General features: G+C 55.0%; 31 protein-coding genes, 5 tRNA genes and 12 pseudogenes. 36 read left to right on the top strand and 12 right to left on the bottom strand.

Features of this window, described 5'->3' with window-relative positions; genetic code table 11:
- Positions 1-8 precede the first annotated feature (8 nt).
- Positions 9-84, top strand: a tRNA-Trp gene (locus AU509_RS15915).
- 183 nt (positions 85-267) lie between these two features.
- Here AU509_RS15915 and hdfR read toward each other — a convergent pair.
- The gene (gene hdfR, locus AU509_RS15920; protein ID WP_094118811.1) at positions 268-1,107 is read right to left on the bottom strand and encodes an HTH-type transcriptional regulator HdfR; all 840 of its coding nucleotides are present in this window, start codon (positions 1,105-1,107) and stop codon (positions 268-270) included.
- 118 nt (positions 1,108-1,225) lie between these two features.
- On the opposite strand from hdfR, the gene AU509_RS15925 reads away from it, so the two are divergent.
- Positions 1,226-1,564: a MaoP family protein gene (locus AU509_RS15925; RefSeq protein WP_085652147.1), complete on the top strand. Its 339-nt coding sequence runs from the start codon at positions 1,226-1,228 to the stop codon at positions 1,562-1,564.
- A gap of 51 nt (positions 1,565-1,615) precedes the next feature.
- On the opposite strand, the gene AU509_RS19135 is transcribed toward AU509_RS15925, so the two are convergent.
- Positions 1,616-1,984 carry a magnesium chelatase subunit ChlI family protein gene (locus AU509_RS19135; RefSeq protein WP_409359773.1) on the bottom strand — a complete coding sequence of 123 codons (369 nt, stop codon included), beginning with the start codon at positions 1,982-1,984 and terminating at the stop codon, positions 1,616-1,618.
- Between the two features lie 48 nt (positions 1,985-2,032).
- Positions 2,033-3,141, bottom strand: a pseudogene (locus AU509_RS15930) (YifB family Mg chelatase-like AAA ATPase); the annotation flags it as partial.
- Positions 3,142-3,473: 332 nt separating this feature from the next.
- On the opposite strand from AU509_RS15930, the gene ilvL reads away from it, so the two are divergent.
- The 7 genes and pseudogenes from ilvL to AU509_RS15965 all read left to right on the top strand — a co-directional run bounded on the left by ilvL (position 3,474) and on the right by AU509_RS15965 (position 10,913).
- On the top strand, positions 3,474-3,572 hold the full coding sequence (ilvL, locus tag AU509_RS15935) for an ilv operon leader peptide (protein WP_071999801.1): 99 nt from the start codon (positions 3,474-3,476) through the stop codon (positions 3,570-3,572).
- 141 nt (positions 3,573-3,713) lie between these two features.
- Positions 3,714-5,362: pseudogene (gene ilvG, locus AU509_RS15940) on the top strand (acetolactate synthase 2 catalytic subunit).
- On the top strand, positions 5,359-5,601 hold the full coding sequence (ilvM, locus tag AU509_RS15945; protein WP_094118812.1) for an acetolactate synthase 2 small subunit: 243 nt from the start codon (positions 5,359-5,361) through the stop codon (positions 5,599-5,601). Before ilvG ends, ilvM begins: the two are co-directional and overlap by 4 nt.
- Positions 5,602-5,638: 37 nt before the next feature.
- Positions 5,639-6,565 (top strand): branched-chain amino acid transaminase, encoded by a 927-nt coding sequence (locus AU509_RS15950; RefSeq protein ID WP_085652150.1) that lies wholly within the window; start codon positions 5,639-5,641, stop codon positions 6,563-6,565.
- Positions 6,566-6,643: 78 nt separating this feature from the next.
- Positions 6,644-8,494, top strand: a complete 1,851-nt coding sequence (gene ilvD, locus AU509_RS15955) for a dihydroxy-acid dehydratase (protein ID WP_085652151.1) — start codon at positions 6,644-6,646, stop codon at positions 8,492-8,494.
- A gap of 5 nt (positions 8,495-8,499) precedes the next feature.
- Positions 8,500-10,043 (top strand): annotated as a pseudogene (gene ilvA, locus AU509_RS15960) (threonine ammonia-lyase, biosynthetic).
- A gap of 135 nt (positions 10,044-10,178) precedes the next feature.
- Positions 10,179-10,913, top strand: a complete 735-nt coding sequence (locus AU509_RS15965) for a DUF2461 domain-containing protein (protein WP_085652153.1) — start codon at positions 10,179-10,181, stop codon at positions 10,911-10,913.
- 22 nt (positions 10,914-10,935) lie between these two features.
- Here the strand turns inward: AU509_RS15965 and ilvY are convergent, their stop codons facing one another.
- Complete coding sequence (ilvY, locus tag AU509_RS15970) at positions 10,936-11,826, bottom strand: HTH-type transcriptional activator IlvY (protein ID WP_085652154.1); 891 nt, start codon at positions 11,824-11,826, stop codon at positions 10,936-10,938.
- A gap of 166 nt (positions 11,827-11,992) precedes the next feature.
- On the opposite strand from ilvY, the pseudogene ilvC reads away from it, so the two are divergent.
- Positions 11,993-13,470: pseudogene (gene ilvC / locus AU509_RS15975) on the top strand (ketol-acid reductoisomerase).
- A gap of 137 nt (positions 13,471-13,607) precedes the next feature.
- On the opposite strand, the gene ppiC reads toward ilvC, so the two are convergent.
- Complete coding sequence (ppiC, locus tag AU509_RS15980) at positions 13,608-13,889, bottom strand: peptidylprolyl isomerase PpiC (protein WP_085652156.1); 282 nt, start codon at positions 13,887-13,889, stop codon at positions 13,608-13,610.
- Positions 13,890-14,050: 161 nt separating this feature from the next.
- Here ppiC and rep point away from each other — a divergent pair, with 161 nt between their 5' ends.
- Complete coding sequence (gene rep / locus AU509_RS15985; RefSeq protein ID WP_094118813.1) at positions 14,051-16,075, top strand: DNA helicase Rep; 2,025 nt, start codon at positions 14,051-14,053, stop codon at positions 16,073-16,075.
- Positions 16,076-16,202: 127 nt separating this feature from the next.
- Here the strand turns inward: rep and AU509_RS15990 are convergent.
- The 3 genes and pseudogenes from AU509_RS15990 to rhlB all read right to left on the bottom strand — a co-directional run bounded on the left by AU509_RS15990 (position 16,203) and on the right by rhlB (position 20,983).
- Positions 16,203-18,013, bottom strand: a pseudogene (locus AU509_RS15990) (glycosyl hydrolase family 28 protein).
- Between the two features lie 171 nt (positions 18,014-18,184).
- Positions 18,185-19,680 (bottom strand): annotated as a pseudogene (gene gppA / locus AU509_RS15995) (guanosine-5'-triphosphate,3'-diphosphate diphosphatase).
- Positions 19,681-19,693: 13 nt separating this feature from the next.
- Complete coding sequence (rhlB, locus tag AU509_RS16000) at positions 19,694-20,983, bottom strand: ATP-dependent RNA helicase RhlB (RefSeq protein WP_085652159.1); 1,290 nt, start codon at positions 20,981-20,983, stop codon at positions 19,694-19,696.
- 126 nt (positions 20,984-21,109) lie between these two features.
- Here rhlB and trxA point away from each other — a divergent pair, with 126 nt between their 5' ends.
- The 18 genes and pseudogenes from trxA to AU509_RS16090 all read left to right on the top strand — a co-directional run bounded on the left by trxA (position 21,110) and on the right by AU509_RS16090 (position 37,797).
- Positions 21,110-21,436: a thioredoxin TrxA gene (gene trxA, locus AU509_RS16005; RefSeq protein ID WP_026739280.1), complete on the top strand. Its 327-nt coding sequence runs from the start codon at positions 21,110-21,112 to the stop codon at positions 21,434-21,436.
- A 427-nt stretch (positions 21,437-21,863) separates the two neighbouring features.
- Entirely contained in the window at positions 21,864-23,123 is a 1,260-nt protein-coding gene (gene rho / locus AU509_RS16010; RefSeq protein ID WP_027063767.1) for a transcription termination factor Rho, read from the top strand.
- Positions 23,124-23,354: 231 nt separating this feature from the next.
- Positions 23,355-24,449 carry a UDP-N-acetylglucosamine--undecaprenyl-phosphate N-acetylglucosaminephosphotransferase gene (gene wecA / locus AU509_RS16015; protein WP_085652161.1) on the top strand — a complete coding sequence of 365 codons (1,095 nt, stop codon included), beginning with the start codon at positions 23,355-23,357 and terminating at the stop codon, positions 24,447-24,449.
- 12 nt (positions 24,450-24,461) lie between these two features.
- Positions 24,462-25,504, top strand: a pseudogene (wzzE, locus tag AU509_RS16020) (ECA polysaccharide chain length modulation protein).
- 54 nt (positions 25,505-25,558) lie between these two features.
- Positions 25,559-26,688, top strand: a pseudogene (gene wecB, locus AU509_RS16025) (non-hydrolyzing UDP-N-acetylglucosamine 2-epimerase).
- Positions 26,685-27,947, top strand: coding sequence for a UDP-N-acetyl-D-mannosamine dehydrogenase (gene wecC, locus AU509_RS16030; RefSeq protein ID WP_094118814.1), 1,263 nt, complete (start codon positions 26,685-26,687; stop codon positions 27,945-27,947). Before wecB ends, wecC begins: the two are co-directional and overlap by 4 nt.
- Positions 27,948-27,992: 45 nt before the next feature.
- Positions 27,993-28,697, top strand: a complete 705-nt coding sequence (rffC, locus tag AU509_RS16035; protein ID WP_085652164.1) for a dTDP-4-amino-4,6-dideoxy-D-galactose acyltransferase — start codon at positions 27,993-27,995, stop codon at positions 28,695-28,697.
- A 4-nt stretch (positions 28,698-28,701) separates the two neighbouring features.
- On the top strand, positions 28,702-29,832 hold the full coding sequence (gene rffA, locus AU509_RS16040; protein WP_085652165.1) for a dTDP-4-amino-4,6-dideoxygalactose transaminase: 1,131 nt from the start codon (positions 28,702-28,704) through the stop codon (positions 29,830-29,832).
- Between the two features lies 1 nt (position 29,833).
- Positions 29,834-31,126, top strand: coding sequence for a lipid III flippase WzxE (wzxE, locus tag AU509_RS16045; RefSeq protein ID WP_254901614.1), 1,293 nt, complete (start codon positions 29,834-29,836; stop codon positions 31,124-31,126).
- The gene (locus AU509_RS16050) at positions 31,080-32,168 is read left to right on the top strand and encodes a TDP-N-acetylfucosamine:lipid II N-acetylfucosaminyltransferase (protein WP_085652167.1); all 1,089 of its coding nucleotides are present in this window, start codon (positions 31,080-31,082) and stop codon (positions 32,166-32,168) included. The genes wzxE and AU509_RS16050 overlap by 47 nt, the downstream gene beginning before the upstream one ends.
- Positions 32,165-33,543, top strand: a pseudogene (wzyE, locus tag AU509_RS16055) (ECA oligosaccharide polymerase). Before AU509_RS16050 ends, wzyE begins: the two are co-directional and overlap by 4 nt.
- A gap of 11 nt (positions 33,544-33,554) precedes the next feature.
- Positions 33,555-34,295, top strand: a complete 741-nt coding sequence (wecG, locus tag AU509_RS16060) for a lipopolysaccharide N-acetylmannosaminouronosyltransferase (protein ID WP_085652169.1) — start codon at positions 33,555-33,557, stop codon at positions 34,293-34,295.
- A gap of 245 nt (positions 34,296-34,540) precedes the next feature.
- On the top strand, positions 34,541-35,923 hold the full coding sequence (gene thrP, locus AU509_RS16065; RefSeq protein WP_094118815.1) for a bifunctional threonine/serine APC transporter ThrP: 1,383 nt from the start codon (positions 34,541-34,543) through the stop codon (positions 35,921-35,923).
- 146 nt (positions 35,924-36,069) lie between these two features.
- Positions 36,070-36,146, top strand: a tRNA-Arg gene (locus tag AU509_RS16070).
- A 104-nt stretch (positions 36,147-36,250) separates the two neighbouring features.
- Positions 36,251-36,326, top strand: a tRNA-His gene (locus tag AU509_RS16075).
- A gap of 20 nt (positions 36,327-36,346) precedes the next feature.
- A tRNA-Leu gene (locus AU509_RS16080) sits at positions 36,347-36,433 on the top strand.
- A 53-nt stretch (positions 36,434-36,486) separates the two neighbouring features.
- Positions 36,487-36,563, top strand: a tRNA-Pro gene (locus AU509_RS16085).
- Positions 36,564-37,104: 541 nt separating this feature from the next.
- Positions 37,105-37,797 carry a hypothetical protein gene (locus AU509_RS16090; RefSeq protein ID WP_094118816.1) on the top strand — a complete coding sequence of 231 codons (693 nt, stop codon included), beginning with the start codon at positions 37,105-37,107 and terminating at the stop codon, positions 37,795-37,797.
- 605 nt (positions 37,798-38,402) lie between these two features.
- Here the strand turns inward: AU509_RS16090 and AU509_RS16095 are convergent.
- Positions 38,403-39,041 carry an SDR family oxidoreductase gene (locus tag AU509_RS16095; protein WP_094118817.1) on the bottom strand — a complete coding sequence of 213 codons (639 nt, stop codon included), beginning with the start codon at positions 39,039-39,041 and terminating at the stop codon, positions 38,403-38,405.
- 62 nt (positions 39,042-39,103) lie between these two features.
- Entirely contained in the window at positions 39,104-40,417 is a 1,314-nt protein-coding gene (gene hutW / locus AU509_RS16100) for a heme anaerobic degradation radical SAM methyltransferase ChuW/HutW (RefSeq protein WP_094118818.1), read from the bottom strand.
- A gap of 530 nt (positions 40,418-40,947) precedes the next feature.
- Between hutW and AU509_RS16105 the strand changes: the two genes are divergently transcribed.
- Complete coding sequence (locus tag AU509_RS16105) at positions 40,948-41,676, top strand: response regulator transcription factor (protein ID WP_085652173.1); 729 nt, start codon at positions 40,948-40,950, stop codon at positions 41,674-41,676.
- 446 nt (positions 41,677-42,122) lie between these two features.
- Here the strand turns inward: AU509_RS16105 and otsA are convergent, their stop codons facing one another.
- Both otsA and otsB read right to left on the bottom strand, forming a co-directional pair.
- Complete coding sequence (gene otsA / locus AU509_RS16110; protein ID WP_094118819.1) at positions 42,123-43,547, bottom strand: alpha,alpha-trehalose-phosphate synthase; 1,425 nt, start codon at positions 43,545-43,547, stop codon at positions 42,123-42,125.
- 4 nt (positions 43,548-43,551) lie between these two features.
- Positions 43,552-44,321 (bottom strand): annotated as a pseudogene (gene otsB, locus AU509_RS16115) (trehalose-phosphatase).
- A 387-nt stretch (positions 44,322-44,708) separates the two neighbouring features.
- Between otsB and AU509_RS18205 the strand changes: the two are divergent.
- The 6 genes and pseudogenes from AU509_RS18205 to AU509_RS16140 all read left to right on the top strand — a co-directional run bounded on the left by AU509_RS18205 (position 44,709) and on the right by AU509_RS16140 (position 48,912).
- Complete coding sequence (locus AU509_RS18205; protein ID WP_162896325.1) at positions 44,709-44,882, top strand: hypothetical protein; 174 nt, start codon at positions 44,709-44,711, stop codon at positions 44,880-44,882.
- Positions 44,879-45,414 (top strand): annotated as a pseudogene (locus AU509_RS16120) (GNAT family N-acetyltransferase). Before AU509_RS18205 ends, AU509_RS16120 begins: the two are co-directional and overlap by 4 nt.
- Positions 45,415-45,416: 2 nt before the next feature.
- Entirely contained in the window at positions 45,417-46,205 is a 789-nt protein-coding gene (locus AU509_RS16125) for an amino acid ABC transporter substrate-binding protein (protein ID WP_085652182.1), read from the top strand.
- A 40-nt stretch (positions 46,206-46,245) separates the two neighbouring features.
- Entirely contained in the window at positions 46,246-46,917 is a 672-nt protein-coding gene (locus AU509_RS16130; protein ID WP_085652177.1) for an amino acid ABC transporter permease, read from the top strand.
- Between the two features lie 9 nt (positions 46,918-46,926).
- A complete protein-coding gene (locus AU509_RS16135) occupies positions 46,927-47,688 on the top strand; it encodes an amino acid ABC transporter ATP-binding protein (RefSeq protein ID WP_085652178.1) in 762 nt (253 codons plus the stop codon).
- 64 nt (positions 47,689-47,752) lie between these two features.
- A pseudogene (locus AU509_RS16140) lies at positions 47,753-48,912 on the top strand (M20 peptidase aminoacylase family protein).
- The last annotated feature ends 851 nt before the right edge of the window (positions 48,913-49,763 follow it).

The raw sequence follows: 49,763 nt of genomic DNA on the forward strand, positions 1-49,763 counted from the left end.
CCCTATTTAGGGGCGTAGTTCAATTGGTAGAGCACCGGTCTCCAAAACCGGGTGTTGGGAGTTCGAGTCTCTCCGCCCCTGCCAAGAAACAACCCTTCACATTATGTGAAGGGTTTTTTTTGTCTTTTTTACACCCATTCCATGAACGATCTCAACGCCTCAGCGACATCTTCCTTCTTGCGTTAAATCGCGCTCCATATCCTCGATGTTAAGTCATTCGCGGATCACAAAAATGTATTTGCTCACCGCGTTTCTGCCTTCGACTGACTAAGACGTGGTGGTATCCAATGGCGTAATCGAGACTTTCAGCAACTGCCGTATTAATGCCTGTTGATCGCTGTTTTGGAGCCAAACGGCATAAAAAGAGCGGCTAATGACAGGTGCGTCATCGATAATTTGCAGCTCTTCATACTGCTGTTGCCAGTGGTTAGGTAGGAATGCACACCCTCTCAATGTCGATATCAACTGACGCGTTAGCTGCGCAGACGTGGTTGTCAGCACGGGGGTATGGTCGCTCGGAAATAATCGGTTTTCCTGTTGATGAAAATCGGCGCCCCATTCGAGTCTGATATAGGGGAGATCTTCTTTTGATTGCTCTCCCTTCACTGTGAAAAGCGATAACGAGAAGTTTCCCAGTAATTGGCTGGCAAGCTCTTCCATCTTTGGGGCTTCAGTAGTAATGAGGAGATCCAGTTGTCTCTCCAGCAGCTGTTGTACCAGAGATTGCCGTAGCGCGATTCTGGCTTCCAACTGGAGGAGCGGCCGTTGCAGATAGAGTTCGTTCAGCCATGACGCTAAATAGGTCTCCCACAAAGAGGCGGTAGCACCGATAGAGAGAAGGCTATGTTGTTGCGAACGAGCAACCTCTTTCTTCGCGATAGACCAGGTTCCAATTAGATTCTCGGCATAGGGCAACAGCCTCTCTCCTGCCGGCGTCAGGCGGATATTGTTGCGATGGCGAGTAAACAGATTTGCGCCAAGTTGGTTCTCAAGTTGACGGATACGAAAGCTAACTGCCGACTGTGTCAGATAGAGTGATTCCGCAGCACGGCCGAAGTGCCTGGTTCTGCTCACTTCCAGGAAGGTTTTCAATAAGTCGGTGTCCATGCCTTTCTCCAAAAAAATTTGTCGTGATGATTTAAATGTTTTGTTTTACAGGAAGTCAAGCCTATCTAATACTCCGCGCCATAAAGGGCACGACCATAAAGCATTAGGAGCGTGTAAAATGGCAGAAAGCTTCTCTACAACCAGTCGTTTTTTTGATAACAAATTCTATCCACGTGGTTTTTCTCGACACGGTGACTTTACGATTAAAGAAGCTCAACTGCTGGAGCGTCATGGCCATGCGTTGAACGAGCTTGATATCGGTAAACGTCAGCCGGCCACGGATGAAGAAATCCAGTTTTTGGCTATGTGTCACGGCGAACGTAAACCTGAAACAGAGTTGGAAAAAATCTGGGCCAAATATACGGCACGTGTGCGCCGTCCCAAACGTTTTCACACTTTATCGGGTGGAAAACCGCAGATGGACACGGTTGAAGAATTCACTGAAAGCGATGATTGATAAAATGGGGACTCGGTCCCCATTTTGCCTTTCTACTGTCTCTATTTCTCTTTATGCCAAATTCTTATGCAGTTGAATCAATAATCGATCCATACAACGATAGCTCAGTGCTTCCGCGAGATGGTTTCGCTTGAGACTGTCTTCCTCAGACAGGTCTGCAATGGTACGGGCAACCTTTAAAATCCGATGCCATGCGCGTACTGAAAGTCCCAGCTTACTCATCACCTCCTCGAGATACTGCGCATCTTCGGATGTCAGATGACAGTGCGTTTCAATTTCCCGGGGACTGAGGTAGGCGTTTATTTTGTCCGCACGCGCTAATTGCCGCTGCCGGGCTGCCAGTACACGTGCACGCACTGTAGCGCTATTTTCTCCCTGGCTACGCTGTTTACGCAGAATACCCGGCGGTAACAACGGCACTTCGATAGAAATATCGAACCTGTCCAGAAAAGGACCCGAGAGGCGATTGAGATAACGGAGAATTTGCTGTGCCGGCATGCGGTTGTGGATGCCTGATAGTGTCCGGATGGGCTCGGATTCATCGCTGCGACCAGTTGAAATCGTGCGGGATAGCAAACTTTCGCTCTGGCTCGCGAGATAACGATTTCTCCCGACTCGAGCGGCTCTCGAAGCGAATCGAGCACGCGCCGTTCAAATTCCGGCAATTCATCAAGAAACAGAATGCCGTTGTGAGCGAGAGAAATTTCCCCTGGCTTCGGTAACGAGCCACCGCCAACCAGCGCTGCTATGGACGACGTGTGATGAGGCGCGCGAAACGGCCTGCTACGCCACTTATCCGGTTCGTTATAGCAGTTCACCAGACTATTTATCGCCGCGCTTTCCAGCGCCTCTGAGTCGTTGAGCGGCGGCATCAATCCAGCTAACCGACTCGCAAGCATGGTTTTCCCCGTACCCGGCGGGCCGAGGAATAACAGGTTATGGCCTCCAGCCGCGGCTATTTCCAGCGCCCGCTTGGCTTGTTCCTGGCCCACGATATCCTGTAGATCAAGCTCTGAGGCTGAATGGTGTGATTCCGATGGCAAAAGCCGGTTGCATGACAGGGTTACCTTGCCATGCAAAAAAGCGCATACCTGCAGCAAATGATTCGCCAGCAGAGCTTCACCCTCTGGAATGAGCGCCATTTCTCGCTGGTTATCCTCGGGGACGATCACGTGTCTGCCCGCTTTCTGCGCCTCTAATGCTGCCGAAATAGTGCCGTTAACGCCACGTAGCGCTCCTGAGAGGCCCAACTCACCCAGGAATTCATACTCGCTCAGTTTGTTACCGGGAATTTGTTCAGAGGCCGCTAAAATCGCTAAAGCGATGGGGAGATCGTAGCGTCCGCCTTCTTTGGGAAGATCCGCAGGCGCCAAATTGACGGTAATACGTTTGGCGGGGAAGGTGAAACCGCAGTTAAGCAGGGCGCTTCGTACCCGATCGCGCGCCTCCTTGACGGTGGTTTCCGGCAGGCCAACCAGTGTGAGTGCAGGCAACCCATTGCTGATGTGTACTTCGATGGAGACCTCTGGCGCCTGCATGCCGATGGTTGCTCGAGTAAAGGCTATGGCGAGTGTCATCGTGTTTCCTCCTTTTGCGGAGGATTATGCCCGTCATTTTTCGTGGCAAAAGAAAGTCCACATGATTTTGCGAAGCGATGCGAGGAAATTAATCGGGGTAGTCATGCCCGTTTGGAAAACTTCTCTACAAGGTATTCATTCCACGCCGAGTAAAAAAGTGAAATGGGCTATTGAAGTCCTTTATTAAATTTAATAATTGAATAATAAGAATTTTATTTGGCTTAGGACTGAAGCAATCAAATAATCACGGAAAAAAAATGTTGTCAGTCCGCGTCTGACTATGGTAACTCTGTAGTCATTCGTTCGACACTGATTAATGAATAAACCGAAAAATGAAAGCGTTTGCCCTCGTGATTAGCCTAGTCGTCATTAGCGTGGTGGTGATTATTAACCTACCGTGCGGGGCAGCACTTGGACGACGAATGGCTTAAAAATCAAAGCCGAATTCAAGAAAAACCCCCGCACCAAATGGTCGGGGGTTTTTTTATGGGGTCGGTATTCGTAACAAGGGAGCAGAGAATGTTCATCAGCATAAAATTCTGCCATACCCGAAAGAAGTTGGGGAAATGACTATGAATGGGGCTCAGTGGGTGGTACAAGCGTTGCGAGCGCAGGGAGTGGATAGTGTATTTGGCTATCCTGGTGGCGCAATCATGCCAGTTTATGATGCATTGTATGACGGGGGGGTCGATCACCTGCTATGCCGCCATGAACAAGGCGCTGCGATGGCCGCTATCGGCTATGCCCGTGCCACGGGTAGAGTCGGCGTCTGCATCGCGACTTCCGGTCCGGGCGCAACCAATCTGATTACTGGTCTGGCGGACGCACTGTTGGACTCGGTACCGATTGTGGCGATCACTGGTCAGGTCGGATCTTCACTGATTGGGACCGACGCCTTCCAGGAAATAGATGTCCTTGGCCTCTCGCTGGCGTGTACTAAACATAGCTTTCTTGTCGACTCCCTTGAATCCTTGCCGGAAATCATGGCGGAAGCCTTTGCGATTGCTCAAAGTGGGCGTCCGGGACCGGTACTGGTCGATATTCCCAAAGACATACAGCTGGCCGAAGGCGGCGAATTTACCCCTTACGTTTTCTCTCCGGCAGAGACCGGCAGCCTGCCGACGCAGGCGCTGACGGATGCCAATACGTTGCTGGCTCATGCCAAACAGCCCATTCTGTATATCGGCGGCGGCGTGGGAATGGCTCAGGCAGTTCCCGCTTTGCGCGAGTTTCTGGATACTACGCACATCCCCTGTGTCGCCACCTTGAAAGGGCTTGGCGCAGTGGACACGAATTATCCCTACTACCTCGGTATGATTGGGATGCACGGAACTAAAGCGGCAAACCTCATGGTGCAGCAGTGCGACCTGCTCATCGCAGTAGGCGCGCGCTTCGACGACCGCGTAACCGGCAAACTGAATACATTTGCCCCGAATGCCAGCGTGATCCACATGGATATTGACCCGGCTGAACTGAACAAACTGCGTCAGGCGCATGTGGCGTTGCAGGGGGATTTAAACCACCTGTTGCCAGCATTAAAACAGCCGCTGCGTATTGATGCCTGGCGTCAGCAAGCCACGTTGATGAAAGCCGAATATCCGTCGCGCTACGATCATCCGGGTGATGCCATTTATGCCCCGGCACTCCTGAAAACCTTGTCTGAGCGGATGCCGGCTAACACCGTCATCACTACGGATGTAGGGCAGCATCAGATGTGGGCGGCCCAGCATATGCAGGTCAATCGTCCGGAAAATTTCATTACGTCCAGCGGCCTCGGCACGATGGGTTTTGGAATTCCGGCTGCCGTCGGCGCTCAGGTGGCGCGGCTGATGATACGGTCATTTGTATCTCGGGTGACGGTTCCTTCATGATGAACATCCAGGAGCTGGGTACGATCAAACGCAAGCGTCTGCCGATGAAAATTGTGCTGTTGGATAATCAACGATTAGGCATGGTCAGGCAGTGGCAGGAGTTGTTCTTCGAAGAACGTTATAGCGAAACGACGCTCACCGACAACCCTGACTTCCTGATGCTGGCCAGCGCATTCGGCATCCCCGGCCAAAGCATTACACGTAAAGACCAGATTGATTCCGCTTTGAATGCACTGTTAACCAGTGACGGGCCGTACCTGTTGCATGTCTCCATCGATTCGTACGAAAACGTCTGGCCGCTGGTGCCGCCCGGTGCCGGCAATGAAACTATGTTGGAGGAGAGCGAATGAAACGCCATCAGATTTCCATTCAAGCCCGTTTTCGGCCAGAAACGCTGGAGCGTGTGCTACGCGTCGCTCGCCATCGCGGGTTTCAGGTTTCCGCCATGAATATGACGTCGCAGGATGACGGCGCGCAGGTCCATATCGAACTGACCGTTGCGAGTCAGCGGCCGGTCGATTTACTGTCAACGCAATTAAGCAAACTGCTGGACATCTCGCGCGTTGAGATCCAGTCACTGAGAGCATAATAGATACGTGCCTGAGGCACCGAGAAGGAAATTAACGATGACAAAGAAAGCTGACTATATCTGGTTCAACGGCGAAATGGTTCCTTGGGCAGATGCGAAAGTTCACGTGATGTCTCACGCCTTGCACTACGGGACTTCCGTGTTCGAAGGCGTCCGTTGCTATAACTCTCACCGTGGCCCGGTCGTGTTCCGCCACCGCGAGCATATGCAGCGTTTGCATGACTCCGCCAAGATCTACCGTATGCCGCTGTCTCAGAGCGTCGACGAACTGATGGAAGCGTGCCGCGAAACGCTGCGCAAAAACAACTTATCGAGCGCTTATATCCGTCCGTTGGTGTTCGTCGGCGATGTCGGCATGGGCGTGAATCCGCCTGAGGGTTATAAAACGGATGTGATCATCGCCGCCTTCCCGTGGGGCGCCTATCTGGGCGAAGAAGCGCTGGATCAGGGCATCGATGCGATGGTTTCATCATGGAACCGCGCGGCGGCCAACACGATCCCTACTGCGGCCAAAGCCGGCGGTAACTATCTGTCTTCGCTGCTGGTAGGGAGTGAAGCCCGTCGTCATGGCTATCAGGAAGGTATTGCGCTGGATGTTCACGGTTACGTTTCCGAAGGCGCTGGCGAAAACCTGTTCGAAGTGAAAAACGGCATCATCTTCACGCCGCCGTTCACCTCTTCGGCGCTGCCGGGAATTACCCGTGATGCCATCATCACGCTGGCGAAAAAGAAAGGATACGAAGTTCGCGAACAGGTGCTGTCCCGCGAATCGCTCTATCTGGCTGACGAAGTCTTTATGTCCGGCACCGCGGCGGAAATCACGCCGGTGCGTAGCGTTGACGGCATTCAGGTGGGTATCGGCAAATGTGGTCCTGTCACCAAGCAGCTGCAGCAGGCATTCTTCGGGCTGTTTACGGGTGAAACAGAAGATAAATGGGGCTGGCTGGATCCGGTTAACCGTTAATCACATCACCAACATTCTTTTCTTACCGGCAGCGCGTTTTGCTGCCGGTCATCTGTTTTAAACTGGAGTAATCAGAGTATGCCTAAGTACCGTTCAGCCACCACCACGCATGGTCGTAATATGGCTGGAGCGCGAGCCTTGTGGCGCGCCACAGGGATGACCGACGCCGATTTTGGCAAGCCTATCATTGCCGTTGTTAACTCGTTCACGCAATTCGTTCCCGGCCACGTACATCTGCGCGATCTGGGCAAGCTAGTCGCGGAACAGATCGAAGCTTCAGGCGGCGTAGCCAAAGAGTTCAATACCATTGCGGTCGATGACGGCATCGCGATGGGTCACGGCGGTATGCTCTACTCTCTGCCTTCCCGCGAACTGATCGCGGATTCCGTGGAGTACATGGTGAACGCACACTGCGCGGACGCCATGGTCTGCATTTCCAACTGTGACAAAATCACCCCGGGGATGATGATGGCGGCTCTGCGCCTCAACATCCCGGTCATTTTTGTTTCCGGCGGTCCGATGGAAGCCGGTAAAACCAAACTGTCCGACCAGCTGATCAAGCTGGATCTGGTCGACGCCATGATTCAGGGCGCCAACCCGAAAGTCAGCGATGAAGACAGCCTGCAGATTGAGCGTTCCGCCTGTCCGACCTGCGGCTCCTGCTCCGGTATGTTTACCGCCAACTCGATGAACTGTCTGACGGAAGCGCTGGGTCTGTCACAGCCGGGCAATGGTTCTCTGCTGGCGACGCATGCCGACCGTAAGCAGCTGTTCCTCAATGCCGGTAAGCGCATTGTCGAACTGACCAAACGTTACTACGAGCAGGACGACGATAGCGCGCTGCCGCGTAACATCGCCAACAAACATGCATTCGAAAACGCGATGACGCTGGATATCGCGATGGGCGGTTCCACCAACACCGTTCTCCACCTGCTGGCTTCTGCGCAGGAAGGCGAAGTCGACTTCACGATGGAAGACATCGATCGCCTGTCGCGTAAAGTGCCGCATCTGTGCAAAGTCGCGCCGAGCACGCAGAAATACCACATGGAAGACGTTCACCGTGCGGGCGGCGTGCTGGGTATTTTAGGCGAGCTGGATCGCGCGGGTCTGCTGCATCGCGACGTGACCAACATTTTGGGTATGTCGCTGCAGGAAACGCTGGCGGCCTACGATGTCATGCAGACACAAGATGAAAGCGTGAAGAAAATGTATGCGGCGGGCCCGGCGGGTATTCGCACCACGCAGGCTTTCTCTCAGGATTGTCGTTGGGATTCGCTGGATACCGACCGCAAAGAAGGGTGCATTCGCACCAAGGAATTTGCCTACAGTCAGGACGGTGGTCTGGCCGTGCTGTACGGCAACCTGGCGGAAGATGGCTGTATCGTCAAAACGGCGGGCGTGGATAAAAACAGCCTGGTGTTCCGTGGTCCCGCCAAAGTTTATGAGAGTCAGGATGACGCGGTAGACGCGATCCTGAACAGTAAAGTGGAAGCGGGCGACGTCGTGGTCATCCGTTACGAAGGCCCGAAAGGCGGTCCGGGTATGCAGGAGATGCTGTATCCAACCAGCTTCCTGAAATCGATGGGACTGGGCAAGGCCTGCGCGCTGATCACCGATGGCCGTTTCTCGGGCGGAACGTCCGGTCTGTCCATCGGTCATGCTTCACCGGAAGCCGCCAACGGCGGACTGATTGGGCTGGTGGAAGACGGCGACACCATCGCTATCGACATTCCAAACCGAGGTATTGTACTGGATGTGACCGAAGGTGAGCTGGCTCAGCGCCGGGAAGCGCAGCTGGCTCGTGGAGACGCGGCCTGGACGCCGAAGAAACGTGATCGTCAGGTTTCATTTGCATTACGCGCCTACGCCAGTCTGGCGACCAGCGCTGACAAAGGTGCCGTCCGGGACAAAAGCAAGCTGGGAGGCTAAAGCTGATGGCAGTTTCACAACCCCTTTCCGACGCCCCCTGCGGCGCGGAATACCTGCGGGCGGTTCTCCGCTCGCCGGTGTATGAAGTCGCGCAGGTCACGCCGCTGGAGCGAATGGATAAGCTATCCGCCCGCCTCGGCAACGATATTCTGGTGAAGCGGGAAGATCGCCAGGCCGTACACAGTTTCAAGCTGCGCGGCGCTTACGCCATGATGGCCGGGCTGAGCGACGAACAGAAGTCCCACGGCGTGGTCACGGCGTCGGCTGGCAACCATGCGCAGGGCGTGGCGCTCTCCGCCAATCGTCTGGGCATCAAGGCGCTGATCGTCATGCCGGTCGCGACGGCGGATATCAAAGTCGATGCCGTACGCGGTTTCGGCGGTGAAGTGCTGCTGCACGGCGCTAACTTTGATGAGGCTAAAGCCAAAGCCATTGAACTGTCAGAATGTCAAAAAATGACGTTCGTCCCGCCGTTTGACCATCCGGCCGTTATCGCCGGACAGGGCACGCTGGCGATGGAACTATTGCAGCAGGATGCGCATCTCGACCGGGTGTTTGTCCCGGTCGGCGGCGGTGGTCTGGCTGCGGGTGTCGCGGTGCTGATCAAGCAGCTGATGCCGCAAATCCAAGTCATCGGCGTTGAAGCGGAAGATTCTGCCTGCCTGCGCGCCGCGTTGGATGCGGGTGAGCCGGTGGATTTGGCTCGCGTCGGTCTGTTTGCGGAGGCGTGGCGGTCAAACGTATCGGCAACGAGACTTTCCGCCTGTGCCGGGAGTATCTGGATGACGTCATCACGGTCGACAGCGACTCTATCTGCGCCGCCGTCAAAGACCTGTTTGAAGACGTGCGTGCGGTGGCTGAGCCGTCTGGCGCCTTGGCGCTGGCCGGGATGAAAAAATATATCCAGCAGCACAACATTCAGGGCGAGCGCCTGGCGCACGTGCTGTCCGGGGCTAACGTCAATTTCCACGGGTTGCGCTACGTGTCCGAACGTTGCGAGCTGGGTGAACAGCGGGAAGCGTTGATGGCGGTGACTATCCCCGAGCAGAAAGGCAGCTTCCTGAAGCTGTGCCAACTGCTGGGCGGTCGCGCCATCACCGAATTCAACTATCGCTACTCCAGCGACGACGACGCCTGCATCTTCATGGGGGTACGCCTGACGCGCGGTCACGAAGAACGGCAGGAAATTCTGTCCGATTTACAGGCGGGCGGTTATCAGGTGGTCGATCTGTCTGATGATGAAATGGCGAAGCTGCACGTGCGTTACATGGTGGGTGGTCGACCGTCGAAGCCGCTGGAGGAAAAACTCTATAGCTTTGAGTTCCCTGAATCACCGGGCGCATTGCTGAAATTCCTCGTTACGCTGGGAACGCACTGGAATATCTCTCTGTTCCATTATCGTAGTCACGGAACGGACTACGGTCGCGTATTGGCCGCCTTCGAACTCGCTGAGCGTGATGAAGCGTTTGAGCGCCATCTGCATGATCTGGGTTATGAGTGTCACGAAGAAACCCAAAATCCAGCTTTTCGGTTTTTTATGAAAGGCTAACGCGCCACTAAGTGTTGCGTCTGGAAAGACCCTCTCGCGCCCGCTGGATGTTATTCAGCGGGCGCGTTATCGTTTAGAGGAAAACCGGGCGAGCGTCGCCCGTTGCCCCTCATTTTTCTAGGGTGTTCATGAGCCATGACGACAGGATTCCACGGATTTTCACAACAAGGCCTCACCTTTTTGCAGCAGGTGCGCCAGCACAACAGCAAAGAATGGTTCGAAGAACATCGAGCTGGCTATGAGGCTACCCTGTTGACACCGTTTCGCGCGCTGGTGGAATCGCTTGGCATCACAATGCTGCACATTGATGAACTTTTTGAAACGCGCCCAACGAAAACCCTCTCGCGTATTCATCGGGATACCCGTTTTTCTCGCGATAAATCCCGTTATCGCAGCAGCATGTGGCTGACCTTCAAGCGCAGCCGTAAAAACTGGACTGATGCACCGGCCTATTTCTTCGAAATCAGGCCAGACAGCTGGCACTACGGGTTGGGCTACTACAGCGCCAGTCAACCCACGATGGCGCTGTTTCGGCAGACGTTACTCGAAGATCCGCCGCGTTTTCTCAAGATTGCAGACTGTCTGGGCGATGAATTTGTGCTGGAGGGCGAGAGCTATCGCAGGCCGCTCATCAAAGACCAGTCCGAGGCGTTGGCGCACTGGTATAACCGTAAATCATTTGCGGCAATGGCTATCCGTCAGGATATGTCCGCGCTGTTCAGCGGCGAATTGGTGACGGTGCTGGCCGAAGGCTTCACCCGGCTGGAGCCGTTATACCGCTATCTGATGGATATTGAGACGATGAAACGGGCCGAGCAGGCCAGAGCGTTCGACGCCCTGTCCGATCGGTCGCTGCCGTCGCAGCGTTGATTGCTTCGCTGAAACCGCCGCGCTATTGCGTCTCCTGTAGCGTCTCCCAGAAGGCGGCAATCAGGGGCTCGCTCAGGCGTTTTTTCTGCATACAGATCCCAAGCGGGATGGGCTCCAGAATTTGCTCTTGCAGCACGAACACGCGATTGCGTACGGGCTCAGGGCTGTTTTCCAGCACGACGTCGGGGACCAGCGCCACGCCACACCCTACCGCCACCATAGATACCATGGCTTCATGTCCGGAAACGGTCGCATAGATCAGCGGACTGGCGATTTTCTGATGGCGGAACCAGCGCTCGGTGAGCTTTCTGACCGGCCCGTACTGCGGCAAAATAAAGGGAACCTGGCTCCAGTCAACGTGGGGATCCTGCATTTGGACTTGGACAGGACAAGGCATCGTCGGGATGACCAACGCAATGCGAATGTTGCCGATAGGGATGAACACCATGCTGGGCGGCAGCAATTCCGGATGACCCGCGATGCTGAGGTCGGCGACGTTCGAACGGACTTTGTCGACCGCGTCGGCGGCATCGCCCGTTGTCAGCTTGATCTCGACCAGCGGATGGCGAGCGCGAAAACGATCCAGAATCGTCGGCAAATGACTATAAGCGCCCGTTACCGAGCAAAAGACCCGCAGTTCGCCGCTGAGCGACTGGCCGTGCTGGGACATCGCTAACTGCATCTGCTGATACTGCAACAGCGTTTGTTGGGCGAAGATTTTTAGATGTTCGCCGGCATCGGTCAGTCGCACCGTACGGTTATCCCGTAAAAACAGCGCCTGCCCAATGTCTTCCTCCATGCGCTGTATCTGGCGCGACAGCGTTGACGGGCTGATATGCATAGCCTTGGCAGTGTGACCAAAGTGGTGACTTTCCACCAGGTGCAGGAATAATTTGAGATCGCGTAAATCCATCGAATGCAGACCCTATTTTCACGTTGCATATTATGCAATGACACGTTGTTAATATATCAATTTAAGCAATGCAATTCCTGTCATATGATGTGTCTATTGCGGGGCCGCCGAGGCGGCAACCCAAAGAGACAACGGCAACTAACACATCATTATGGAGCATCTCCACATGGCTAACTACTTCGATACCTTGAACCTGCGTCAGAAGCTGGCGCAATTGGGCAAATGTCGCTTTATGAACCGCGACGAATTTGCTGATGAAGCTAACTACCTCAAGGGCAAGAAAGTCGTGATCGTGGGATGTGGCGCTCAGGGGCTAAACCAGGGTCTGAACATGCGCGATTCCGGTCTGGACATCGCTTATGCCTTGCGTAAAGAAGCCATCGCCGAGAAGCGTGCTTCATGGCGCAAAGCGACCGAAAACGGCTTCACCGTTGGCACTTACGAAGACCTGATCCCGCAGGCGGATCTGGTGGTTAACCTGACGCCGGACAAACAGCATTCCGCCGTGGTACAGGCCGTACAGCCGCTGATGAAACAGGGCGCTGCGCTGGGTTACTCTCACGGTTTCAATATCGTAGAAGTGGGCGAGCAAGTGCGCAAAGACATCACGGTTGTGATGGTCGCACCGAAATGCCCGGGTACGGAAGTACGCGAAGAGTACAAACGTGGTTTCGGCGTGCCGACTTTGATCGCGGTTCACCCGGAAAACGACCCGAAAGGCGAAGGGATGGCGATTGCTAAAGCCTGGGCTGCGGCGACCGGTGGTCACCGTGCAGGCGTTCTGGAGTCCTCCTTCGTGGCCGAAGTCAAATCCGACCTGATGGGCGAACAGACTATCCTGTGCGGCATGCTGCAGGCGGGTTCTCTGCTGAGCTTCGACAAACTGGTTGCTGACGGCGTTGAACCGGCGTATGCAGAAAAACTGATTCAGTACGGATGGGAAACCATCACCGAAGCGCTGAAGCAGGGCGGTATCTCTCTGATGATGGATCGCCTGTCTAACCCGGCGAAACTGCGTGCTTACGCGCTGTCTGAACAGCTGAAGACCCTGATGGCGCCGCTGTTCCAGAAACACATGGATGACATCATCTCCGGCGCATTTTCTCGCGGCATGATGGAAGATTGGGCTAACGGTGACGTGAAACTGCTGACCTGGCGTGAAGAGACCGGCAAAACCGCGTTCGAAAACGCACCGCAGTTCGAAGGTAAAATCGGCGAGCAGGAATACTTCGATAATGGCGTGCTGATGATTGCATGGTGAAAGCCGGGGTTGAGCTGGCGTTCGAAACGATGGTGAGCTCCGGCATCATCGAAGAGTCTGCCTACTACGAATCACTGCACGAACTGCCGTTGATCGCGAACACCATCGCCCGTAAGCGTCTGTACGAAATGAACGTGGTCATTTCCGATACGGCGGAATACGGTAACTACCTGTTCGCCAATGCCGCGGTACCGCTGCTGAAAGAGATGTTCATGAGCAGCCTGCAACCGGGCGATATCGGTAAAGCCGTCGCCGCGACGGCGGTAGACAACGCCCAGCTGCGTGACGTTAACGAAGCCGTTCGCAACCATCCTATCGAAGTGGTCGGTAAGAAACTGCGTGGCTACATGACCGACATGAAACGTATTGCGGTTGCGGGATAATCCTGCACGTCGATAAGACGTTATTCCGGCAATAACAAAGGGCGCAACGAAGGTTGCGCCCTTTTTGATCGCGCTTGTCCGCAATGGAATCAGCGCGAGAATGGCCGGTGGATCACCCGCCAGCCCGGTTCACGAGATCAACGGCGGTATAGCACTTTGATGATGTGATAGCCGAACTGGGTTTTAACCGGTCCGCAGGGCTTGAGCAGCTCGCAGGAGAACACGGCTTTATCAAACGTCGGCACCATATCGCCCTGGCGGAATTCGCCCAGGTCGCCGCCGTTGCGTTTGGACGGACAGTTTGAAAACTTCTTGGCTAACTGCTGGAAGTCTGCGCCTTGTTCCAGCTGGGCCAGGATGTCGTTGGCCTGCTGTTCCGTATCGACCAGAATGTGCAGCGCCGAAGCTGTTTTTGCCATGGAATATACCTTTTTTAATCGGGGGTTGCTGGCAGGCACTGTAACCCGCGTGCAATACCAATAGCAATGCGCGGTGTCTCGTCGGCGACCACTTCCGCCGATCCTCCCCCCGCGACTTTTGCTACAATCGCCTTCCGTTTGAACAAAGAGCAAGATGTCCCATGCGCTTAAACCCCAGCCAACAACACGCCGTCGAGTTTGTTACCGGTCCCTGCCTGGTTCTGGCCGGCGCCGGTTCCGGTAAAACGCGCGTTATCACGCAGAAGATAGCCCATCTGATACGGGAGTGCGGCTATCAGGCGCGCAATATCGCGGCAGTCACCTTTACCAATAAGGCGGCCCGCGAGATGAAGGAGCGTGTGGCGCAGACGCTGGGACGAAAGGAAAGCCGCGGTTTGATGATTGCGACCTTCCATACGCTGGGGCTGGAGATCATCAAGCGCGAATATGCCGCGCTGGAAATGAAGTCCAATTTCTCTCTGTTCGACGATCAGGATCAGCTGGCGTTGCTCAAGGAGCTGACCGAAACCTGGTTGCAGAATGACAAAGAACTGCTGCAACAGTTGATCTCGACGATCTCCAACTGGAAAAACGATCTGATCGAACCGCCTCAGGCCGCCGCGCTGGCGCGATCGGAACGGGATCGTCTGTTCGCGCACTGTTATCAGCTCTACAGCGAACACCTGCGTGCCTGCAACGTATTGGACTTTGACGATCTTATCCTGCTGCCAACGCTATTGTTTCGGCGTAATGAACAGGCCCGCGAACGCTGGCAGCATCGCCTGCGTTATCTGCTGGTGGATGAATATCAGGACACCAATACCAGTCAGTACGAGCTGGTCAAACAGCTGGTGGGCAGTCGCGCGCGCTTTACCGTGGTCGGCGATGACGACCAGTCGATTTACTCCTGGCGCGGCGCGCGTCCCCAGAACCTGGAACTGCTCCAGCACGACTTTCCTGCGTTGCAGGTGATTAAACTGGAGCAGAATTACCGTTCGTCCGGACGCATTCTGAAAGCGGCTAATATCCTGATCGCCAACAACCCGCACGTCTTCGAGAAACGGCTCTATTCGGAGCTGGCGTATGGCAACGAACTGAAGATTATTACCGCCAACAATGAAGATCATGAAGCTGAACGCGTGGTCGGCGAACTGATCGCGCATCACTTCATCAACAAGACCCAGTACCGCGACTACGCCATCCTTTATCGCGGTAATCATCAGTCGCGGCTGTTCGAGAAAGTGCTGATGCAAAACCGCATTCCTTACAAAATTTCCGGCGGTAGCTCGTTCTTCTCTCGCCCGGAAATCAAGGATCTGTTGGCGTACCTGCGCGTGTTGACCAATGCTGACGATGACAGCGCGTTTTTGCGTATCGTGAATACGCCGAAGCGTGAAATCGGTCCGGCTACGTTGAAGAAGCTGGGTGAATGGGCTAACCAGCGTAACCGCAGCCTGTTTCACGCCAGCTTCGATGTAGGGTTGACTCAGGTGCTGACTGGCCGCGGTCTGGAATCGCTCCAGCGTTTTACGCAGTGGCTGGCAGAGATTGCCCGCCAGGCGGAACGGGAGCCGGTGGCGGCGGTACGCGATTTGATCCACGGGTTGGATTACGAAAGTTGGCTGTATGAAACCTCCCCCAGCCAGAAAGCGGCGGAGATGCGTATGAAAAACGTCAACCAGCTGTTTACGTGGATGACGGAAATGCTGGAGGGAAGCGATCTGGACGAGCCGATGACGCTGACGCAGGTCGTCACACGCTTCACGTTGCGAGACATGATGGAACGCAACGAAAGCGAGGAGGATCTTGATCAGGTGCAGCTTATGACGCTGCACGCGTCCAAAGGGCTGGAGTTTCCCAATGTTTATCTGGTGGGGATGGAAGAAGGGTTGTTGCCGCACCAGACCAGTATCGATGAAGACAATGTCGACGAAGAGCGGCGGTTGGCCTATGTCGGCATCACCCGGGCGCAAAAAGAGCTGACCTTCACGATGTGTCGCGAGCGCCGGCAGTATGGCGAATTAATTCGTCCGGAACCCAGTCGGTTTCTGCTGGAGCTGCCGCAGGACGACGTCGAGTGGGAGACGGTGAGAAAAGTGGTCAGCCCACAGGAGCGAATGCAGAAAGGGCAAGGGCATTTGGCGAATATTCGCGCCCAGCTGGCGAAGGCGAGAGGCAAAGAGTAGTTCCGCGCCTATCACCCTACGTTTCGACGCAGGCCAATCGCCCGCTGTCGTCGTCTGGACGCGCGTAAAACGAAAAAGAAATCCCGCCAGACGAGAGGACTCGCTGGCGGGATTTTTCGTTCCGACGTTATTGCGTCAGCGTCTTGCCGTCCAGGGTCACGTTTTTGACCGTCCCGATTTTCCACGGCGCGGTGCCGTTGAGCAGGTTCGTGAATCCCACGCGATTGAACGTACTGTCCTGAACATCGTCGATTGAGGCGGGAGGGACGCCGTCCAGCGTCACATTATTGAAGTTCAGCTGACTGTGCCAAATCCCCTTGGCGCTGTCGCCGACGATCTCAATCGATGGATAGGCGCCGGAAGTGCCCTGCACCGTGACGTTACTGACTGCAAAGTCGTAGAATCGGGCGGGCGTTTTGGCTGCCGGATAATCCACGGTTGCGTTGGAGTCCGAATAGCTTAGCGTGACGACCACCGCCTGTTTAACGATGTTCTTCATCGCATTATTGCGAAATATCACGCTATGCGCGCCGCCGCCGATATCCGGCGCGCTCTTGGCGCGCAGGCCGACGTCGGTTTTCTGCATCACATTGTTTTCCGCCACAATATCTTGTATCCAGGCACCGGTATGGCTGCCGGTCACTATCGCGCCATGCCCCATACGGAAATAGTTGTTGAACAGCCATGCGCCTTTCATGGGTTCTTGCTGGCTGGCGTTTTCGCCCGTACCGGCGGCGAAGTTGATGCAATCATCGCCGGTGTCGAAGACGTTGTTAAAGGCCATCACGTTCTGGCTATTGCCGAACTCCACGCCGTCGGCGTTGTTGGCGTCGTAGGTCTGGTGCGTCAGGCCGTTCACCACCGCATTATGATTTTCCAACAGCATAATGCCGTGGAATGCAGGGTTGCGGACGGTGAAATCGGCAAGGTAGACGTTTTCCACACCGCGTAGCGTCATCAGGCTGGAGCGGCCCTGACCGTAGGCCAGTTTGGCGTCAACGCCGTTATTGACCAGTTTATCCACCTGATTTTTGGCTAAAATTCCATCCTGACTCACCTTGCCGCTGTTGCTCGCTACGTATTGCGGCAGCGTCGTGTTAGTTTCATCCGTCACCGTGGCGTTGGGCGCACGTTTCCAGCCGTTACCATCGATGACGCCTTGACCCACGATGCGGATGTTTTTGAACGTTCCCGGCGTACTGCTGTTTTTGTCGATCGCATTAATCAACGATGCCGGGCGGGTAAAGCTGGAATAGGGATACAGCGTATAGCCGTCGGGATAATCACTGGGGTTGTCGGAACCCAGCAGCGTCGCGCCCTTGACCAGATTCAGCGTCATATCGCTTTTCAGCCACAGGCGCCGGTTTTGAATACGCCCGCAGGGACATCCACGCGGCAGCCCGCGTTACAGGCGTCGATGGCTTTCTGAATAGCGGCCGTGTTCAACGTCACGCCATCGCCTTTTGCGCCGTATTGGGTGACGTTCAACACCTGTGGCACACGGGTGGTTTTGGCGGTAACAGCGTTACTGTCGCTGGATACCGTGCCATCGGCATAAACGACCCGAACGGTGAACTGGTATTGGGTATTTGCCTTCAGGTTATCAATCCGAGCATTGTGTATGACGATCCGATGCTGAAAGTTGGCGCTATCGTTTTTGTAGAACGCGGAGATATACCGGCTGGCGGGGGCGCTGACGGCGTTTTTCTCGCTGGCCAAGCCGATCGGCTTTCCGTCCTGATAAATCTGATAGTCGACGATGTTGGAGGTATCTTCCGGCGCGTCCCACACCAATACGACGCTATGGTCATCGTAGGCGAGCGTGGGTACGCGTAGCTGTTGAGGCAGGTTATCGGCAGCAGACGATGCACAGGTAAATACTAGCAATGCGGCGGCTGCGCTCACGGAATCGCGCGCAGGCAGGGAGAATCCTTTCATCCTTGATCCTTTGATTTTAAACATAGAGGTAAGCCGTCATGACGATTTTCAATGAAAACATCATGTTACGACAGCGATATGTCCTGTATCGATTCAGGGCTGGAAAAACATCGCAGATTTTGAGGAACGAGGAAAGGTAGGGGCAACAAAATGTTACCCTTTACTGGTGGGTCAAGCAGGGCTTTCCTCAATGAGAAGCGGCCAGTGGACATAGCTTTGCCAGCGACTTTCCTGCTCCAGCATTTCGGCCCGCAGCGGATATAGGGACAACCATCCGGCAGGTAAAATGACCCGCAGCGTTTCACCTTCGGCACGGAGTCGGACGGCAGGCAGCGTATCGTCCCGGCGACGACTTGCGAAGATAATCGCCAGTCGCAGCAGGCGACATAAATGCTGCGCCTGACACACCGGCAGCGCATTTTGCTGCGTCAGTGGAACAGGGTCGAGCGTATTGCACTGGTTGTGGAGCAGGGTGGCCAGAAGTTTTTTCTGAGCCGGTGTAAAACCGGGGAGATCGCTGTTGCGGATGAGGTAGGCGGCGTGATGGGAAGCCTGACGGAAGTCGATGCTGAGTCCGATTTCGTGAATCAGACTTGCGCTGCGTAGGAGCTCCCGACATCGATCGTCCAACTGCCAGTCCTGAACCAACTGCTGTGCGAAATTGTCCGCCAATGCGCTGACGCGCCGCGCCTGCTCGCCGTCGAGAAGATAGCGCTGTTGCAGATTATGCAGGGTACGGGAGCGGATGTCCTGTCCGATGGGCAAATGCAGCATGCCGTACACCAGGCCTTCGCGAAGCGCTCCGCCTGCCAACGTCATGGTCTGGATGCCCAACTCGTGGAAGATAGCCAGCAGGATAGACAGGCCGCTTGGGAAAACCAGCGCGCGTTCTAGCGTCAGCCCGTCGATTTCGAGTTCTTCCAGCTTGCCGCACTGAATCGCACGTTGCTTGAGCTGTTGCAGCTTGGCTACCGTGATGTACTCATCCATCCCCTGTGCGACCATGATCTCCTGCAGCGCCTGTACGGTGCCGGAGGCCCCGACGCAGATCTGCCAACCTTGCGCCAGCAGGCTATCTTTTACCGTACGCACCATTTCACGCGCCGCTTCTTCAGCGCGGGCAAAATTTTCCTCGCCCAGATTGCGGTCCGCGAAGTAGCGTTCCAGCCAGGTCACGCAGCCCATCGGCAGGCTGAACAGCTGGTTGGTTTGTGCGCCGGTGCCGGTCGCCAGCTCAGTGCTGCCGCCGCCGATATCGACGACCAGTCTTTGTTCCGGACCGCCGGTCGTATGGGCTACGCCTGATAAATAAGTCGAGCTTCTTCTTCTCCGCTGATGACCTGAACCGGTACGCCCAAAATGCGTTTCGCCTTGTCGAGAAACTCATCGGCATTTGAGGCGAGCCTGAGGGTCGCCGTCGCAACGACGCGTACCTGATCTTGCGGGATGTCCTGCAGATGTTCCGAGAACAGTTTCAGGCATTGCCAGCCGCGCTCCATCGCTTCCTGGGACAGGCAGCTCTGCTTGTCCAATCCCGCAGCTAATCTGACTTTGCGTTTGATGCGGGACATGGTTTGTATGCTGCCGGCAACTTCCCGGACGACCAGCATATGAAAGCTGTTGGAGCCCAAATCAATGGCAGCATAGAGCGAAGAAGAACTTAGCATCGACATGAGAGCATCAACCCTGCCGTCTACGGTTGTTGTTACGAGGACCACTGCTGCGGCGCTGTGAATTCTGGCGGCGCGGGCCGGAAGCAGAACGCGGACGCGTCAGGCGTTTCGGCGGCGGAAAATCACTCAGTAGCGCTTCGCTGTTGTACTTGCTGACCGGAATGCGGTGCCCGGTGTACTCTTCAATCGCAGGCAGATTCAGCGCGTATTCTTCGCAAGCCAGGCTGATGGAACAGCCGCTTTCGCCAGCACGGCCGGTACGACCGATGCGGTGAACGTAATCTTCGCAATCATCCGGCAGGTCGTAGTTAAAGACATGCGTGACCAATGGAATATGCAGGCCGCGTGCGGCGACATCGGTCGCAACCAGAATGTCGATATTACCGTGGGTGAAATCTTCCAGAATGCGCAGGCGTTTTTTCTGCGGCACATCGCCCGTCAGCAGCCCGACGCGGTGACCATCGGCAGCCAGATGACCCCAAACATCTTCACAACGATGCTTAGTGTTGGCGAAGATGATGCAACGGTCCGGCCACTCTTCCTCGATGAGCGTCTGCAGCAGGCGCATTTTCTCTTCGTTAGAGGGATAGAACAGCTCTTCTTTGATGCGATGACCTGTTTTCTGTTCCGGCTCTACTTCCACATATTCCGCATTATTCATCTGCTCGAAAGCGAGTTCGCGAACACGGTAGGACAGCGTGGCGGAAAACAGCATGTTGAGACGCTGATCGGTCGCCGGCATGCGTCGGAACAACCAACGGATGTCTTTAATAAAGCCCAGATCGTACATACGATCCGCTTCATCCAGCACGACAACCTGAATCGCGCCCAGATTAACGTAGTTCTGCTTGGCGTAGTCGATCAGACGACCTGTGGTGCCGATCAGAATATCAACGCCGCTCTCCAGCACCTTCAGCTGTTTGTCGTAGCCGTCGCCGCCATAAGCCAGGCCCAGTTTCAAACCGGTAGCTTTAGCCAGCGCTTCTGCGTCTGCGTGGATCTGCACGGCGAGTTCACGCGTCGGCGCCATAATCAGCGCGCGAGGCTGGTTGGTTTCGCGTTCAGTCGAAGCAGGATGGGAAAGCAAATAATGGAAAGTAGACGCCAGAAACGCCAGCGTCTTGCCGGTACCGGTTTGCGCCTGACCTGCGACATCACGGCCTGACAACGTCAGCGGCAATGTCAGTGCCTGAATCGGCGTACAGTTATGAAACCCTTTACTTTCAAGCGCTTCTATAACCTGCGGGTGCAGTGCGAAGTCGGAAAACTTCTGTTCGGTTAAGTGTGTTTTGCTCATAGTATGGTAGAATATCAGCTAACTATTGCTTTACGAAAGCGTATCCAGTGAAATAAGAAATAAAGCCAACCCCAAGGTTGGTTAATGCTACACCAACTGGTTGGACATAATCCTGCGGAGTAAAACATGAGCGATAAAATTATTCACCTGACCGACGGCACTTTCGATAAAGACGTATTACAGGCCGAGGGCGTAACGCTGGTTGATTTCTGGGCTGAATGGTGTGGTCCTTGTAAAATGATCGCTCCCATTCTGAATGAAATCTCCGAGGAATACGCGGACAGACTAACTGTAGCCAAACTCAACATTGATGAAAACCCGGCTACGGCACCTAAATATGGTATTCGCGGAATCCCGACTCTGCTGCTGTTCAAAAATGGCGAAGTGGCGGCCACGAAAGTCGGTGCATTATCTAAAGGTCAGCTGAAAGAGTTCATCGAAGCTAACCTGTAATTCGCACTGAACAGGGCGGTTCCCTGGGCGTCTTTCGGCAATGAGAATTTCTCTTACTGACCGCTGGACGCCCACAGGGAAGCATGCTAGATTCATCCTCACTGCATATCGTACTTACCTGTAGTTTGAGCTCTTCGGGCTTGAGCCTAAAGTTAGAATCTAAAGCAATATTCTGTGTCAAAATCGGAAAAAGTCATTTAAGTTAACGATGTTCTTCCCCCCGGTTTGGCAATCTGACAGTTATAAATTAATTTGTTTTGAAGGTTTCTTCGATCTTTGCCGTGTGTATGCGCAGAGTCCGCATGATTCAGTCCGGCACAAAGCTGGCATTCGGTGATTGAAGGCCGTTATAAGAGGCACGGATGATCCTGCCATACCATTCACGTTAATAGTTCGAGATTTACCCCGAGTTTAAGAACCCACCATTATGAATCTTACCGAATTAAAGAATACGCCAGTTTCTGAGTTGATCACTCTTGGCGAAAATATGGGGCTGGAAAACCTAGCCCGCATGCGTAAACAGGACATTATTTTCGCCATACTGAAGCAGCATGCAAAGAGTGGCGAAGATATTTTCGGCGATGGTGTGCTGGAAATATTGCAGGATGGGTTTGGCTTTCTACGTTCCGCCGACAGCTCCTACCTCGCCGGTCCTGATGATATCTACGTTTCTCCCAGCCAAATCCGTCGTTTCAACCTCCGTACTGGCGATACCATTTCCGGTAAAATTCGCCCCCCCAAAGAAGGCGAGCGCTACTTCGCTCTGCTGAAAGTCAATGAAGTCAACTACGACAAACCGGAAAATGCCCGCAGTAAGATTCTGTTCGAAAACCTGACGCCACTGCATGCGAATTCGCGTCTGCGTATGGAACGCGGCAACGGTTCGACCGAAGATTTGACGGCACGCGTACTGGATCTGGCTTCCCCGATTGGTCGCGGTCAGCGTGGTCTGATTGTGGCGCCGCCGAAAGCGGGTAAAACCATGCTGCTGCAGAATATCGCGCAGAGCATTGCCTACAATCACCCAGACTGCGTGCTGATGGTGCTGCTGATCGACGAACGTCCGGAAGAAGTGACCGAGATGCAGCGTCTGGTGAAAGGCGAAGTTATCGCGTCTACCTTTGACGAACCGGCGTCTCGCCACGTCCAGGTTGCCGAAATGGTGATTGAAAAAGCGAAACGTCTGGTTGAGCACAAGAAAGACGTCATCATTCTGCTGGACTCCATCACCCGTCTGGCTCGTGCCTACAACACCGTCGTTCCGTCCTCCGGTAAAGTGTTGACCGGTGGTGTAGACGCTAACGCCCTGCATCGTCCGAAGCGTTTCTTCGGTGCGGCACGTAACGTCGAGGAAGGCGGTAGCCTGACAATCATCGCCACGGCGCTGGTCGATACCGGTTCGAAGATGGACGAAGTGATTTACGAAGAGTTTAAAGGTACCGGTAACATGGAACTGCATCTCTCTCGTAAAATCGCAGAAAAACGCGTCTTCCCGGCCATTGATTACAACCGTTCCGGCACGCGTAAAGAAGAGCTGCTTGCCAGCTCCGAAGAGCTGCAGAAAATGTGGATTCTGCGTAAGATCATTCACCCAATGGGTGAGATCGACGCGATGGAATTCCTCATTAACAAACTGGCGATGACGAAGACCAATGATGAGTTCTTCGACATGATGAAGCGTTCGTAAATTACGCTACCGGTTTGAGAAAACGCCACGCTGAGTCGTGGCGTTTTTTATTTTGCTCTATAATGCTCGCGTGGAAGAGTTTTGGCGTAATCACGTGCTGCTTAGTGCATCACCTCATGCCTTGCCCATATACCGTTTTGTCCTGTGCTCTTCATGCTTTTGTCTATGAAAAGTTAGGTAAAAATAAGGCATTCATAAAACAGCCAGTTGTATTATCAAGCGCTGTAAATCGTGAACTTACTCATGATGAGTACTCAATTAGCGTCTACATTTCTGTTTTCTTTTCTTTTTCTGCTGCTGGCTCGCAAAGTGGCAAGAAAAAGTGGGCTGGTTGATCGCCCCAACTTCCGCAAACGTCATCAGGGACTGATACCGTTGGTGGGAGGGATTTCGGTTTATGCCGGAGTCTGCTTCACTTTTCTCATGACCGATGACTACATTCCCCATGCTTGGCTCTATCTGGTCTGCGCGGGGATTCTGGTCGTCGTCGGCGCGCTCGACGATCGCTACGATATCAGCGTGCGGCTACGCGCGACGGTGCAGGCGGCGGTCGCCGCGGCGATGATGGGATTTGCCGGTCTGACGCTCCAGCACCTGGGTTACATCTTCGGTGACTGGAATCTCAGCCTCGGACCTTTCAACTACCTGCTGACGCTATTCGCCGTTTGGGCCGCGATAAACGCGTTCAATATGGTGGACGGCATCGACGGGCTGTTGGGCGGGCTGTCCAGCGTGTCTTTCGGCGCGATTGGCATTCTGCTGTATCACAGCGGGAACCATAGTCTGGCGCTGTGGAGTTTCTCGATGATTGCCGCGACCTTACCCTACATTCTCCTAAACCTTGGCGCTTTCGGCCGGCGATATAAAGTCTTTATGGGCGATGCGGGCAGCACCATGATGGGCTTTACGGCGATCTGGCTCCTGTTGCAAAGTACGCAGGGAGAAGCGCATCCCATCAACCCGGTGACGGCGCTGTGGATTATCGCAATCCCGTTGATGGACATGGTCGCCATCATGTATCGCCGTCTGCGCAAAGGCATGAGTCCGTTTTCCGCGGATCGCCAGCATATCCATCATCTGGTCATGCGGGCAGGCTTCACCTCTCGTCAGGCATTTGTGCTGATTACGTTGTCAGCCGCCGTGCTGGCGGCGATAGGCATAGCAGGGGAGTTCCTGTCCTTCATTCCTGAATGGCTGATGCTAGCCTTATTCCTGCTGATGTTTTCCCTCTATGGCTTCTGCCTGAAACGCGCGTGGCGGGTTGCGCGTTTTGTGAAGCGGGTAAAACGTCAGCTGCGCGAGCGGTCTTACTCTCAACCACGATAATCTGGGGATAGAATGAGTACAGAGAATCACGTTGTCCGGCACAACCAGTGGGATAATGAACTGGATATCCGCGGCTTGTTCCAGGTGCTTTGGCGAGGAAAACGCTGGATCGCTGGTTCGGTCGTACTGTTTGCCGCTCTGGCGATGCTGTATGCCTGGCTAGCGCCTCAGGAGTGGAGCGCCACGGCGATCACGGATAAACCTACCGTCAATATGCTGGGCGGTTTCTACTCGCAGCAGCAGTTCCTGCGCAATCTGGATGCCAAATCTTTTGCGACCCCGCCCGCAGATCAACCGCCCATCACGGCGGAAGCTATGCGGAGTTTGTGATGCAGACCGCGGCGTACGATACGCGACGTGATTTCTGGCTACAGTCTGCCTATTATCGTGCCCGTCAGACAGGGGATGCGCGAGCGGACGCCGCATTGCTGGATGAACTGGTCAATCAGATTCAGTTCACGCCATATGACGAGGCCAAAAAAACCAACGATAGCGTGAAGCTGACGGCGGAAACGTCGGCTGATGCGAATGTCCTGCTTCGACAGTATGTTACGTTCGCCAGCCAGCGTGCGGCGTCGCATCTTAACGAGGCGCTCGACGGCGCCTGGGCGGCTCGCACGGTTTTTATGCGTTCTCAGATCAAGCAGCAGGAATCCGTTGCCAAAGCGGCCTACGATCGTGAGCTGCATGTTGTCGAACTAGCCTTGCAGGCCGCTCGCCAACAGGGCATTCGCCAGAATGCGGCGGAGACGCCTGCCAACGAGCTGCCTCCCTCTGAACTGTTCCTGCTGGGCGTGCCGATGTTACAAGCGCGGTTGGAGCTTTTACAGGCTGGCGGCCCGCAGTATGACAGCGATTACGACCGCAACCGGGCGCTGCTGAATACGCTGCTGGTGGGGCCTGTGGTTGAAAAACAATTTCAGACCTATCGCTATTTGCGCACACCGGAAGAGCCGGTGAAACGCGATAGCCCTCGTCGCCTGCTGCTGCTGGTGATGTGGGGCAGTGTGGGATTGGTGATTGGCGCAGGCGTGGCGTTGGCGCGTCGCCGCTAACCGGCCTTGCCTGTGGCGGAACGCCCTATTTTATCTGACTAAAGAGCATCGAATGTGAAAGTCCTGACTGTTTTCGGCACCCGCCCAGAAGCCATCAAAATGGCACCATTGATTCACGCACTGGCTCAGGATGCGTTTTTCGAGTCAAGAATCTGCGTCACGGCTCAGCACCGGGAAATGCTGGATCAGGTTCTGGAACTGTTTGGTATCAAGCCCGATTTTGACCTCAATATCATGCAGCCGGGGCAGGGACTCAGCGAGATCTCTTGTCGTATTCTTTCGGGGCTCAAACCCGTTTTAGAGGATTTCCGTCCCGATTTGGTGCTGGTGCACGGCGACACCTCTACCACGCTGATGGCCAGTTTGGCCGCCTTCTACCAGCGGATTCCGGTAGGGCATGTCGAAGCGGGACTAAGAACGGGCGATATTTATGCGCCCTGGCCGGAAGAGGCGAATCGCACGCTCACCGGCCATTTGGCACAGTATCACTTTGCGCCTACGGACAGCGCCCGGCTGAACCTGCTAAAAGAAAACGTGCCTGACGCCGCCATCAAAGTGACCGGCAACACGGTGATCGACGCGCTATTCTGGGTTCGCGACCTCATTGCCCGTGACCCCAAACTCAATCAGCCGTTACAGCTCAGTACGCCTTTTTATCCGAACAGCGCAAAATGATTCTGGTCACGGGCCACCGTCGGGAAAGTTTCGGCGGCGGTTTCGAACGGATTTGCAGTGCTCTGGCCGCCATCGCTCAACGTCACCCTGACGTCCAGATTGTGTATCCGGTGCACCTCAACCCTAACGTCAGCGAGCCGGTGAACCGCATTCTCAGCGGTATCGACAATATTTTCCTGATAGCGCCACAAAATTACCTGCCGTTCGTCTACTTGATGAACCGCGCTTACCTGATTCTGACGGATTCGGGTGGCATTCAGGAAGAAGCGCCTTCGCTCGGGAAGCCGGTTCTGGTCATGAGAGACACGACCGAACGACCAGAGGCGCTGGCCTCCGGCGTAGTGCGGCTCGTCGGCACCGATGCGACGAAGATTTTGAATAACGTCTCAGAGCTGCTGACGGATGAGTCAGCCTACCAGGCCATGAGTCAGGCGCAGAATCCTTATGGTGATGGTCATGCCAGCCAGCGAATTCTCGCGGCATTAAAAGAAAATCAGGTAACGTTATGAGTTTTAATACAATTTCAGTCATAGGCTTGGGGTATATCGGTTTGCCCACCGCCGCGGCTTTTGCATCGCGGCAGCATAAAGTGGTGGGGATTGATGTGAATCGCCGTGCTGTGGAGACCATCAATCGCGGCGAAATTCACATTGTCGAGCCGGATCTGGATCAGGTCGTCAGCACGGCCGTGGCCGAAGGCTATCTGCGCGCCTGTGTGCAACCGGTGCCCGCCGATGCCTTTCTTATCGCGGTGCCGACGCCGTTCAAAGGCGACCACGAGCCGGACCTGAGCTACGTTCGCGCGGCCGTCGAGTCCATCGCACCCGTACTGGAACCCGGCAATCTGGTTATTCTGGAGTCGACATCTCCGGTCGGCACGACAGAACAAATGGCCGAGTGGTTGGCGCAGGCGCGCCCCGACCTAAGTTTCCCACAGCAGGCCGGCGACGAGGCGCAAATCAATGTGGCTTACTGCCCGGAGCGCGTTCTGCCTGGGAAAGTGATGGTGGAGCTGATCAAAAATGACCGCGTTGTCGGTGGGATGACGCCGACTTGCTCGGCGCGCGCCTGTGAGCTTTACCGCCTCTTTTTGGAAGGTGAGTGTGTAGTTACTAACTCCCGAACCGCTGAAATGTGCAAGCTGACGGAAAACAGCTTTCGCGATGTGAACATCGCCTTCGCCAACGAGCTTTCGCTGATTTGCGATGAACAGCAGATTGACGTTTGGGAGCTTATCCAATTGGCAAATCGCCACCCGCGCGTCAACATCCTGCAGCCGGGGCCGGGCGTCGGCGGTCACTGCATCGCGGTCGACCCGTGGTTTATCGTGGCGCAAAATCCTGCATTGGCGCGGCTGATTCATACCGCCCGTCTGGTTAATGACGCCAAGCCGCAGTGGGTAGTAGACCGGGTGAAAGCCGCGGTTGCCGAAGCGTTAGTGAATACTGACAAACGTCCGAGCGAGCTCCGCGTCGCCTGTTTCGGGCTGGCGTTTAAACCGGATATCGACGATTTACGCGAAAGTCCGGCGCTGGATGTCGCGACCCGCATTGCCGAGTGGCATACGGGAGAAACGCTGCTCGTCGAACCGAATATTCAGCAACTGCCGGATTCTCTGCGCAAGACGGCAACGCTGGTGGATTGCGCCACTGCCTTACAAAAGGCCGATGTGCTGGTCATGCTGGTCGATCACCGCCCGTTCCGTGCGATCGCGCCTGAACAGGTCAGCCAACGTTGGGTGGTGGATACCAAAGGCGTGTGGCGCTAGCCGCCCGCCGATGACCGCTTATTCTGCGATAACAGGACGTCGTTTATGCCGCTGCATGCCATTGTGGAATCTTTAAGCTGGGAAAGCGCGTTCTTTCATCGCGCCAGCGGCAGGCTGCTGTTTTCAGACGCGGCGCCGGTGCTCAATGCCGCGGCGATGGCGCAGTACGATATCGTTCAGGCGAAAATTCCGGCGAATGCGACCGCACAGGCGGATGCACTGGCCGCGCTGGGTTTCCGCCTGGCGGAAAGTGAGGTCGACCTGAGCGTGTCTTTGCCCGAACGGCCGGATGTCGAGACGTTCGACGGCGTACGTCGGGCCGTCGAAAGTGATATCCCCATACTGTGCGAGGCGGCCCGGACGACGTTTGCGCTGAGCCGTTTCCGCGCGCCGTGGTATGCGGCGGAAGACAGCGGACGGTTTTATGCCCGCTGGATGGAGAATGCGGTGCTTGGGACGTTTGATGATGTCTGTCTCCTGCTGGAAGACGGCCACCATCGGCCGCAAGGGTGGGTCACGTTGCGACAGTTGCCGGAGCAGGAAGCACGTATTGGTTTACTGGCAGTGTGGCCGGGACATACCGGACGCGGCATCGGACGCCGCCTGATGCAGGCGGCGGAAACGTGGTGCCGACAGCAGGACGTTCGACGTTTACGGGTCGCGACCCAACTTGGCAATATGGCGGCGCTGCGGCTTTATCTCAGCAGCGGCGCGCGAATCGACAGCACAGCCCATTGGCTATACAGGTGACGATATGATCCCATTCAATGCTCCGCCCATCGTAGGCTCCGAGCTGGAATACATGCAGGCCGCCATGCGCAGCGGCAAGCTATGCGGCGATGGCGGCTTTACCCGTCGCTGTCAGCAATGGCTGGAGCACTATTCCGGCAGCCCGAAAGTGTTGCTCACGCCTTCCTGCACCGCTTCGCTGGAGATGGCGGCGCTGTTGCTGAACATCCAGCCCGGCGATGAAGTCATCATGCCGAGCTATACCTTCGTCTCGACGGCGAACGCCTTTGTGCTGCGCGGCGCCACGATTGTCTATGTCGATATCCGCCCGGATACGCTGAACATTGATGAAAAGAAAATAGAAGCCGCGATCACTGAGCATACCCGTGTGATCGTGCCGGTGCATTATGCCGGCGTGGCGTGCGAAATGGATGCCATTATGGCATTGGCGCAAAAACACGGGCTGTACGTGGTGGAAGATGCCGCGCAGGGCGTGATGTCCCGCTACAAGGGACGCCCGCTGGGATCAATTGGCCATATCGGCTGCTTCAGCTTTCATGAAACCAAGAACTATACGGCGGGCGGCGAAGGCGGGGCGACGTTGATCAACGATCCGGCGCTGATTGACCGTGCGGAAATCATTCGCGAGAAAGGCACCAACCGCAGCCAGTTCTTCCGCGGTCAGGTTGATAAATATACCTGGCGCGATTTGGGTTCCAGCTACCTGATGGCGGATATTCAGGCGGCCTATCTGTGGGGACAGCTGGAAGCCGCTCAGCGCATCAACGAGCGTCGACTGCGTCTTTGGGATGCCTATTATGCCGCGTTTCATCCGCTGGAAGCGGCGGGCAAGCTGGAACTACCGACGGTCCCGGCTGACTGCGTACACAACGCCCACATGTTTTATCTACGGCTGCGCGATATCGAACAGCGCAACGACTTCATCAGCTATATGAAAGAAGCCGAAATTATGTCCGTATTCCACTACATTCCGCTGCACAGCAGTCCGGCAGGGCAGCAGTTCGGGCGTTTCTCCGGCGAAGATCGCTTCACCACCCGTGAAAGCGAACGACTGGTGCGCCTGCCGCTGTTTTACAACCTGCGCAACGTGAATCAGCGTACCGTTATCAGCACGGTGCAGAGCTTCTTCTCCTGATATGTCACTCGCCAAGGCATCAGTCTGGACGGCAGCCTCGACGCTGATCAAAATCGGGGTGGGGCTGGTCGTCGTTAAGCTGCTGGCCGTCTCTTTCGGGCCTGGCGGCGTAGGACTGGCGGGGAATTACCGCCAGCTGATTACCGTGCTGGGCGTATTGGCGGGCGCGGGTATTTTTAACGGCGTCACCAAATACGTCGCGGAATACCAGCAGCGTCCGGCGGAGCTACGGTCTTTGTTAGGCACAGCGACCACGATGGTCACCGTGTTTTCGCTGGCGTTAGCGCTGGTGCTATGGCTGGCGGCACTGCCGATAGCCGAAGCGTTGTTCGGTGAGACGCGCTTCGCCTCCGTTATTCGCGCGTTGGCGCTGCTTCAGGTTGGGATTGCCTATGCCAACCTGTTTCTGGCGATCCTGAAAGGGTATCGCCATGCGCGGGGCAATGCGCTGGCAATTATCCTGGGAAGCATCGTGGGACTGGCGGCCTATCTGGCTTGTTTCTGGCTGGGCGGTTATGACGGTGCGCTCGTCGGCCTGGCATTGGTGCCTGCGTTGATCGCGGTTCCGGCAGCGTGGTGGCTCCAACGCGCGACACCACTGCGCTGGCCGATGCTGAAGCCGCTGTGGGAACGGATGCTGGCGGGGCGGCTGGCCAAGTTTACTCTGATGGCGCTGATGACGGCCGTCACGCTGCCGGTCGCTTATATCACCATGCGTAATTTGCTCGCGGCGCACTATGGCTGGGAGGCGGTCGGGATCTGGCAGGGCGTCACCACCATTTCCGACGCCTATCTGCAGTTCATCACGGCTGCGTTCAGCGTCTATCTATTGCCGACGCTATCACGGCTGACCGAACGCCGAGATCAGGCGCGGGAAATAGTGACGTCGCTGAAGTTTGTACTGCCCACGGTCGCGGCGGTGAGTTTTGTCGTCTGGCTGCTGCGCGATGTGGCGATCTGGCTGCTGTTCTCACATCAGTTTATTGCGATGCGCGATCTCTTCCCTTGGCAACTGACTGGGGATGTGATGAAAGTGGGCGCTTACGTTTTTGGCTATCTGGTCATCGCGAAAGCCTCTCTGCGCTTCTATTTGCTGACCGAAATCAGCCAGTTTCTCCTGCTGATGGGATTCTCGCATTGGCTGATCCCGTTGCATGGCGCACTGGCGCGGCACAGGCTTATATGGCAAGCTATCTGGTCTATTTCCTGCTGTGTTGCGGCATTTTCATTATTTACTGTAGGCGAGCATGACCCCCTTAATTCACGTGCTGGGTGCGGATATCCCTCATCATAATCAGACGGTACTGCGTTTTTTCAACGACGTACTGGCCCCGACGCTGCCCGCTGAGCAGGCGCGGCGCTTTATGGTGGTGGCCCCGGCGGAGGCCGCATGGCTGCAAAATTTTCCCGCGTTGACCGTTGATCGCTATTCCGATAAACGTGCGCTGGCGAAAGCGGTGGTCGCACAGGCTAAGGCGCACCGCGAGACCCGATTTTTCTTCCACGGCCAGTTCAACCCGTGGCTGTGGCTGGCGTTGCTGACCGGCGGCATCCGTCCCGCCCAAGCTTATTGGCACATCTGGGGCGCTGATCTTTATGAGACGGCAAGCGGTATGGCTGCGCGTCTGTTCTATCTGTTGCGCCGTCGTGCGCAGGGGCGTATCGGCCGGGTATTCGCGACGCGCGGCGATCTGAACTATTTTGGCCAGCGGCAGCCGCAGGTTCCCGCCGAACGGCTTTATTTTCCCACCCGCATGGATCCGACGCTGGTCGCGCCACACGACCTAAAAGGTCAGGCCGGGCCGATGACCATTTTGGTGGGGAATTCCGGCGATAAAACCAACCGTCATATCGAAGCGCTGCGGGCGATTCACGAGCGGTTCGGTGAACGCGCGCGGGTGATTGTGCCTATGGGCTATCCCGCCAATAACGATGACTACATTGCGCAGGTCCAGCAGGTCGGCGATGCGTTGTTTGGCGTGAAACGTTTTCAGCTGCTGCGTCAGCAGATGGCGTTTGACGACTATCTGGCGATGCTTCGCCGCTGCGATCTGGGCTATTTCATCTTCGACCGGCAGCAGGGTATTGGTACGCTGTGCCTGCTGATCCAGTTCGGCGTGCCGTTTGTGCTGAGCCGCCATAATCCGTTCTGGCAGGATTTGCAGGAACAACATCTTCCCGTGCTGTTTTACGGCGATGATCTGGATGAAGCGGGCGTGTTGGAAGCGCAGCAGTCGCTGGCGCAGGTCGACAAGCGGCAGATTGCGTTTTTCAATCCGAACTATATCGACGGTTGGCATCGGGCGCTGGCGCTCGCCGCGGGAGAGCCGGTATGACCGAATGGCAGGTCAGCGGACTGCTGGGCGTTTATCTCGTTTCCGTGCTGTTTATCCTGCTTCTGACCTGGCGGGAGTTTAAACGGGTGCGATTCAACTTTAACATATTGTTTTCGTTACTGTATCTGCTGACATTCTATCTCGGCTTCCCGTTTACCTGTCTGTTAGCGTTTCGTTTCAATGTGGCGGTGGTGCCAGCGCAATACCTCTTAATGGCTCTGCTGTCGGCGACGGTGTTCTACGCCATTTATTACGTGACGTATAAAACCCGGCTGCGCGCCTCGCCTACCGTCGCTTCTCCTCCGATGTTGAGCTTCTCTCGGGTGGAAACGCATCTGGTCTGGGGACTGCTGGCGCTGGTGGCGGTGGTGACCGTCGGCATCTTCTTTCTCCACAACGGTTTTTTGCTATTTAAGCTACGGGCCTACAACCAAATTTTTTCCAGCGATGTGTCCGGCGTCGCGCTGAAACGCTTTTTCTATTTCTTTATTCCCGCGATGCTGGTGATCTACTTCCTGCATCAGACGCCACGCGCCTGGCTGGGCTTTTTGCTGACGACGGTAGCTTCGGCATGCTGACCTACATGATTGTCGGCGGCACGCGCGCCAATGTCCTGATCGCCTTTTCGCTATTCCTGTTTATCGGCATTGTGCGCGGGTGGATCTCGCTGTCGATGCTGGTCGCGGCGGGATTGATGGGCATTGTCGGCATGTTCTGGCTGGCGCTGAAGCGCTATAGCCTAGACGTCAGCGGCGCCGAGGCCGTTTATACGTTTCTGTATCTGACGCGGGATACGTTCTCGCCGTGGGAAAATCTGGCCCGGCTGTGGCAGTTCTACGACGATATCCATTTCCAGGGATTGGCGCCCATTGTTCGCGATTTTTATGTCTTTATTCCCGGCTGGTTGTGGCCCGGACGGCCTTCGCTGATCCTCAACAGCGCCAACTATTTCACCTGGGAAGTGTTGAACAACCATAGCGGACTGGCGATGTCGCCTACGCTGATCGGCTCGCTGCTGGTCATGGGCGGGGCGGCGTTTATTCCGCTGGGCGCCGTGGCCGTCGGGCTGATTATCAAATGGTTTGATTGGCTTTATGAGCGCGGTCGCCAAAGTCCTAACCGCTATAATGCCGCGATTTTGCAGGCTTTCTGCTTTGGCGCGATATTCAACATCATCGTGCTGGTCAGGGAAGGGATGGATGCCTTTGTCTCTCGGGTGGTGTTTTTCTGTCTGGTCTTTGGCGCCTGCCTGCTGCTGGCCAAGCTATTATATTGGCTGTTGCTACAGGGCGGCGTTATCCGGCAGCGCTGGCGCAAGTTACCGCCGTCCGGGCTGGAGCAACGCCTTGCACCCGTGAGCCCGCGACGCGAATAATGAGGAAAACAATGGAACACAATGACGCGATCCCACAGTACCAGATTCGCGGGATCCCTCTGTACGGCTTTGAGAGCATGACGCAGTGTGTGGATTATCTGCTGGCTGGTGAACAGGTTAAAACCGGCACGTTGGTGGCGATTAACGCTGAAAAAGTCCTGGCGACGGAACGGGATTCTGTACTGAAGGCGCTGATTGACGCGGCGGAATACAAATACGCCGATGGCATCAGCATTGTTCACTCTATTCGGCGGAAATATGCCGATGCCCGCGTAGAACGTATCGCCGGGGCCGACCTCTGGGAAGCGCTGATGCAGCGGGCCGGAGAGCGGGGTACGCCGGTCTTCCTCATCGGCGGCAAGCCCGAGGTGCTGGCTCAGACGGAACGGGAGCTCCGTCATCGCTGGCAGGTGAATATTGTCGGATCGCAGGACGGCTATTTCAGCGTGGAGCAGCAGCCGGCGCTGTTTGACCGCGTGCGCGACAGCGGCGCTCAGCTGGTAACGGTGGCGATGGGTTCTCCCAAGCAGGAACGGATTATGCAGCAGTGCCGCCTGGTTTATCCTGACGCTTTATATATGGGCGTCGGCGGTACTTATGACGTATTTACGGGACACGTCAAACGCGCCCCCAAGCGCTGGCAAAACCTGGGGTTAGAGTGGCTGTATCGTCTGCTGTCTCAACCTAGTCGTATTACACGGCAGATAAAGCTATTGCGCTATCTGGCTTATCACATCAGCAGACGCCTGTAGTTCCGCTTCCTCCCTGCGTTTGCCTGAACTCTTCCGATTGAGTTATAAGCAAACGCATACCTTTCTTATTTAGTTATAACCCCTTCCCCGAAGATGTTAATCCCGTCAGCATTGCTGTATCTTTTCCGGCGCCCTGTTTTGGGCGGCGTTTTTTTGCGCGAGAGGTACCGTTGATCGTTGCCGGCGAAATAAAACAATTCATTAACTCGGCAGAAACAAACACAACATGGAATGATAGAGGATTTATGACAAAAAAAGTCAAAGAAGATCAGCTCCACCGGGGTCTGGAGGCAAGGCATATTGAACTGATCGCGCTTGGGGGCACCATCGGCGTCGGTTTGTTCATGGGAGCGGCGAGCGCGTTGAAGTGGGCCGGTCCTTCCGTCTTGCTGGCGTATATCGTGGCGGGCCTTTTTGTGTTCTTCATTATGCGTTCAATGGGCGAAATGCTGTTTCTTGAGCCGGTGGCCGGCTCGTTCGCCGTCTACGCCCACAACTATCTCAATCCCTTTTTCGGCTATCTCACCGCCTGGAGCTACTGGTTCATGTGGATGGCCGTGGGTATATCGGAAATCACGGCAATAGGCGTTTACGTCCAGTTCTGGTTCCCGGAACTTCCCCAGTGGATACCGGCGATTGCCGCCGTCGTGCTGGTGGCAGGCGCCAATCTGGCCGCGGTACGTTTGTACGGTGAAATCGAATTCTGGTTCGCGATGATCAAAATCACCACCATTATCGTGATGATTGTGGTTGGCGCAGGCGTGATTTTCTTCGGATTGGGCAACCACGGCGAAGCGACTGGTTTTGCCAACCTGACTGAGCATGGGGGCTTCCTGGCTGGCGGCTGGAAAGGGCTGCTGTTCGCGTTGTGTCTGGTGGTCGCCTCCTATCAGGGCGTTGAGCTGGTGGGGATTACGGCGGGTGAAGCTAAAAATCCGCAGGTGACGTTGAAGCGCGCTATCAACAATATCCTGTGGCGTATTCTGATCTTCTATGTGGGCGCGATTTTCGTCATCGTCACCATCTTCCCGTGGAATGAAATTGGCACCTCCGGCAGCCCGTTCGTGCTGACCTTCGCCAAAATCGGTATTACGGCGGCGGCGGGCATCATCAACTTCGTCGTGCTGACTGCGGCGTTGTCCGGCTGTAACAGCGGAATGTATAGCTGTGGGCGTATGCTCTTCTCGCTGTCTAAAAACCGTCAGTTGCCAGCGGCGTTAGGCAAAGTCACCGCCAGCGGCGTACCAGCGGCAGGCGTGATGGTTTCTATTCTGTGCCTGATCGCCGGGTCGGCTCTGAACTACATCATCCCTAATCCGGAAAAAGTCTTCGTCTATGTCTATAGCGCGAGCGTGCTGCCGGGTATGGTGCCGTGGTTTGTGGTGCTGGTCAGCCAGCTGCGTTTTCGTCGTAAGCATCAGGCGGCGATTGCCGGACACCCTTTCAAGTCAATCCTGTTCCCGTGGGTTAACTATCTGACGATGGCATTCCTGCTGTGCGTGCTGGTCGGGATGTACATTAATACGGATACCCGCCTGTCGCTGATCGTGGGGGTAATATTCCTGGCCTTCGTCAGCACGATTTATGCGGTTCTCGGTTTGGGTAAAAAGCAGGCTGAAGTGAAATAATTACCCGTAAACAGCGGGTGGGAAAGCGGTAGAGTCGATGATTTGAAGGGAAATGAGCAAAGCGTAAGCAAACGCGCTTTTTCTTCAAAAAAGCACTAGACAGGATTCTATTAAATCCGTAGTATCCCCACCCGCAACGGCGCTACGCGCCCGTAGCTCAGCTGGATAGAGCGCTGCCCTCCGGAGGCAGAGGTCTCAGGTTCGAATCCTGTCGGGCGCACCATTCGAAGCGTTTAATATGATTCGATGTAGTGCGGGAGCTGCGGAGGTACTTAATGACTCCGTGAGAAGTGAGTACCGGAAACGTAGTAAAGAAGTGGTAATATGGTGGCTATAGCTCAGTTGGTAGAGCCCTGGATTGTGATTCCAGTTGTCGTGGGTTCGAGTCCCATTAGCCACCCCAATTTTTAAAGTTTGTGACATGCGAAGGTGGCGGAATTGGTAGACGCGCTAGCTTCAGGTGTTAGTGTCTTAACGGACGTGAGGGTTCAAGTCCCTCTCTTCGCACCACACAAGCTCAGATGTCAGTGACATCATGTAGTAGGTAGTAAAGCATCACCCGTCGGCGAGTAGCGCAGCTTGGTAGCGCAACTGGTTTGGGACCAGTGGGTCGGAGGTTCGAATCCTCTCTCGCCGACCACTATTCTCAAGGTCTTGTTTGTAGTCTTCAAACGGGACCATAAAAAACCGCTGGTTAATTTAACCGGCGGTTTTTTTTCGTCTGTTGTTTTGCGTCGATCATGTCAGTGTTCTGTCGCTGCCTCCTTTCATTGTCTTTCCCTGTTTTCCGGCGTGTTGTCGCCTCGCCTGAACGGTCGTGAGCTCAGTGATCAAACCCGTGCGGGCGTAAACTCTCCTCAGGACATGACGACCTTCACTCCATCCTCTTCCTTTCATGTTGCTGAGATAATGATCTGTAAAATGATTATGGATATGTCATGACATGTGTACTGGGTCGATCTATTCCTCTTTTTCGTCGAAATAACGTCATTTCAGAAACATCTCCTTATTTTATGCCGCGATAGTTCCATGATAATAAATAGTTGTATGAGAGAGGTATTAATGCCGACCTCAGCTTAAACCAGCGACAGTCTTTCATCAGTGAGAGTTTATTCCTCCTTCCTATTCAGAACGGTAATCAATCAACGGAAGGAGTATTTCCTTTATTAAGGAGAATAAGAATGATTTCATGTTTTACGGAAGCGCGCTTTTGCTTCAGCTTTTTATATGAACGAATGCAGCATAGAAATATCGTGTGGGTGGTAAAGGATCAGCGTCAATTGAATAAAGCTATTCTTGATCGCGTCCATTCATTATTGTCACCAAAAGAATTTATTAACGATAGCGATATCGGCTTGCTTGAAAAGGCCTATGGAAAGTTAAGTCCTTCGGAGATTTATTTAGCCGAGCGTTATGGCGTGCCCGCACACCATATGCTCAGTGCGGAGAACCTCGTCCAGGCGCGCCATTTTGATGAGGGGTGTCTGCACAAGGTTCAGACACGTTACGTTCAAGAGGGTCGCAAAGGCGCGGTGGTGTTTCGGGATCTTGTATTGAACACGCGGTGGATGGATTTTTTCGACGGTAAGGTTGTCAACGCGCAGTCAGCCATGTTGGCCTACGCTGCGGGCCAGTACGCTATCGAGCAGGTTGCCGTGATGGGTGATTACCGGAGGCTCGAACAAGCGGCTGGCGCGACGGTGCACTATCTGGATGGGGTTCGCGATGCGTCATCGCTCATCGCCCAAGAGGCGTTGCTTAATCTATGGGATTTGCCGTCGATTTGGGCGGTCAAAGGCGAATCTGACTTGATAGCTACCGGCTTCTCGACAACTACCTCAATACCGGTGCGGCTTTTAGTCGGCGGGACGTGATTAAACAAAACCTTGCCACCGTCTATCGCCCATTCGCTCGCTCAGCGCTTTCGGGTGATGAAAAACACCTCGCTCAGCAAAACTTTCTCCGAATGAAAAAAGATTTCATCTACGAATAACGTCAATCAGTCTTTATGGATGTTCTTTTATTAAGACATAGTGCGCGATGAGTCCGTCATTATTCTTTCCGACGCGTGTGTTGTTTATGACGATATATTTATATGATGATAAAAATAGTCTTTATTTGTGATGATTAACACGGTGGTGTTCGTTTTATAATAAAAAAATCGCGCCATTTTATTTTCTGATGAAAAATCGTTTTTTGTATTCGATGGGCCTGATTTATTAAAAATGACCATCCCCTATGCTGTGTTGATCTAAAAAAGAAAACAGCATGGATGGCGTCAGCCTACGGTATCTATTTTTAATAAACTCGTGCCCGATGGTTGCATTGGAAGCCAGATCTTAATGGCCCCCCGTTGCGATAATGACTTCCACAGACAGTGAGTCGAGTGCGTTAACCCTTCACTATAAATAAGACATACCGCGGGTTGCTGAATGAGTGATGGGCGAACACGGGATGCCATACAGGCATCCCTGCTATCTCAAAACGGAGGCGTCGGCGGCATTAGCGTGGGGTCGATAAGAAAGTAGATTTTGCCATAGGCCGTCTCATCATCAATGACCTGCTGAATTTGGCGCGCGACATCTTCCCGATGGATTAACCCTAAAGCCTCTTCTTGCACCCGGATGGACCGGCCGGTCCCTGCGCCGGGCTTGAGACCACCCGGCCGGAGTATGCACCCGTTCAGTCTGCTGGTCTTCAGCCAGCTTTCCGCCAACGATTTTTCCCGCACGGCGTGGCCGAATACCTCTCGGGCTTTTGGCGACAGCAGATGCCAGCTGTCGCCGCAGCCAATCGATGTGACCAACACCATATGGCGGATACCGCAGCGCTCCGCGGTATCGATAATGAGCCGATTGCCAAGATAGTCGGCCTGCGCGCTGCCGAGTGTAGAAACGATCCGCGCTCGCGGGCCAGCGGTCTCGCAGGCGAGCTGGACGCTGTGCTCATCCAGCGCATCGCCTTCCACCACCGTGACGCCACACTCACGCAGCGTCCGTGCCTGCTCGGTATTGCGGACCAGCGCGGTGATGGCGCGCGACTCCTGCAACCCGAGGGTCACCAGCGCGCGGCCCACGCCGCTTGCGCCACCAAAAATCAACCACGGATGCTTTTCCATATGTCCCGTTCCTGTTCAGCCCTGAGTCTCGATGTCACATCAGCTTCTGTTCGGCATCAATGCTATGCCGCTACCTGAGATAACAGTAATGGTGGAATCAACGTTTGCAAAGCCTGTAACACATTGCTCGCCCAGAAACGCCCGTCAGCGGTGAGATGGAAGCGCGAGCCGTTTAACCGTAGCAAACCGCACTGTTGCCACTGTTGGAGCAACGGCAACAATGGGGCGGGATCGTCCAGCACGCGGCTCAGGTCGTAAAATCCGGCGTCGATGCCGCCCTGTAAATCCAGTCGCCAGCGGTACTGATCGCTAGGCGGCGTCATCATGGCGATAGGCTTGCGGTCCTCGTCGATCGCCTGATAATAGTCGCCCAGTTTACGCGCCATCATATATGACTGACCGGCCAGGCTGCCGCCTGCGCCGCTGCCTAACGCCAGATAGTCCGCCCCTTGTTTGATCAGCAGGTTATACAGGTTGCGTTCACGGGTATGGCGCGACCAGTGGCTGTTGCTGAGCTGACGCCAGTTTTCATCCGCCAAAAATTGCTCGCCCGTCAGATAAAGTTCGCGGTTGAAGCTGACGTCCGGCAAGGTCACGCGCTGGTTTTCAACGGCCTTCGCCAGCAGGGTATTGGGCAGGAGATTCAGCGCGTACAGATCAACGCCATCCAGCGGAAGATCGCGCACGATCGCCAGATCTTCCCGCCAGCTCTCGATTGTTTGATCGGGCAGCCCGAACATCAGATCGCAAATCACGGCTGCGCGATCGCGCTCCGCCAACCGACGGATGAAGGTCAGTGCCTCTTCACGGTTAGCCCGTCGCCCCAGCCGCTGGCGCACACGCGTATCGAACGTTTGTATGCCGATGGAAAAGCGGTTAGCTCCGGCTTCCAGGCAGGCATCGATGCGTTCATCGTCGAAGTTGAATATGCGGCCCTCAACGGTGATTTCACAGTCCGCCGCCAGCGGCAGCTTTTGGCGCAATGCGCTGATGATCTGGTGCAGCTGCCGAGCGGTCAGTGCCGAGGGCGTGCCGCCGCCCAGATAGATAGCGTGGATCGGCGAAGACTGATGTAGCTGACTGCCGGCTTCCAGATCGAGTTCTCGCAGCAGCATCTCGCAGTAATGCGCGATGGCCTGATCGTCCTGCTTGTTTTGATAAAAGCCGCAGAACTTACACTGCGTCGCGCAGAACGGAAAATGCAGGTACAACAATCGTTTGTTGCCGGTTAACGTGCTATTCAGTAACCCTTGCCAGGCCGCGTTAATGTCTTCGGAAGGGAGGGGCCTTTGCTGGCGCCACGGCATGGTGGCCCAACGGCCTTGAAAGGGAAGTCCCTGCTCGGCTGCAAAAAAAGGTGAAAGATCAAGAGACATAGATGGCGTGTTCCTCTGTAAATCTGCCGGTCACTCTTGAATGTAAATGAAAATAGAAATCATTTATCTCCGGAGATGGAGGAAGAGCATAATACAGCCGCCTGTGCAGTAAGTTGACGCATATCAGGAGAAAAGTCGCCAAACTGTCGGTAAATGGTCTTAAAAGGGTCAAAATGCATTAAATTTTGTTAATGTTCGCCGAGCTAAGATTTTAACGACTGTGGGTGACGACTTCAGGCTAAGCTGAGGCGCGTTGCTTTCAACGGACCTGCGGCACTACGAGAAAAACCTCTCTTTTTTGGCGCCAATCGCTGCTTTTTTCGAGGCAGATGAATCAATTGCGTGCTAAGTAAATTCCTTGCCTTTAGATGATAATGATTGCTATTATCCGCTGAGAGATGGGCGCATTTTTTTAACATAACGCGATATCTCCATGAAAATAATAAGGTATTTATTAAGCTTACTGAATCACTTCGTTAAGTGTTCAAAAAAGCGCTAACCCCATATGTACTCCTTTTCAGGGGATCCGCATGCGTATTCTGGTGGTTGACGACGACACAGCGCTCTGTCAGTGGTTGGATGCAAAATTACACGCCTGTGGCCACACATGCCGTGTGCTTCATGACGGCGGTCACGCGTTGACGGCGATACAGCAAGAGGTCTACGACGTCGTTCTGCTCGACAGAATGCTGCCGGTGATGGAGGGTTTCACCTTACTGCGCGAACTCCAGGATCGGCCACATCCCCCCATTATGCTGCTTTCCACCCTGGATCTTGATGTTGATCGCGTCATGGGGTTGGAGCTTGGCGCGGAAGACTATCTGGGAAAACCGTTCAATTTTGACGAGCTGCGCTTACGGCTGGAGATCATGGTCGGGCGGGGGCGTCGACGTACGGAGTCTGGTTCCGTACTGACGTTTTTCGATCTGAAGGTTGATTGTCTGCAGCGTACCGTATGGCGTGGTGAGAAACGTATCGAGCTGACCGACAAAGAAATTAAGCTGTTAATCGTTCTCATGGAAACACCTGGCAAGGTGTTCAGCCGTACGCAGCTGTTAGAGCGCGTGTGGGGTTACCGCTTCAATCCGCAGACCAATCTTATCGACGTGCATATGTCCAAGCTGCGGGCCAAAATCGACAAGGGTTTTACACGGCCGCTGATTAAAACTCAGCGCTCGGTCGGCTACTGCTTGAGTCTTGAGGAAAAAGCGTTACCTCTTTCCGATGACTCGGTGAATTCTCCCTATCATCACGTTTGAACAAGCGGCTGAGATCACCCAATGTCACGACGTGATCGTACGCGGCAGGCACATCGTGACTTCATACGGTTTATCCGCCCCTCTGAGCGTGACATTGCCATAAAACACCGATAATAGCTTCGCCTCACCGTTGCCAGTCATTCTATAGGCCAGTCGTTATCATCAGGTCACGGACTGATTTTTCAGTTACCGGACACCACCTGCCGTGAGATGTCCCCATGTCCCCATCAGGCTGGCCTGATGCTGTTTACTGACGGTCTGGCGATGAAAGGCGGTAGACCGACGAAGTGTCGGCCTGCGTGGCGATAAATCGCTGAAGCTCGTTGATTCGGTATCGCCAAGACAGGTTAAGAGAGCCCGGAGATTACGGGATGGAAAGCTAACCGCGTCAACGGGCATCGGTCGCCATCACCCGTGAGCGGTCCTCCCTTTCTTAGCTTGTTGCGTCACGCCTGTCGGGGAAAGGTCGCTATCTTTTTTTCCAGACTGTGCTGCTGCCGGCAGAGATCGACCGCCTTTAAATCTGCCAGGAACGACTGGCGCCAGTGGCTGATGTCGTTGCGGTGGATGACCGCCATCATATCGCTGTGACGGGCAATCCTCTCCGCCAGCGGCATGGTTAACGCTTGATCCAGCGCGCTGGCGACCTGATCGCGATCGTACGGATTGACGATCAAGGCGGCGGTCAATTCGTTAGCGGCACCCGCGAATTTAGAGAGGATTAATACGCCGGGATCGTTCGGATCCTGTGAGGCGACGTACTCTTTGGCGACCAGATTCATGCCGTCGCGCAGCGGCGTCACCAGCCCGACCTCGGTGTAGCGGAAAATCTTCATCAGCAGTCGGCGTTCAAAGTGCTGATTGAGGTAGTACAGCGGCGTCCAGTTCAGCGTGCCGTAACGGCTGTTGATACGCCCGGCCTCGGTTTCCAACTGATGGCGAATGTCCTGATAGGCCTGTACGTCGCCGCGCGAGGTCGGCGCGATCTGCGTATAACGGACGTGACCGCGATGCTGTGGGTGGTTTTCCAGCAATGATTCGAAGGCCAGAAAGCGCTCGGGCAGCCCCTTGGAGTAGTCCAGGCGTTCTACCGCGATGACGTTTTTCAAATTCACCAGTCCGCGACGGGCCTCTTCCAGCTTGGCGGGCAGCGGGCCTTCCGCCATTTTGCGGATGCTTTCCGGCTCGATGCCGATAGGATATACCTCGGTGCGGAACAGATTGCCGAACGCGCTGTAGGTGTGCTCGCCGACGGTTTTCACCGGCGTCAGCAGAGACAAACTCTCGAGAAACGCCTGCCGATCGTGTTCGGTTTGGAATCCCAGCAGATCGTATTCGCACAGTTTCTCCAGCAATGCCTCGCAGGGCGGCAGCGCGTTGAAGATGTCCGGCGCGGGGAAAGGGATGTGCAGGAAAAAACCCATTCGGTTATTCAGGCCCAATTGACGGCATGCGGCTCCGAACGGCAGCAGGTGGTAGTCGTGAACCCACAGAATATCGTCCTCTTTCACCAGCGGCTGCAGGCGTTCCGCCAGCAGCGTATTGACGCGGCAATAGCCTTCCCATGCGCTGCGGTCGTAAGACACCAAATCGAGACGGTAGTGGAAGGCGGGCCAGAGAACGGTGTTGGAGAACTGACAATAATACTCTTCGTAGTCCGTGTGGCTCAGGTTGAACGAGGCGTAGGTGATGCCGTCGTTTTTCTGTATTTGTAGCGGCAACGGTTCGTCGCTGATGTCACCGTTCCAGCCATACCAAAGCCCGCCGCTGCTTTTGAGCGCATCCAATATGCCGACAGCAAGACCGCCGGCGCTCTGTCTCTTGCTATCGGGGGCGGCAATTCTATTCGAGATGACGACTAATCGACTCATAGCTTTAGCTCCTTACCAATGAAATTTTGTTTTCATACATGGCCTGCTGCTGTGTGAGCCAAAGATGTACCGCTGCGACGTCGGCGAGTCGGTAGCGCGCTTCGCTGGGCCCTGGGCCGACTTTGACGGAAATGCCGCCCAGTGCGTTCACCTGTCGGAATCCGGCTTCGTCGGTGGTATCGTCGCCGATGAAAAGCGGCGTGCGTCCGGCGAAAGGCGGCGATTGCATAAAGGTATTGATGGCCGCGCCTTTGTTCGCCCCGCGGGGCTTTAGCTCGACCACGCATTTGCCGGTTTGTACGGTCAGCTGCGGATAGCGCAGACAGAGCGACTCCGCCAGCGCCGTGACCTCCGGCTTATAATTGGGAGCTTGACGGTAGTGCAATGCGAATGAGGCACCCTTATTTTCCAGGCGACAGCGGGAAGCGAGGTCAGTCCGTGAGTTAACGCGTCCTGCAAAGCGCCGACGATATCGTTCGGGAGGGGCGTTTCATGGCGTTGCCCATCAATTTCGCGCCGTTCTGCGCCGTGGATACCCGCTGCGGGCAACACGAGCGGGGCGATCAGCGCGTCCAGTTCTGCAATCGGGCGTCCAGAGATCAACGCCAGCGCGCCATCGTTACCGGTAAACAGGGTATGCAGCGTGTGACAAACCTCAGGGGGGACGACCACCTGTTCGGGGGTGGGCTGGATCTCGGCCAGCGTGCCGTCGAGATCGAAGAAGAAAGCATAATCATCTAAGCGTAAAGGGGGGTCTGGTGCCTGGTCTGTCATCGTACCGCTCCTCCTTTTGGGAAGTTATTTGGAATCTTTTTGGCGTTGCGTCAATACTGCGCCTGATCGCTCCTTTTGCTGATACATGAAAATAAGGCAGTGCCGGTAATTATAGGCATCGATGAATAATTCGCCAGCTAAACAATGGTTTTTTATCCATGATAGGTGGCGATTTTTCAACCATGAATTTTACATGGGTTTAGGGTTTTTCATTGATTATTAATCCTTTTTGCGCTTTTTTCTCGTCGTTCTATCTTAGTCTCATACGATATATAGCCAGCGAATTCAGCGTGCTATATTTTTAAGCCAATACTCTGTTTTCAGCGGTCTTCCCTCCTTTTTCTGGCCTGACCAAATCCTCATTGAACCGTATGCAAAGAGTAATCTATGGCTTCTCACCCGATTGATTTTCTTCTGATTGGAAACAATTATGGCACCGCCGACGCGCTGGATAGGTGGCCGGACCCGGCGAACGACGTCGGTCACGCCGTGCTGAAAGTCGACGGTGTGATTCGCCATGCGGAGCGCGTCGGCCTCCTCACCAGAGTGAACACGCCATGAGTCTACGATTTCGCCTGGCCACGTTAGCCGATGACGACGCGTTCTTGGCGCTGATGGCCGCTGCCTATGCGCCGATACGGGCGTTGGCCATCCACTTCGACGCCGCGCATGCGGATCTCGACAGCGTGCGTCGGCATATTCAAAACCACGGCGTTTACGTGATGGAGAAAGAGGGGCGTCTGGCTTCCTCCTTTACCGTGCGCTATCCGTGGGGGCTGAACCCCGGTCCATATGGCTACCGCATTTGGGCTGGTTCGCCACCCATCCGGACTTCAAACAACAGGGGCTGGGCCGTCAGATGCTGACGTGGCTGGAGCAGGAAATTCTGGTCGGCCAGCTCAAAACGCCGGCGGTCACGCTTGGCACGGCCCAGCAACACCCCTGGCTGCTGGCGATGTACCAAAACTATGGTTTTGAAATCATTGGACAGGCCGATTTAGGCAAAGGCCATCTGACTATCTACATGAAAAAAGTCTTTAACCCGCAGCACGATCCGCAGTGGACGCAGCACCCTTCGACAAGAGAGGCGTAATGATGAAATTGAAAGCACTGACCCTGTCCGCCGCACTGGCTGCCGCGTTAATCACGGCCGGGTGTGATGCTCAGAATAGCGGCGACGATGCCAAGGTGATACGTATCGGCGCAACGGGTCAGAGTTACCCCAACGCATTTAAACAGGACAACAAACTGGTCGGGTTCGATGTCGAGGTGGCGGAGGACATCGCTAAAGCGCTGAACTACCGGATTGAGTGGGTAACGGCCGACTTCAGCGGCATTATGGGGCAGCTGGAAGCGAAAAAGCTGGATACGGTGGCGAACGTGGTGGCGATCACGCCGGTTCGCCAGCAAAAATATGACTTTTCCCAGACGTATGGCTATTACGGCAGCCAGATCGTCACCCATAAGGACAATGCCGACATCAATACGCTGGACGATCTGAAAGGGAAAACGGTGGCGGGCGTGCTGGGGTCTAACCATGTTAATAATCTGAAGAAAGCCTTCCCCGACGGCAGCATCACCATCCGTACCTATGAAAACCGCGACGGCGCGATGAGCGACGCGTTGGCCAAGCGTGTGCAAGGGTATGTCCAATCGGGACCAATCCTGCTGGCGGAAATCAACAAGCGCAATCTGCCTTTCAAGTTGGTGGGCGGTCCGCTGGTGGTTGAGTCGGTCGGGTTCCCGTTCCATAAGGACGAGAAGGGCGAAGCGCTGCGCAAACAGTTTGACGAGGCGTTGAAGCGGTTACGTGATGATGGTCGCTTGAAGGCGTTGTCCATCAAGTATTTCGGCGACGACATCACGACGCCGCCCGCTTCCTGAGTCGACAGGAAACACACTAGCAAGCCCGCAGGTATGACGTATGAATATTGATTTCGGCTATTTGTTAAACGTGTTTCCCCAGGTGCTGATGTATGTGCCGACCACGCTGCTGCTGGCGGTGGTGTCGATGCTGTTCGCCATTATCCTGGGACTCGCGCTGGCGCTGCTGCGCGAAAGCCGGTTCCTGGTGGTGGTGAAGCTTGTTGAGCTGTATATCTCGCTGTTTCGCGGTATTCCGTCGTTGGTGCAGCTGTTCATTATCTACTTCGGCCTGCCGCAGCTGTTTCCTGAGCTGAATGGCATGTCGGCGATGTCTGCGGCCATTATCGGCTTCAGCCTGAAAAACTCCGCGTATATGGCGGAGATTTTCCGCGCGGCGCTGGCCTCGGTCGATCCGGGACAGACGGAGGCCGGATTGTCGGTTGGGATGAACCGGGCGCAGATTTACGGCCGTATCGTGCTGCCGCAAGCGTTGTTAAACGCGCTGCCCGCCACTGGTAATACCTTTATTTCGTTGATTAAAGACACCTCAGTGGCTTTCGCGCTGGGCGTCTCCGAACTGTTTGCCGAGGGCAAGATGATTGCCGCCGAATCGCTGCGTTTCTTCGAAACGTTTTTGGTGGTCGGGCTGGTGTACTGGCTGCTGATCCTCATTTACGCGCGGTTGCAGGCCCTACTGGAAAAGAAACTCAGCCATTCGCGTCAGCGATAAGGAGCGGACGTGATTAGCATCCAACATCTGACCAAGCGTTTTGGCGAGCGCGCGGTGCTGAACGACATCAGTCTCGAGGTCGCGAAGGGGGAAGTGGTGGCGATCATCGGGCCGTCCGGCTCCGGGAAGTCGACGCTGCTGCGCTGCATGAACTTGCTGGAGTCGCCGGAAGCAGGCACGATTGTCATCGGCGAACGAACGCTGGACTGCCAGCGATATACGCGCAAGGAGGCTCACGCGCTGCGCCAGCAGACGGCGATGGTCTTCCAGAACTACAACCTGTTCAAGAATAAAACCGCGCTGGAGAATGTGACCGAAGCGCTCATCGTCGTGAAGAAAATGCCGAAAGCGCAGGCCCGGGAGAAGGGCATGGCGCTGCTGGCGCGGGTCGGTCTGGAACCGCAGGCCGGGCAGTATCCGGTGACGCTATCCGGCGGTCAGCAGCAGCGGGTCAGCATCGCCCGAGCGCTGGCGGTCGAGCCGCAGGCGATTTTGTTTGATGAGCCGACCTCGGCGCTGGACCCAGAGCGGGTGCATGAAGTGCTGCAAGTGATTAAACAGCTGGCGAAAAACGATACCACGATGGTGATCGTCACTCACGAGATGCAGTTCGCCAAAGAGGTGGCTGACCGGGTGATCTTCATGGCTGACGGCTGCATCGTGGAGCAGGGACCGGCGGAACAGGTCATCAGCTTTTCCGACAACCCGCAGACGCAGCGTTTCCTGCGGCAGTTAACGACGATCCATGAACCGACGGAATATGTTATCTGATCTATTCACACCTTTTGTCACGCCCGGCCTTGTCCGATGGCGTCACCGTTAGGAGTTTCCGACTATGAGAGTGAACCCTCAGCATGAACCTCTGGCGCAATTCGTTCAGGCGTTTCGCCACGATATGCACCAGCATCCCGAACTGTCTAATCAGGAGTTCGAAACCACCCGTAAAATCCGCGCGGAGCTGGAAAAAGAAGGCATTCGCATTCTCGACCTGCCGCTGAAAACCGGACTGGTGGCGGAGATCGGTAGCCTGAAGCGGAGCCGCTGGTGGTGGTGCGCGCGGATATCGATGCTTTGCCGATTGAGGAAGAGTCCGGCGTCGCGTTTAGCTCCCATCATCAGGGCGTGATGCACGCCTGCGGACACGACTTTCATACGTCGGCGGCGCTAGGCGCGGCGATATTGCTGAAACGGGCGGAGTCCGAGCTACAAGGTCGGGTCCGCATTCTGTTTCAGGCGGCGGAAGAGACTGGATTGGGCGCGCCTGACGTTATTGCCACCGGCGCGCTGGACGGAGCGACGGCGATTTTCGGGATCCACAACGATCCGACGCTGCCGGTAGGGGTGATCGGGGGTAAAGATGGCGCGCTCACTGCGGGCGTCGATCGTTTTGAAATCAAGATCGCCGCCAAAGGGTGTCATGCGGCGAAACCGCATGAAGGCAACGATCCGATCATCATTGTGGGACAGCTGATCGGCGCGGTGCAGACGATCGTCAGCCGTAACGTCCCGTCGGACAATAACGCGGTGGTGTCGATTACGCAGGTACACAGCGGCAGTACCTGGAACGTCATTCCCGACACGGCCTATCTGGAGGGCACGGTGCGGACCTTCAGCGCGGAAGCGCGCGATCTGATTGAACAGCGATTTCGGCAAATTGTGGCGGGGATCGCCAGTACCTACGGCGCGGAGATTGAATTGCTGTGGCACGCCGGGCCGCCGTCGGTCGTCAATACGCCTCGCTGGGTGGCGTTCTCTCTGCAGGTCGCCAGCGAGGAAGGATTCGAGGCTCGTCGCGTGGAAGCCAGTCCTATTGGCGAAGATTTCTCGTTTTATCAGCAGAAACTGCCGGGTACGTTCATGATGGTTGGCTCCGGCGGACCGTACGCGCTACATCATCCTAAATTCCGGGTGGACGACCGGGCGCTGTTTCCGACGGCGCATTATCTCTACAGCGTCGCGCGCAAAAGCCTGGAGCACCTGTCGCAAGAGGCGTGATCACAACAATCGCGAGGCTGATAACGGAGAGACTTTCTGGCGTTCCCACTGACCGTCGCAGAGAGTGGCCACGCCGTATCGCCAAGCCCCGTTTCCGCCGTGAGTGGCGGTTTCGGTGCTGTCTTCGTTTAGCGACAGGGATGGTTTCAGACTGTCGTCAAAAGAAGACGCGCAACATATTGATAAATATTAATTATTTTTAACTAGTACCAGACTGTCTCTCATCGGTGACAAACGGGCGTTTTTGCATTCTCGCCCTGCGCTATATTTCGCGGCGACGGCCGTGAAAAAATTCTATTAAATCTTATTGTTTTTCAGTTAATTAATAGGAATTTGGTCTTTCAGATTAATCACTATGGCGAGAGTGGCACGGTTGATGCAAAATCCCCACCGTAGATGCTCATTCCATTTTCTATGTTTGCTTCGGCTTCATAACCCTGGGAATGACGCAGAGCCCTTATCGGTGCCTATCGTCCACCATGACATGAAAACCATTTCATGAAACGTTTCGGACATTACGTTGAGTGAGGCACCACCCCTAGTCTTTATGACCTGATGTTTATTGACGCTTGTCGAAATTCGACAAGCGTTTTTTTTGTGGGTAATTCGGGACGTTTGGCGTTTAGGAGTGGGGCGAGGCAAACATCGGCAAGTTTGTTGTGATTGATGACATCGTGCCCGACAGGCACAAAATTTGATGTGCGTATAATTGCATTGGCAACAATTTAAATTTCTCGTCGCTCAATTAAATGATTAATCGGCCTTACCTTTCCAAATGACCGATGTCGGCGATCGCTAAGTCAAAATTTCAGAATAATTGCCAAATCTGCGCAATTTATTGCGCAGTTTCC

Source organism: Lonsdalea britannica (assembly GCF_002111595.1).
GTDB classification, from domain to species: domain Bacteria; phylum Pseudomonadota; class Gammaproteobacteria; order Enterobacterales; family Enterobacteriaceae; genus Lonsdalea; species Lonsdalea britannica.

Excerpts from the sequence above, each read along its gene's own strand:
- hutW (WP_094118818.1), bottom strand. The coding sequence starts at position 40,417 with ATGTCTCTTGATCTTTCACCTTTTTTTGCAGCCGAGCAGGGACTTCCC.
- ppiC (WP_085652156.1), bottom strand. The coding sequence starts at position 13,889 with ATGGCAAAAACAGCTTCGGCGCTGCACATTCTGGTCGATACGGAACAG.
- AU509_RS16050 (WP_085652167.1), top strand. The coding sequence starts at position 31,080 with ATGACCCCCTTAATTCACGTGCTGGGTGCGGATATCCCTCATCATAAT.
- AU509_RS16125 (WP_085652182.1), top strand. The coding sequence starts at position 45,417 with ATGAAATTGAAAGCACTGACCCTGTCCGCCGCACTGGCTGCCGCGTTA.
- rffC (WP_085652164.1), top strand. The coding sequence starts at position 27,993 with ATGCCGCTGCATGCCATTGTGGAATCTTTAAGCTGGGAAAGCGCGTTC.
- AU509_RS16090 (WP_094118816.1), top strand. The coding sequence starts at position 37,105 with ATGATTTCATGTTTTACGGAAGCGCGCTTTTGCTTCAGCTTTTTATAT.
- rep (WP_094118813.1), top strand. The coding sequence starts at position 14,051 with ATGCGCTTAAACCCCAGCCAACAACACGCCGTCGAGTTTGTTACCGGT.
- rhlB (WP_085652159.1), bottom strand. The coding sequence starts at position 20,983 with ATGAGCAAAACACACTTAACCGAACAGAAGTTTTCCGACTTCGCACTG.
- ilvM (WP_094118812.1), top strand. The coding sequence starts at position 5,359 with ATGAAACGCCATCAGATTTCCATTCAAGCCCGTTTTCGGCCAGAAACG.
- AU509_RS15965 (WP_085652153.1), top strand. The coding sequence starts at position 10,179 with ATGACGACAGGATTCCACGGATTTTCACAACAAGGCCTCACCTTTTTG.
- ilvL (WP_071999801.1), top strand. The coding sequence starts at position 3,474 with ATGAAAGCGTTTGCCCTCGTGATTAGCCTAGTCGTCATTAGCGTGGTG.
- trxA (WP_026739280.1), top strand. The coding sequence starts at position 21,110 with ATGAGCGATAAAATTATTCACCTGACCGACGGCACTTTCGATAAAGAC.
- wecG (WP_085652169.1), top strand. The coding sequence starts at position 33,555 with ATGGAACACAATGACGCGATCCCACAGTACCAGATTCGCGGGATCCCT.
- hdfR (WP_094118811.1), bottom strand. The coding sequence starts at position 1,107 with ATGGACACCGACTTATTGAAAACCTTCCTGGAAGTGAGCAGAACCAGG.
- AU509_RS15950 (WP_085652150.1), top strand. The coding sequence starts at position 5,639 with ATGACAAAGAAAGCTGACTATATCTGGTTCAACGGCGAAATGGTTCCT.
- AU509_RS15925 (WP_085652147.1), top strand. The coding sequence starts at position 1,226 with ATGGCAGAAAGCTTCTCTACAACCAGTCGTTTTTTTGATAACAAATTC.
- wzxE (WP_254901614.1), top strand. The coding sequence starts at position 29,834 with ATGTCACTCGCCAAGGCATCAGTCTGGACGGCAGCCTCGACGCTGATC.
- rho (WP_027063767.1), top strand. The coding sequence starts at position 21,864 with ATGAATCTTACCGAATTAAAGAATACGCCAGTTTCTGAGTTGATCACT.
- wecC (WP_094118814.1), top strand. The coding sequence starts at position 26,685 with ATGAGTTTTAATACAATTTCAGTCATAGGCTTGGGGTATATCGGTTTG.
- ilvY (WP_085652154.1), bottom strand. The coding sequence starts at position 11,826 with ATGGATTTACGCGATCTCAAATTATTCCTGCACCTGGTGGAAAGTCAC.
- AU509_RS16105 (WP_085652173.1), top strand. The coding sequence starts at position 40,948 with ATGCGTATTCTGGTGGTTGACGACGACACAGCGCTCTGTCAGTGGTTG.
- ilvD (WP_085652151.1), top strand. The coding sequence starts at position 6,644 with ATGCCTAAGTACCGTTCAGCCACCACCACGCATGGTCGTAATATGGCT.
- AU509_RS16130 (WP_085652177.1), top strand. The coding sequence starts at position 46,246 with ATGAATATTGATTTCGGCTATTTGTTAAACGTGTTTCCCCAGGTGCTG.
- thrP (WP_094118815.1), top strand. The coding sequence starts at position 34,541 with ATGACAAAAAAAGTCAAAGAAGATCAGCTCCACCGGGGTCTGGAGGCA.
- AU509_RS16095 (WP_094118817.1), bottom strand. The coding sequence starts at position 39,041 with ATGGAAAAGCATCCGTGGTTGATTTTTGGTGGCGCAAGCGGCGTGGGC.
- AU509_RS18205 (WP_162896325.1), top strand. The coding sequence starts at position 44,709 with ATGGCTTCTCACCCGATTGATTTTCTTCTGATTGGAAACAATTATGGC.
- otsA (WP_094118819.1), bottom strand. The coding sequence starts at position 43,547 with ATGAGTCGATTAGTCGTCATCTCGAATAGAATTGCCGCCCCCGATAGC.
- rffA (WP_085652165.1), top strand. The coding sequence starts at position 28,702 with ATGATCCCATTCAATGCTCCGCCCATCGTAGGCTCCGAGCTGGAATAC.